The organism is Demequina lutea (assembly GCF_013409005.1).
GTDB classification, from domain to species: domain Bacteria; phylum Actinomycetota; class Actinomycetes; order Actinomycetales; family Demequinaceae; genus Demequina; species Demequina lutea.
Genome location: NZ_JACBZO010000001.1, coordinates 2,461,115 through 2,518,020, shown reverse-complemented (window position 1 = coordinate 2,518,020; position 56,906 = coordinate 2,461,115). Strand labels below are relative to the sequence as shown.

At 65.9% G+C, this 56,906-nt stretch carries 52 protein-coding genes and 1 tRNA gene (2 of these 53 running past the window's edge); 36 read left to right on the top strand and 17 right to left on the bottom strand.

Annotated features, from left to right (window positions below; genetic code table 11):
• The 7 genes from BKA03_RS12130 to araA all read left to right on the top strand — a co-directional run.
• Nucleotides 1-649, top strand: the 3' portion of a protein-coding gene (locus BKA03_RS12130) for an HAD family hydrolase (protein WP_257020135.1). It extends 104 nt beyond the left edge of the window; 649 of the gene's 753 nt are visible here — the last part of the coding sequence; the start codon falls outside the window, past its left edge; the stop codon is at nt 647-649.
• Nucleotides 646-3,195 carry a glycoside hydrolase family 65 protein gene (locus BKA03_RS12125; RefSeq protein ID WP_062074171.1) on the top strand — a complete coding sequence of 850 codons (2,550 nt, stop codon included), beginning with the start codon at nt 646-648 and terminating at the stop codon, nt 3,193-3,195. Before BKA03_RS12130 ends, BKA03_RS12125 begins: the two co-directional genes overlap by 4 nt.
• Before the next feature lie 214 nt (nt 3,196-3,409).
• Nucleotides 3,410-4,423 carry a substrate-binding domain-containing protein gene (locus BKA03_RS12120; protein WP_062074170.1) on the top strand — a complete coding sequence of 338 codons (1,014 nt, stop codon included), beginning with the start codon at nt 3,410-3,412 and terminating at the stop codon, nt 4,421-4,423.
• Between the two features lie 131 nt (nt 4,424-4,554).
• On the top strand, nt 4,555-5,568 hold the full coding sequence (locus BKA03_RS12115) for a LacI family DNA-binding transcriptional regulator (RefSeq protein WP_238579362.1): 1,014 nt from the start codon (nt 4,555-4,557) through the stop codon (nt 5,566-5,568).
• Nucleotides 5,569-5,884: 316 nt separating this feature from the next.
• Entirely contained in the window at nt 5,885-7,552 is a 1,668-nt protein-coding gene (gene araB, locus BKA03_RS12110; RefSeq protein ID WP_202965705.1) for a ribulokinase, read from the top strand.
• Nucleotides 7,549-8,256: an L-ribulose-5-phosphate 4-epimerase gene (locus tag BKA03_RS12105; protein ID WP_062074168.1), complete on the top strand. Its 708-nt coding sequence runs from the start codon at nt 7,549-7,551 to the stop codon at nt 8,254-8,256. Before araB ends, BKA03_RS12105 begins: the two co-directional genes overlap by 4 nt.
• 21 nt (nt 8,257-8,277) lie before the next feature.
• Nucleotides 8,278-9,801: an L-arabinose isomerase gene (gene araA, locus BKA03_RS12100; RefSeq protein WP_062074167.1), complete on the top strand. Its 1,524-nt coding sequence runs from the start codon at nt 8,278-8,280 to the stop codon at nt 9,799-9,801.
• Nucleotides 9,802-9,853: 52 nt separating this feature from the next.
• On the opposite strand, the gene BKA03_RS12095 is transcribed toward araA, so the two are convergent.
• Nucleotides 9,854-10,495 (bottom strand): hypothetical protein, encoded by a 642-nt coding sequence (locus tag BKA03_RS12095; RefSeq protein WP_062074166.1) that lies wholly within the window; start codon nt 10,493-10,495, stop codon nt 9,854-9,856.
• Nucleotides 10,496-10,592: 97 nt separating this feature from the next.
• Here BKA03_RS12095 and mfd point away from each other — a divergent pair, with 97 nt between their 5' ends.
• From mfd to BKA03_RS12060, 7 genes are all read left to right on the top strand, one after another.
• Complete coding sequence (mfd, locus tag BKA03_RS12090; protein ID WP_238579361.1) at nt 10,593-14,108, top strand: transcription-repair coupling factor; 3,516 nt, start codon at nt 10,593-10,595, stop codon at nt 14,106-14,108.
• 5 nt (nt 14,109-14,113) lie between these two features.
• Nucleotides 14,114-14,812 (top strand): hypothetical protein, encoded by a 699-nt coding sequence (locus BKA03_RS12085; RefSeq protein ID WP_062074164.1) that lies wholly within the window; start codon nt 14,114-14,116, stop codon nt 14,810-14,812.
• Between the two features lie 158 nt (nt 14,813-14,970).
• A complete protein-coding gene (eno, locus tag BKA03_RS12080) occupies nt 14,971-16,254 on the top strand; it encodes a phosphopyruvate hydratase (protein WP_062074163.1) in 1,284 nt (427 codons plus the stop codon).
• A gap of 154 nt (nt 16,255-16,408) precedes the next feature.
• On the top strand, nt 16,409-17,062 hold the full coding sequence (locus BKA03_RS15375) for an FtsB family cell division protein (RefSeq protein WP_083971124.1): 654 nt from the start codon (nt 16,409-16,411) through the stop codon (nt 17,060-17,062).
• A complete protein-coding gene (locus BKA03_RS12070; protein ID WP_238579360.1) occupies nt 17,059-17,589 on the top strand; it encodes a DUF501 domain-containing protein in 531 nt (176 codons plus the stop codon). The genes BKA03_RS15375 and BKA03_RS12070 overlap by 4 nt, the downstream gene beginning before the upstream one ends.
• Nucleotides 17,590-17,668: 79 nt before the next feature.
• A complete protein-coding gene (locus BKA03_RS12065) occupies nt 17,669-18,622 on the top strand; it encodes a Ppx/GppA phosphatase family protein (protein ID WP_062074162.1) in 954 nt (317 codons plus the stop codon).
• 20 nt (nt 18,623-18,642) lie between these two features.
• Nucleotides 18,643-18,716, top strand: a tRNA-Leu gene (locus BKA03_RS12060).
• Between the two features lie 47 nt (nt 18,717-18,763).
• Here the strand turns inward: BKA03_RS12060 and BKA03_RS12055 are convergent.
• Entirely contained in the window at nt 18,764-19,762 is a 999-nt protein-coding gene (locus BKA03_RS12055) for an MDR family oxidoreductase (protein WP_062074161.1), read from the bottom strand.
• A gap of 201 nt (nt 19,763-19,963) precedes the next feature.
• Here BKA03_RS12055 and BKA03_RS12050 point away from each other — a divergent pair, with 201 nt between their 5' ends.
• Both BKA03_RS12050 and BKA03_RS12045 read left to right on the top strand, forming a co-directional pair.
• Complete coding sequence (locus BKA03_RS12050; protein WP_062074160.1) at nt 19,964-20,722, top strand: Bax inhibitor-1/YccA family protein; 759 nt, start codon at nt 19,964-19,966, stop codon at nt 20,720-20,722.
• 18 nt (nt 20,723-20,740) lie between these two features.
• Entirely contained in the window at nt 20,741-21,730 is a 990-nt protein-coding gene (locus BKA03_RS12045) for an acetylxylan esterase (protein WP_062074159.1), read from the top strand.
• Here BKA03_RS12045 and msrA read toward each other — a convergent pair.
• Entirely contained in the window at nt 21,721-22,365 is a 645-nt protein-coding gene (msrA, locus tag BKA03_RS12040; RefSeq protein WP_062074158.1) for a peptide-methionine (S)-S-oxide reductase MsrA, read from the bottom strand. The genes BKA03_RS12045 and msrA overlap by 10 nt on opposite strands.
• A gap of 70 nt (nt 22,366-22,435) precedes the next feature.
• On the opposite strand from msrA, the gene BKA03_RS12035 reads away from it, so the two are divergent.
• Both BKA03_RS12035 and rlmC read left to right on the top strand, forming a co-directional pair.
• Nucleotides 22,436-23,695, top strand: a complete 1,260-nt coding sequence (locus tag BKA03_RS12035; protein WP_062074157.1) for an AI-2E family transporter — start codon at nt 22,436-22,438, stop codon at nt 23,693-23,695.
• Nucleotides 23,696-23,720: 25 nt separating this feature from the next.
• Entirely contained in the window at nt 23,721-24,875 is a 1,155-nt protein-coding gene (gene rlmC, locus BKA03_RS12030; RefSeq protein WP_062074156.1) for a 23S rRNA (uracil(747)-C(5))-methyltransferase RlmC, read from the top strand.
• Nucleotides 24,876-24,896: 21 nt separating this feature from the next.
• Here the strand turns inward: rlmC and greA are convergent, their stop codons facing one another.
• The 3 genes from greA to trhA all read right to left on the bottom strand — a co-directional run bounded on the left by greA (nt 24,897) and on the right by trhA (nt 26,735).
• Nucleotides 24,897-25,376 (bottom strand): transcription elongation factor GreA, encoded by a 480-nt coding sequence (gene greA, locus BKA03_RS12025; RefSeq protein WP_062074155.1) that lies wholly within the window; start codon nt 25,374-25,376, stop codon nt 24,897-24,899.
• 65 nt (nt 25,377-25,441) lie between these two features.
• Nucleotides 25,442-25,834, bottom strand: coding sequence for a DUF4307 domain-containing protein (locus tag BKA03_RS12020; protein WP_062074154.1), 393 nt, complete (start codon nt 25,832-25,834; stop codon nt 25,442-25,444).
• Between the two features lie 199 nt (nt 25,835-26,033).
• Nucleotides 26,034-26,735, bottom strand: coding sequence for a PAQR family membrane homeostasis protein TrhA (gene trhA, locus BKA03_RS12015; RefSeq protein WP_062074153.1), 702 nt, complete (start codon nt 26,733-26,735; stop codon nt 26,034-26,036).
• Nucleotides 26,736-26,800: 65 nt separating this feature from the next.
• On the opposite strand from trhA, the gene BKA03_RS12010 reads away from it, so the two are divergent.
• Both BKA03_RS12010 and phoH2 read left to right on the top strand, forming a co-directional pair.
• Nucleotides 26,801-27,565, top strand: coding sequence for an isoprenyl transferase (locus tag BKA03_RS12010; protein ID WP_062074152.1), 765 nt, complete (start codon nt 26,801-26,803; stop codon nt 27,563-27,565).
• Nucleotides 27,566-27,733: 168 nt separating this feature from the next.
• The gene (phoH2, locus tag BKA03_RS12005; RefSeq protein WP_083971122.1) at nt 27,734-29,125 is read left to right on the top strand and encodes an RNA 5'-3' helicase PhoH2; all 1,392 of its coding nucleotides are present in this window, start codon (nt 27,734-27,736) and stop codon (nt 29,123-29,125) included.
• Nucleotides 29,126-29,161: 36 nt separating this feature from the next.
• Here phoH2 and BKA03_RS12000 read toward each other — a convergent pair whose 3' ends face one another.
• Nucleotides 29,162-30,454: a glutamyl-tRNA reductase gene (locus tag BKA03_RS12000; RefSeq protein WP_062074150.1), complete on the bottom strand. Its 1,293-nt coding sequence runs from the start codon at nt 30,452-30,454 to the stop codon at nt 29,162-29,164.
• Between the two features lie 41 nt (nt 30,455-30,495).
• Here BKA03_RS12000 and hemE point away from each other — a divergent pair, with 41 nt between their 5' ends.
• From hemE to BKA03_RS11980, 4 genes are read left to right on the top strand one after another with little or no spacing between them, the layout of a single operon-like run.
• Nucleotides 30,496-31,575, top strand: a complete 1,080-nt coding sequence (gene hemE / locus BKA03_RS11995; RefSeq protein WP_062074149.1) for a uroporphyrinogen decarboxylase — start codon at nt 30,496-30,498, stop codon at nt 31,573-31,575.
• A complete protein-coding gene (locus tag BKA03_RS11990; RefSeq protein ID WP_062074148.1) occupies nt 31,565-32,863 on the top strand; it encodes a protoporphyrinogen/coproporphyrinogen oxidase in 1,299 nt (432 codons plus the stop codon). Before hemE ends, BKA03_RS11990 begins: the two co-directional genes overlap by 11 nt.
• A 50-nt stretch (nt 32,864-32,913) precedes the next feature.
• The gene (hemQ, locus tag BKA03_RS11985; protein ID WP_062074414.1) at nt 32,914-33,579 is read left to right on the top strand and encodes a hydrogen peroxide-dependent heme synthase; all 666 of its coding nucleotides are present in this window, start codon (nt 32,914-32,916) and stop codon (nt 33,577-33,579) included.
• Entirely contained in the window at nt 33,576-34,760 is a 1,185-nt protein-coding gene (locus BKA03_RS11980; protein WP_062074147.1) for a ferrochelatase, read from the top strand. Before hemQ ends, BKA03_RS11980 begins: the two co-directional genes overlap by 4 nt.
• A 12-nt stretch (nt 34,761-34,772) precedes the next feature.
• On the opposite strand, the gene BKA03_RS11975 is transcribed toward BKA03_RS11980, so the two are convergent.
• On the bottom strand, nt 34,773-36,167 hold the full coding sequence (locus tag BKA03_RS11975; RefSeq protein WP_062074146.1) for a class II fumarate hydratase: 1,395 nt from the start codon (nt 36,165-36,167) through the stop codon (nt 34,773-34,775).
• Between the two features lie 276 nt (nt 36,168-36,443).
• Between BKA03_RS11975 and BKA03_RS11970 the strand changes: the two genes are divergently transcribed.
• The gene (locus tag BKA03_RS11970; RefSeq protein ID WP_062074145.1) at nt 36,444-36,830 is read left to right on the top strand and encodes a hypothetical protein; all 387 of its coding nucleotides are present in this window, start codon (nt 36,444-36,446) and stop codon (nt 36,828-36,830) included.
• Between the two features lie 24 nt (nt 36,831-36,854).
• On the opposite strand, the gene BKA03_RS11965 is transcribed toward BKA03_RS11970, so the two are convergent.
• Both BKA03_RS11965 and BKA03_RS11960 read right to left on the bottom strand, forming a co-directional pair.
• On the bottom strand, nt 36,855-37,772 hold the full coding sequence (locus BKA03_RS11965; protein ID WP_062074144.1) for a carbohydrate kinase family protein: 918 nt from the start codon (nt 37,770-37,772) through the stop codon (nt 36,855-36,857).
• Nucleotides 37,765-37,980, bottom strand: coding sequence for an exodeoxyribonuclease VII small subunit (locus BKA03_RS11960; RefSeq protein WP_308477978.1), 216 nt, complete (start codon nt 37,978-37,980; stop codon nt 37,765-37,767). Before BKA03_RS11960 ends, BKA03_RS11965 begins: the two co-directional genes overlap by 8 nt.
• A gap of 109 nt (nt 37,981-38,089) precedes the next feature.
• Between BKA03_RS11960 and BKA03_RS11955 the strand changes: the two genes are divergently transcribed.
• Nucleotides 38,090-38,503, top strand: a complete 414-nt coding sequence (locus tag BKA03_RS11955) for a hypothetical protein (protein ID WP_062074142.1) — start codon at nt 38,090-38,092, stop codon at nt 38,501-38,503.
• Between the two features lie 20 nt (nt 38,504-38,523).
• Here the strand turns inward: BKA03_RS11955 and xseA are convergent, their stop codons facing one another.
• On the bottom strand, nt 38,524-39,837 hold the full coding sequence (gene xseA, locus BKA03_RS11950) for an exodeoxyribonuclease VII large subunit (RefSeq protein WP_238579358.1): 1,314 nt from the start codon (nt 39,835-39,837) through the stop codon (nt 38,524-38,526).
• Nucleotides 39,838-39,867: 30 nt separating this feature from the next.
• On the opposite strand from xseA, the gene BKA03_RS11945 reads away from it, so the two are divergent.
• The gene (locus tag BKA03_RS11945) at nt 39,868-40,845 is read left to right on the top strand and encodes a 4-hydroxy-3-methylbut-2-enyl diphosphate reductase (RefSeq protein ID WP_238579357.1); all 978 of its coding nucleotides are present in this window, start codon (nt 39,868-39,870) and stop codon (nt 40,843-40,845) included.
• Here BKA03_RS11945 and BKA03_RS11940 read toward each other — a convergent pair.
• Nucleotides 40,842-42,245, bottom strand: coding sequence for a DNA recombination protein RmuC (locus tag BKA03_RS11940; RefSeq protein ID WP_083971119.1), 1,404 nt, complete (start codon nt 42,243-42,245; stop codon nt 40,842-40,844). The genes BKA03_RS11945 and BKA03_RS11940 overlap by 4 nt on opposite strands.
• A gap of 252 nt (nt 42,246-42,497) precedes the next feature.
• On the opposite strand from BKA03_RS11940, the gene BKA03_RS11935 reads away from it, so the two are divergent.
• The 4 genes from BKA03_RS11935 to BKA03_RS11920 all read left to right on the top strand — a co-directional run bounded on the left by BKA03_RS11935 (nt 42,498) and on the right by BKA03_RS11920 (nt 47,943).
• Nucleotides 42,498-44,138, top strand: a complete 1,641-nt coding sequence (locus tag BKA03_RS11935) for a peptide ABC transporter substrate-binding protein (protein WP_062074140.1) — start codon at nt 42,498-42,500, stop codon at nt 44,136-44,138.
• A gap of 190 nt (nt 44,139-44,328) precedes the next feature.
• Nucleotides 44,329-45,255 carry an ABC transporter permease gene (locus BKA03_RS11930; RefSeq protein ID WP_062074139.1) on the top strand — a complete coding sequence of 309 codons (927 nt, stop codon included), beginning with the start codon at nt 44,329-44,331 and terminating at the stop codon, nt 45,253-45,255.
• Entirely contained in the window at nt 45,248-46,192 is a 945-nt protein-coding gene (locus BKA03_RS11925; protein WP_062074138.1) for an ABC transporter permease, read from the top strand. The genes BKA03_RS11930 and BKA03_RS11925 overlap by 8 nt, the downstream gene beginning before the upstream one ends.
• Before the next feature lie 11 nt (nt 46,193-46,203).
• On the top strand, nt 46,204-47,943 hold the full coding sequence (locus BKA03_RS11920) for a dipeptide ABC transporter ATP-binding protein (protein ID WP_062074412.1): 1,740 nt from the start codon (nt 46,204-46,206) through the stop codon (nt 47,941-47,943).
• Between the two features lie 48 nt (nt 47,944-47,991).
• Here BKA03_RS11920 and BKA03_RS11915 read toward each other — a convergent pair whose 3' ends face one another.
• Nucleotides 47,992-48,210: a hypothetical protein gene (locus BKA03_RS11915; protein ID WP_062074137.1), complete on the bottom strand. Its 219-nt coding sequence runs from the start codon at nt 48,208-48,210 to the stop codon at nt 47,992-47,994.
• A 71-nt stretch (nt 48,211-48,281) separates the two neighbouring features.
• On the opposite strand from BKA03_RS11915, the gene ychF reads away from it, so the two are divergent.
• From ychF to BKA03_RS11900, 3 genes are all read left to right on the top strand, one after another.
• Entirely contained in the window at nt 48,282-49,367 is a 1,086-nt protein-coding gene (ychF, locus tag BKA03_RS11910; protein WP_062074136.1) for a redox-regulated ATPase YchF, read from the top strand.
• A 100-nt stretch (nt 49,368-49,467) separates the two neighbouring features.
• Complete coding sequence (locus tag BKA03_RS11905) at nt 49,468-49,860, top strand: DUF2510 domain-containing protein (RefSeq protein WP_062074135.1); 393 nt, start codon at nt 49,468-49,470, stop codon at nt 49,858-49,860.
• Nucleotides 49,861-49,924: 64 nt separating this feature from the next.
• Nucleotides 49,925-50,284, top strand: a complete 360-nt coding sequence (locus tag BKA03_RS11900) for a zinc ribbon domain-containing protein YjdM (RefSeq protein ID WP_062074134.1) — start codon at nt 49,925-49,927, stop codon at nt 50,282-50,284.
• On the opposite strand, the gene BKA03_RS11895 is transcribed toward BKA03_RS11900, so the two are convergent.
• From BKA03_RS11895 to BKA03_RS11885, 3 genes are all read right to left on the bottom strand, one after another.
• Nucleotides 50,281-51,225, bottom strand: coding sequence for a pseudouridine synthase (locus BKA03_RS11895; RefSeq protein WP_062074133.1), 945 nt, complete (start codon nt 51,223-51,225; stop codon nt 50,281-50,283). The genes BKA03_RS11900 and BKA03_RS11895 overlap by 4 nt on opposite strands.
• 147 nt (nt 51,226-51,372) lie before the next feature.
• A complete protein-coding gene (locus BKA03_RS11890; protein WP_218856029.1) occupies nt 51,373-54,387 on the bottom strand; it encodes an EAL domain-containing protein in 3,015 nt (1,004 codons plus the stop codon).
• Nucleotides 54,388-54,639: 252 nt separating this feature from the next.
• Nucleotides 54,640-55,083: an iron chaperone gene (locus BKA03_RS11885; protein WP_062074131.1), complete on the bottom strand. Its 444-nt coding sequence runs from the start codon at nt 55,081-55,083 to the stop codon at nt 54,640-54,642.
• Between the two features lie 211 nt (nt 55,084-55,294).
• On the opposite strand from BKA03_RS11885, the gene BKA03_RS11880 reads away from it, so the two are divergent.
• Nucleotides 55,295-55,642: a hypothetical protein gene (locus tag BKA03_RS11880; RefSeq protein ID WP_062074130.1), complete on the top strand. Its 348-nt coding sequence runs from the start codon at nt 55,295-55,297 to the stop codon at nt 55,640-55,642.
• Between the two features lie 7 nt (nt 55,643-55,649).
• Here BKA03_RS11880 and BKA03_RS11875 read toward each other — a convergent pair whose 3' ends face one another.
• Nucleotides 55,650-56,180, bottom strand: coding sequence for a CGNR zinc finger domain-containing protein (locus BKA03_RS11875; RefSeq protein ID WP_062074129.1), 531 nt, complete (start codon nt 56,178-56,180; stop codon nt 55,650-55,652).
• Nucleotides 56,181-56,219: 39 nt separating this feature from the next.
• Here BKA03_RS11875 and BKA03_RS11870 point away from each other — a divergent pair, with 39 nt between their 5' ends.
• Nucleotides 56,220-56,906: the 5' portion of an EamA family transporter gene (locus BKA03_RS11870; RefSeq protein WP_083971114.1), read on the top strand. 411 nt of this gene lie beyond the right edge of the window; only the first 687 of its 1,098 coding nucleotides appear in the window; it begins with the start codon at nt 56,220-56,222; the stop codon falls past the right edge of the window.

Genomic DNA, 56,906 nt, shown 5'->3' with positions numbered 1-56,906 from the left:
GCACATGGCGGCGTGGAGGCGCATGTTCACCGGCTACTTTGAGGCCCGTCACGTGACGCCTGCCTATTCGGATGACGACTACTTCTCGTACATCGACGGCAAGCCGCGCTACGACGGCGTTCGCGCGTGCCTCGCGTCGCGCGGGATCTCGCTGCCGGAGGGCCAACCGGACGAGGCGGCGGGCGATCGCACCGTATCCGCGCTCGGCAACGCGAAGAATGACGCGTTCAACGAGGTGTTGAGGGACGAGGGCGTTGCGGCCTTCCCCGGGTCGCTCGCGCTGCTCGACCACCTGGAGGCGCTCGGGGTTCCCATGGCGGTGGTGTCGAGTTCTCGCAATGCGAACGATGTGCTGAAGGTCGCGGGGCTGGCCCATCGCTTCGAGGTCGTTGTTGACGGCACGCTGGCCGCCAAGAACGGGCTACCCGGCAAGCCGGCCCCGGACACGTACGAGTACGCCGCCTACCTTCTTGGCGTTGACGCGGCCGATGCGGTGGTGTTCGAGGATGCCCTCTCAGGGGTTGAGGCCGGAGCGGCTGGGGACTTCGGTCTCGTGATCGGGGTGGACAGGGGAGCGGGCGTCGAGGCATTGGTGCGGCATGGCGCGAACGTTGTGGTGTCGGATCTGAGCGAGCTGGTGGAGAAGTGACGGCAGCGTTTCGCGCCCAAGGTGATACGAGCGTCACCGAGTACATCGACCGGTTGCGCTTCCCTGCCGATGGGTGGCGCCTGACGGAGACCACGTTCGACGCGAGAGACCTCGGTACGACGGAGACGCTGTTCGCCGTAGGAAACGGCTATCTCGGGCTCAGGGGCAACGTCGAGGAGGGTCACGACGCGTACGCCCACGGCACCTTCGTCAACGGCTTCCACGAGACCTGGCCCATTCGCCACGCGGAGGAGGCCTATGGCTTCGCCCGCACTGGTCAAACCATCGTCAACGTTCCGGACCCGAAGGTGATTCGTCTCTACGTCGATGATGAGCCGCTGCTACTTTCGGTGGCGGACCTGGTCGAATACAACAGGACGCTCGACATGCGCGACGGCGTGCTGACGCGTGACCTGCTGTGGCGAACACCCGCCGGCAACAGGGTCAGGGTGCGCTCGCGCAGGATGGTGTCATTCACGCATCGGCATGTGGCGGTCATGACCTTCGAGGTGACCCTGCTCGACAAGGAAGCCCCCATCGCGATCTCTTCTCAGCTGCTCAACAGGCAAGCGGGGCTGGGCGAGTATCGCGCCAACGTCGATCCCTCCGAGCCCGTCGACCCGCGCAAGGCCGCGGCCCTCAGCGCCAGGGTGCTCGAGCCCCGCATGAGCCAGGAAGAGAATGGCCGCATCCTGCTGGGTTACCAGTGCGCCAACTCGAACATGACGATCGCCGTCGCGATGGACCAATGGGTTGACACGACCGCGGAGTTTGACTGCCAGACCCAGGTCGAGGAGGACTACGCCAAGCATGTCTATTCGGGGCGCCTCAAGCCGGGCGAGAAGCTGACGCTGACGAAGGTCGTGAGTTACCACACGTCGCGCTCCGTGCCGGCTCGAGAGCTTGCCGACAGGTGCAATCGGACTCTCGATCGCGTGACGGAGGAAGGAACAGACAGGCAGTTTGAGGAACAACGCGCTTGGCTTGACGGCTTCTGGGCAAGGTCGGACGTCGAGGTGGAGGGCGATCTGGGTCTCCAGCAGGCAATCAGGTGGAACCTGTTTCAACTCGCGCAGGCGTCGGCGCGCGGGGATGGCAGCGGGATCTCCGCGAAGGGGGTGTCCGCGGCGGGCTATGGCGGCCACTACTTCTGGGACACCGAGATATATGTTGTGCCCTTCTTCACCTACACGTCACCAGGGATTGCGCGCAACGCGCTCCGGTACAGGTACAGGATCCTCGACGCGGCCCGCCAGCGGGCGGCGGAACTCGCTCAACGCGGCGCTCTCTATCCATGGCGGACCATCAATGGCGAAGAGGCGTCGGCGTACTACGCCGCGGGCACAGCGCAGTACCACATCGATGCCGACATCTCGTATGCCATCAACAAATACGTGCGCGCAACCGGCGACGATGAGTTCCTCGCGAGAGAGGGCATCGACATCCTCGTCGAGACGGCGCGAATGTGGGCCGACCTTGGCTTCTGGCGCAAGACCAGGGGTCGCGAGCCTTCATTCCGCATTCACGGCGTCACCGGTCCGGATGAGTACACGACGGTGGTGAACGACAACCTGTACACCAACGTCATGGCGCGGTTCAATCTTCGTTGCGCAGCCGAGTCGGTACGCAAGCTTGCGGACACGTGGCCCGATCAGTATGCGCGAATGGTGTCTCGGCTCGACCTCAAGGAGGAAGAGATTGACGAGTGGGAGCGCGCCGCCGAGGCGATGGCAATCCTGTGGGATGACAATCTGGGGATTCATCCTCAAGACGCGCTGTTCAATGAGCGCGAGGTCTGGGACCTGCCGAACACCCCGCCGGAGAAGCGCCCGTTGCTCCTGCACTTCCATCCGCTCGTGATCTATCGCTTCCAGGTGCTCAAGCAAGCGGACGTGGTCCTCGCGCTCTTCCTCCAAAGCGAGCACTTCTCGCTCGAGGAAAAGCTGGCGGACTTTGAGTACTACGACCCGATCACCACGGGCGACTCGACCCTGTCGGGTGTGGTGCAGTCGATCATCGCGGCCGAGGTTGGGTACCACGAGCTCGCCCTTAGTTACTTCTGGGATTCGGTGTTTGTCGACCTCGCCGATTTGCACTCGAATACCGGCGATGGCGTGCACGTCGCATCGGCCGGTGGGGTGTGGTCCGCGCTCGTCTTCGGATTTGGGGGGATGCGCGATCACGATGCCATACTGCATTTCGACCCGCGGCTCCCAAGCGCTTGGCCATCGCTCACGTTCCGCATGACGCAGCGTGGCACCCGATTGCGCGTCACGGTACGCCGCGAGTCGATCACCTTCGCGATCGAGGAGGGTGGGGCTCTCACGGTCGAAGTCAGGGGCGAGTTGATTGCGGTCGCACGTGACGAGGAGACCGTGGTGCCGCTCAGTGACCAGGGCCCGCGTATCGCGGGAAGCCCCGACCCCGCGAAGTTCCACGGCACGCTCCGTGCCGACGGCACGGTGATTACGGCGTCGCTGCCCCCGAGCGCCACGGATGCAGACTTTACGGATATTGAGATGGAAACTCCGCCGGCGCTCGACTAGTCGCCTGCTGGGGGTGTCGTCCCGTGTGTGGAAGCCCGGGAACCGCGCCGCATTGAGCCCGAAATAGGCAAATTAGTCTCGAGGCATGAGGCAGAGTGGTACCTGTGTCACTTCAGCGACCGAACAAGTCGAGTTGAGGGGCGCGAGGTTTTTCGACGAGGCCCTGTCGGCCTGGTTTTATGAATGACGTACGAGATCGCACGAAGGGGTTTAAATGAGCGTCAAGAAGCACCTGGCTCGAGTCTTGACGGTTGCGGCCGTCGGGGCAATCATGCTTGGCCTTGCAGCCTGCTCCACCTCGATCAACGGGGTCATCATCAACACGGCCGCAACGAACGCGCCCACGGTCAAGCCGCTGGTCACGGTGGGTTTTGTGGCCGTCGGCGCCGCGGACGCCTGGCATGCGGCCGAAGAGGCCGACATCCAGAGTGCCTTCTCCACCAAGGCCGGCTTCGACCTGAAGTACGCCCCGGCGACCAAACTCGACCAGAAGTCTCAGATCGACGCCTTCAACGCGTTCGTTGATCAGGGCGTCAAGGCCATTCTGCTGTCGCCCGTACAGAGTTCGGGTTGGGACGACTCGCTGACGCGAGCGAAGAACGCGGGGATCCCGGTCTTCCTGATCGACGGCGGCATCTCGCCTGACAACACGAGCCTCTACGTCACGCGAATCACGCCAGGCGACGCCGCGGTCGCAACGAACGTTGCCAACTGGGCATTGGGGGCGTTCCCCGACGGCACCAAGTACTTCGTCCTCGAGGGCCCCGCGGGTGATGGCATGGTGAGCGAGCGCAACCAGGGCTGGAATTCCGTCCTGGCTAGCCACCCCGAGTTTTCGAAGATCGGCGCTCAGGCGGCCAACTGGACGACGGATGAGGCCAAATCCGTCACGGCGGCGGTGCTCAAGGCAAACAACAACGACGTCCCGCTCATCTTTGCGCAGAACGACGAGATGGGTCTCGGCGCGGTGCAAGCCGTCGAAGAGGCAGGCCTCAAGCCGGGCACGGACGTCAAGATCGTCACGATTGGCGGATCCAAGGCGGCCCTGCAGGCGCTGCTCGACGGCAAGCTGTCATTCGTCGCCGAGTACAACCCGCTGTTGGGCCAGACGGCAGCAGAGGTAGTCAACACGGTCCTGGGCGGCGACACGGTCGACACGATCGTCGTCGTCCCGTCGGCCACCTTCGCCACCGTCACGCAGGACCAGGTTGACGCACGCGTCTACTAGGCGGGCAAGGCGCGCACCCTCGCGGCTTTTGGGCGCGCATCGCCTGCTCGCCCTTCGCATGCGACCGTTAACATGTCAGGTGAGCGCCAACTCCTGGCGTTCGGTCAACGAGTTCTGACGGGGTTGTGGGCGTGAGCGAGGGACGAGGCACTCCGCCGAGCATGCGCGAGGTCGCGGCGCTTGCAGGCGTCTCACACCAGACTGTTTCGCGCGTCATCAACGGGCACCCAAGCATTAAGGCGACGACGCGCGACCGCGTGCTGAAGGTGATCGAAGAGGTTCAATATCGGCCAAACAGCGCCGCGCGAGCGCTCGTTACCCGCCGATCGAACCGCATCGGCGTGGTGGTCGACAGCGCCGTCAAGTTTGGACCAAACGCGACCCTGCGTGCCGTGGAGGACTCCGCGCGAGAGGCCGGCTACTCGGTGACTTCGGTCACGGTCGCCGAAGACAGGGCATTGAGTGCACGGTCGGCCGTGGATCACCTGTTATCTCAAGGAATCGACGCGTTGTGCATCATCGCACCGCGCTCTTCGTCGGTAGACCTGTTGCGCGCAAGTGCAGAGGGGCTGCCGACCCTCGCGGTGACGTCGGCCAGGGACCTGAGCATGCTCACGGCGTCTGTCGATCAGCGGCGCGGGGCGGAACTCGCCGTCGAGCATCTGCTGGGCCTTGGACATCGCGACATCCTTCACGTCGCGGGACCCATGGACTGGCTCGACGCGCGCGGTCGCGAGCGGGGATGGCGGGCGGCGCTTGAGGCGGCGGACATCGAGCCGCGGCCGCCCATCGTTGGCGATTGGACCGCCGACTCGGGCTTTTCCGTTGCCAGGGACCACCTCGATCCGGTTGACTTCACGGCGATCTTTTGCGCCAACGACCAGATGGCCTTGGGAGTGTTCCACGGGCTCAGCGTTCGAGGGGTCAGGGTGCCTGAAGATGTCAGCATCGTGGGCTTCGATGACCTCCCTGAGGCGCGGCACTTCCGGCCCGCGCTCACCACGGTCCGTCAGGACTTCGAGACCCTTGGGCAACGCACCGTCGAGGCGATCATTGCCGCGATCGAAGGCGGACATCCGCCGATGCGCACGGTGATCGAGCCCGAACTCATCGTTCGGGAGTCGACGACCCACGTTCGTCCGTGATGACGGCATCGAAGCACGTGGCACATTTCCAGTTGCAGAGCACGGTTGTTACCGGTAACATTTGGATCAGTGAGCGACGGGAGTTGTGCGCCACCGGCTGCACCGCCCGCGCTCCGTGGCTATGGCCTCTCGCGTCACGAGAGGGATCTCGAGGAGGAGATCGTATGAGCATCGAGAGCAGCGGCGCTTGCCGTAGATGGCGTTCGCCTCGATCACTCAAGGAGAACTCGACGCCAGCCAGTGCTAGCCAACACGTCGAACTGAAGCATCTCAAACAAAGAGATCCGCAAAACTGACAAGACAAGGAGGCCACCCGGTGGCTCTGGATACCTCTGGTGCGTACGTGATCGGCGTCGACTTCGGCACGCTTTCCGGTAGGGCCGTGGTCGTGCGGGTCTCCGATGGTGCCGAACTCGCGAGCGCTGTGCACGACTACGAGCACGCTGTGATGGACACGACGCTCGCGTCGAGCGGCGCGACGCTGCCCCCCGAGTGGGCGCTTCAAGACCCGAACGACTACCGCGAGGTGCTCCGGACCGCCGTTCCCGAGGCGGTGAAGGCGGCGGGAATCGACCCCGCGACCGTCATCGGCATCGCGACCGACTTCACCGCGTCGACGCCGCTCCCTGTGCTGGCGGATGGCACGCCAATGTGCGAGGTCGAGGGCCTCCGCGACAGGCCCCACGCGTACGTGAAGTTGTGGAAGCACCACGCCGGACAGGCCCAGGCGGACCGGATCAACGCTTTGGCTCGCGAGCGCAACGAGTCGTGGCTGCCGCGCTATGGCGGCTTCATCTCCTCCGAGTGGGAGTATGCGAAGGCGCTCCAACTCGTCGAGGAAGACCCCGAGATCTTCGAGCGCATGGACCACTGGGTCGAGGCAGCCGACTGGATCATCTGGCAACTGTGCGGGTCCTATGTGCGCAACGCCTGCACCGCCGGATACAAGGGAATCCTTCAAGACGGCGCCTACCCATCGGAGGACTTCGAGGCCGCGCTCAACCCTGCATTCAAGGGCTTCGCCGCGCGCAAACTGGTCCACCCGATCGGCCAGCTCGGCGACAAGGCGGGCGGGCTTACTGCCCAGGCCGCCGCGTGGACGGGCCTGCCGGAGGGAATCGCGGTGGCGGTGGGCAATGTCGATGCTCACGTCACCGCTCCAGCCGCGAAGGCCGTCGAGTCAGGACAAATGCTTGCAATTATGGGCACGTCAACGTGCCACGTGATGAACGGCGACACGCTTGCCGAGGTGCCGGGCATGTGTGGCGTCGTTGACGGCGGCATCATGTCGGGCCTGTACGGCTATGAGGCTGGCCAGTCAGGCGTTGGCGACATCTTTGCTTGGTACGTCAAGAACCAGGTCCCAGGGCGCTACTTCGACGATGCGGCCGCGGCCGGCAAGTCGATTCACCAGCACCTCACGGACCTGGCCTTCGCGGAGCCTGTGGGCGCCCACGGTCTTGTCGCCCTCGACTGGCACAACGGCAATAGGTCGGTGCTCGTCGACACCATGCTGTCCGGCGTCGTGATCGGCCAGACTCTTGCCACGCGCGCCGAGCAGGGCTACAGGGCGCTGCTCGAGGCGACCGCCTTCGGCACCCGGACGATCGTCGAGACCTTCAATGCCTCGGGAGTCCCCGTGACGGAGTTCGTGGTGGCGGGAGGCCTGCTCAAGAACCCGCAGCTCATGCAGATGTACTCGGATGTGTTGCGCCTGCCGCTGTCGACGATCGCCTCCGAACAAGGGCCGGCTCTGGGTAGCGCGATCCACGCGGCCACCGCGGCGGGCGCCTATGCCTCGGTTGCCGACGCAGGGGAGGCGATGGGTCGAGTTGAGCGCGGCAAGTACGAGCCCAACGCGCAGGCGGCCGACGCGTACGACAAACTGTTTGCCGAATACTCCCTGGTTCACGACTACTTTGGCCGCGGCGCCAACGACGTCATGAAGCGACTCAAGGCCATGCGCAAGGAGGCGCTTTCATGACGGACCACGACATCGCTGCCATCGAGGAGGCCGTCGCCGAACTGCGTCAGCAGGTCAGCGACCTTCACTCGGAGCTCACGCACTACAACCTGGTGGTGAGTACGGGCGGCAACGTCTCCGGCCGCGTGCCAGGTCGCGACCTGTTCGTGATCAAGCCGTCGGGTGTGAGCTACGACGACCTCGCCCCCGACAACATGGTGGTCTGCGACCTCGACGGCAACGTCATCCCAGGCACCAAGGGCTCTCAGCGTGCGCCAAGCTCCGATACCGCCGCCCACGCCTACGTGTACCGCCACATGCCCGAGGTGGGGGGAGTGGTCCACACCCACTCCGACTATGCGGCCGCCTGGGCCGCTCGCCGCGAACCCATCCCGTGCGTGATCACCGCGATGGCAGACGAGTTCGGCGGCCCGATCCCCGTGGGCCCGTTCGCGATCATCGGCGACGACTCGATCGGTCGCGGCATTGTCGAGACCCTGACCGGTCATCGTTCGCGGGCAGTGCTCATGGCCAACCACGGCCCATTCACGATCGGCAAGGACGCGAAGGACGCGGTCAAGGCCGCTGTGATGTGTGAGGACGTCGCCAGGACGGTGCACATCGCCCGTCAAGGCGGTGAACTCGTCCCGATCCCCCAAGAGGCGATCGATTCTCTGTTTGACCGCTACCAAAATGTCTACGGCCAGCCCAAGAAGGAGCAGTAACTATGTCGAGGAGCCTTACCAATGTCTAGGCGCAGTGTGTTGCCCGACCTGACCCAGCTTGAGGTGTGGTTCGCCACCGGCAGCCAGGAGCTCTACGGTCCCGAGACTCTCGCCCAGGTCGCGGAGCAATCGCAAGGGGTCGTCGCCGCCCTCAACGCCGCGAGCGACATCCCCGTCAAGATCGTGTGGAAGCCTGTTCTCACGGGCTCCGACGCGATCCGGCGCCTGTTCCTTGACGCCAACTCCGCGGACAACGTGCTTGGCGTCATCGCCTGGATGCACACGTTCAGCCCGTCCAAGATGTGGATCGCGGGCCTCGAGGCCAACGACAAGCCCATGCTTCACCTACACACGCAGGCGAACGTGGCGCTCCCGTGGGGTGAGATCGACTTCGACTTCATGAACCTCAACCAGGCCGCCCACGGCGACAGGGAGCACGGCTACATCGAGGCGCGCATGGGCCTGCCGCGCACCACGGTCGTGGGACACGCTTCCGACCCCGCCGTTACGGCGAGCATCGGCAACTGGCAGCGCGCCGCGCTTGGCCGCTGGGCGACCCGTTCGATGAAGGTCGCCCGCTTTGGCGACAACATGCGCTACGTCGCCGTCACAGAGGGCGACAAGACCGAGGCCGAGATCAAGCTCGGCGTTCAGGTCAACACCTGGCCCATCAACGAGCTGGCGGCCGCCGTAAACGCGGTTTCCGACTCCGACGCCGACGCCCTGGTCGCCGAGTATCTCGACCTGTACGACGTGGCCGACGAGCTCAAGCCGGGCGCGCCCCGCGCGGAGTCGCTGCACTACGGCGCCAAGGTCGAGATCGGCCTGCGCACCTTCCTCGAGGCGGGCGGCTTCACGGCCTTCACCGACTCGTTCGAGGACCTGGGCGATCTGCGTCAGCTCCCCGGCCTCGCGGTCCAGCGCCTCATGGCGGACGGTTATGGATTTGGCGCAGAGGGCGACTGGAAGACCGCCGTCATGGTGCGCGCGGCCGCGGTCATGGGCACGGGCCTTCCTGGTGGCGCGAGCCTCATGGAGGACTACACCTACAACTTGGAGCCTGGAAACGAGCTGATCCTCGGCGCTCACATGCTCGAGGTAAACCCGGCCCTGTCGTCGGCGAAGGCGAAGCTCGTGATCGCCCCCTTGGGCATCGGCGGCAAGGAGGACCCGGTTCGCTTGGTCTTCACGGCCGACGCCGGACCCGCGATCGTGGTGGCCATGAGCGACGTCCGCGAACGCTTCCGCCTGGTCGCGAACGTGGTCGACAACGTCGCGCTCCCCGAGCCGATGCCAAAGCTTCCCGTGGGCCATGCGGTGTGGAAGCCGCGCCCGGACTTCCGAACGTCGGCCACCGCGTGGCTGATGGCGGGCGCGGCTCACCACACCGTCATGTCCAATCAGGTCGGGCTCGAGGTCTTCCGCGAGTTCGCGCGCATGTCGCGCATCGAACTGCTTGCGATCGACGAGTCGACCTCCGTGGTCGGGTTCGAGAACGAGTTGCGCGCGAACGCCGCGTACTACCGTTTGAACCAGCCGCTCTAAGGGCCTCCGGCGGGGGCCACACAAGTTGCGCGGCGCACTCGCCCGGCGCCGGTCAGTCGTCGGCGGTGCGCACCACGATGCCAAGGTGAGTGGCGAGCGCCTCGGCCATGTCGATCATCTGGGCGGGCGACACCACGAGTCCGCGCAGCGAGCCAGGATGGCCCACTGCGTGCACCTCGGTTTCGGACACGTCGACTCGCTTCATGCGCGCGTCATCCGTGAGGAGCTCGCCGACGGTCCCTCCGCTCATCGTGAGTTCGTCGATCTTTGACATCGAGATGTCGAGAGTGCCGACGCGGCAGTCGGTAAGTGTCAGATGCTTGACCTTCGCGCCCCGGAGTGAAAAGAGGTCGATCTTGGAGCCGCGGATGGTGACGTCGACCATCGAGGAATTGTCGGCCATGAGGGCGCCGACGCGAATGTCGGCCCACGTGGCGTCGCGCCACTCGCTGTCCTTGAGGCGCCACGTCCCCGCGGAGAAAGCCCCCACGTAGACCTCGGCCGCGACGAGCCCAGGGAGCTCAAGCGTGTCCGCGTGACAGCGGGTCATCGCGCATTCGATGAGGTGCACTCGTGAGGCGTTCACGCCCGAAAGGTCGGCGCCGTCGATCGACATGCCATCCCACTCCGCCCTGCCGATCAGTTCGGCCGGCAGGGCGGGGGCAAGGCCCTGCAAATCTTCGCGCTCCGTCACCCCCCAAGCCTAGGGATGAGCACGCGGACCTGTCTCGGCGGCCGCTTAGGATGGACATGCCGGAAATCCGGTTCTTTGGCATGCCCTGGAGGCCCCCGTGTCCCGTCCCCTCGCGTCCCTGCTTGGGCACGTGCGCACCACCATCCCCGCCGATGCGGCGCACCTCATCGCCCCGTCGGCGGCTGCCGCTCCCGTGCTGGCCGCGCGGGCGGGAGACTCCCTGACTCTCGTCTTGACGGCGACGGGCAACGACGCAGAGGCGCTCGAGTCGGCATTGAATGCGTACCTCGATCCCGCCGAGATTGCGGTCTTCCCCAGTTGGGAGACGCTTCCCCACGAGCGATTGAGCCCGCGCTCCGACACCGTGGCCAGGCGCCTCGCGACCCTGCGCCGCGTGACGCACCCTGCCGAAGCAGCGCGCGAAACCGGGCTGGCCGCGCCGCGGATCGTCATCGCCCCGCTGCGCGCCGCGCTACAGCCGCTCGCACCAGGCCTGGCCGACCTCGAACCCGTGCGCGTCGAGCGCGGAGACCAGCGTGACCTCGAGGACCTCACGCGGTTGCTCGCCGCGGCCGCGTACACGCGCGTCGACATGGTGGAACGCCGCGGCGAGTTTGCCGTGCGCGGCGGGATCGTCGACGTCTTTGCTCCCACCGATGCACACCCCACCCGCATCGAGTTCTTTGGCGACGAGGTCGAGTCGCTGCGGTTGTTCTCGGTGGCCGACCAGCGCTCTCTTGCCGACGTCGACCGACTGTGGGCGCCACCGTGCAGGGAACTGCTGCTCACCGACGATGTGCGCAGCCGCGCATCGTCAATGATGGCCGTGTTCCCCGCAGCCGCCGACCTGCTGGCGCGCGTGGCCGCGGGAAACGCGGTTGAGGGAATGGAAAGCCTGCTTCCCGTCCTCGTTGACCGACTCGCGTCGCTCGTGGAACTCATGCCGCGAGGCACGACAGTGGTGGCGCTCGAGCCCCAGCGTCTCGAACGCAGGGCCGAGGACCTCCAGCACACGGCGCAGGAGTTTTTGGCGGCCGCTTGGGTGGGGGCGACTGCGGGCGCGGACGCTCCCGTCGACCTCGGCGCGGTAGCCGAGGCCGCGGCCGACAGCCCTCTCGCAAGAGGCGGTTTCCTCACCCTCCCTGAGCTCAAAGAAGCGATAGACGTCGCCGGCCTCAACTGGGAAACGATCGGCCCCTTTGGTGCGGAGGACGCTCAAGCGGCAGGCATCGGCGAAATTGAGTCCTTTAAGGGCCGGCCGGGAGCCGCTCTCGATCACGCGCGCGTCTCGACCTCGCTGGGTTGGCGCGTCATCATCGCCGCCGCAGGCGCCGGTTCCGCTCAGCGCATCGCGGAGCAGTGCCGGGACGCCGGCGTGCCGTGCAGGGTGGTCGACGCGTTAGACGCGGAAGGGGAGCGGGGCGTCGTCGACGTCGTGCCGGGCGTCACGGGAGTCGGCTTCTCGCTCGAGGAGGAGCGCATCCTCGTGCTCCACGAGACGGACCTCACGGGCCGCGCCGCATCGACGGCTGGGCCCAAGGTCAAGGTCCCGAGCCGCAGGCGCAACGTCGTCGACCCGCTCCAACTGAGCCCTGGTGACCACGTGGTCCACGAAAGTCACGGCGTCGGACGCTTCGTTGAGCTCATGAAGCGCACGGTGCGCGGCGTCGAGCGCGAATACCTGGTCATCGAATACGCGCCAAGCAAGCGTGGGGGCCCCGCGGACAAGCTGTCGGTTCCCACGGATCAGCTCGACCTTGTCACCAAGTACGTGGGCGGCGAGGCGCCCGCCGTCAACAAGATGGGCGGCGCCGACTGGACCAAGACCAAGGGCCGTGCGCGCAAGGCCGTCAAGGAGATCGCGGCGGAGCTCATTCGCCTGTACTCCGCGCGCATGGCGACCAAGGGACGCGAGTTCGGGCAGGACACTCCGTGGCAGCGCGAGCTCGAGGAGGCATTCGCCTACGTCGAGACTCCGGATCAACTCACCACGATCGACGAGGTCAAGGCCGACATGGAGAAGCCCGTCCCGATGGACAGGCTCGTGTGTGGCGACGTCGGCTTCGGAAAGACGGAGATTGCCGTGCGCGCCGCCTTTAAGGCCATTCAAGACGGCACTCAGGTCGCGATCCTGTGCCCCACCACCCTCCTGGTGAAGCAGCATGTCGACACCTTCACCGAGCGCTTCGCCCCCTTCCCAGTCAAGGTGGCGGCGCTGTCGCGCTTCCAGACGGACAAGGAGGCGAAGGAGGTCATCGAGGGGTTGTCGGAGGGAACGGTCGACCTGGTCATTGGCACCCATCGCCTCATCACGGGCTCCGTGCGCTTCAAGAAGCTCGGCCTGGTGATCATCGACGAGGAGCAGCGCTTCGGCGTCGAGCACAAGGAGACGCTCAAGGCGATGCGCACCGACGTGGATGTACTCGCGATGTCGGCGACGCCGATTCCCCGCACGCTAGAGCTCGCGGTGACCGGCATCAGGGAAATGTCGACGCTGGCCACGCCGCCCGAGGAGCGGCACCCGATCCTCACGTATGTGGGCCCGCACGAGGACGCCCAAGTGGCCGCGGCTGTGCGTCGCGAGCTCATGCGCGACGGCCAGGTGTTCTACATTCACAACTCGGTCAAGACGATCAATCGCGCGGCCATGAAGATCTCCGAACTTGTTCCGGAGGCCCGAGTTGCCGTCGCACACGGGCAAATGGGAGAGAAGGAACTCGAGCGCGTCATCGTCGACTACTACGACAAGCGCTACGACGTCTTGGTGTGCACCACGATCGTGGAGACGGGCCTCGACATCCCCAACGCCAACACCCTTGTCGTTGAGCGCGCGGACACCTTTGGCCTGTCCCAATTGCACCAGTTGCGCGGTCGCGTCGGGCGCGCGAGGGAGCGCGCCTATGCGTACTTCCTCTACCCGCCGGACAAGACGCTGACCGAGACCGCCCATGACCGCCTGCAAACCATCGCGGCCAACACCGACCTCGGTTCGGGTATGGCCGTCGCGCTCAAGGACCTCGAGATTCGTGGCGCGGGCAACTTGCTTGGCGGCGAGCAGTCTGGGCACATCGAAGGTGTCGGCTTCGACCTCTACATCCGGATGGTCGGCGAGGCCGTGGCGGGCTTCAGGGGAGAGCCCGAGGGGCATCCCCCGATCACGATCGACTTGCCGATCGACGCGCATATTCCCACCGATTACATCGAACACGAGCGCTTGCGCCTCGAGGCCTATCGGAAGATCGCCGATGCCGACACGGAGGAGGAGTTCGCGCGCATCGAGGACGAGTTGTCCGACCGGTACGGGCCATTCCCCGAGCAGGTCGGCAACCTCTTCTCCGTGGCGAGGCTCCGGCTCGACCTGCGTGCCGCGGGGGTCACCGAGGTGGTTTCCCAGGGCAAATACGTGAGGTTGGCGCCCGTCGCGCTCCCGGACTCCGCCGCGATGCGCGTTGCCAGGCTCTATCCGGGGACCCTCATCAAGCCCGCCGTGAGGCAAATCCTCGTCACCGCACCGACGACTGCGCGCATAGGCGGTCAACCGATCGAGGGCCTGGCGTTGCTCGATTGGGTGCGTGAGGTGCTGAAAGTGGCGTCTCTGGCGCCGGTAGTATGACCGTTATGAAGCGCTTTGCCACCGCACTCCTTGCCGTCTTGACCCTCAGTGCCTGTGCGGTGACTGGCCAGCCAGCTCACCCGGGTACCGCAGCCATCTACGACGGTGCCACCATCACGACCGCGCAGGTTGCGGCCTGGGGCACCGCGCAGGACGACATGGGATACCCCAATGACCCTGGCGCCGCGCTCACGCTGCTGCTGTTGCGGCCCGCGCTTGACAAGGAAGCCGCGACGCAGGGCATCGTCTTTGACGACAAGCAGATCTCGGCCGAGGCGCAAACGTGGATGTCCGCGAGCAAGGCGAAGGTGGTCTCCCCCACGCCGGACATGATGGAAGTCGTGCGAACGGTGCGGGTTCTCCATGCGCTCCTGCTCACCACAAGCGGAAAGGCGGCCATCAAGACGGCCGTCGAGTCGATTGAGGCCAACGCCGAGGCCAACCCTGTATACGGGCACTTCACTGTGGTTCAGTTCGCCAACAGCTTCGACATTGTGGCAAAGCGGTATCAGAATGACCAAGGTCAATACGGCGATATGGTCTACCTGGTCTTCAAGGATCTGTCCGGCTTCAACGGGAACGCCCAACGCGGGTGGATGGTCGGCGCGGGACTTCCCTCGCCCAGCCCCACCGCGAGCCCCACCGCGAGCCCCGCGCCCGTGAACGCCTCTCCGGCACCCGCATCCCCCTCTCCCACACCTTGAGCCCAGCGAGTCGAGTGTGAGTGCGCTGTGCGCGTTGGGAGCGTTGCGATGTGAGAAACGTGCCTAGGCCCTGTGGCCCGGCGCGACTTCGTGGGTCTCGATAGACTCACAGTGGAACCCATCCATGTCCGCTCAAGCGGCACAAAATAAGGAGCAACATGGCCAGCATTGAGGCCGTCGGCGCCCGCGAAATTCTTGACTCGCGCGGCAACCCCACAGTTGAGGTAGAGGTAGCGCTGGACGACGGTACGTTTGCTCGTGCCGCTGTTCCCTCCGGCGCATCCACCGGAGCATTCGAGGCAGTCGAGCGCCGTGATGGCGACAAGGGCCGCTACATGGGCAAGGGTGTCCAGCAGGCCGTTGACGCCGTCATCGACGAGATTGCCCCCGAGGTCGTCGGCCTCGAGGCCAGCGAGCAGCGCCTCATCGACCAGATCATGATCGACCTGGACGGCACCCACAACAAGGGCAAGCTGGGCGCGAACGCGATCCTCGGTGTGTCGATTGCCGTCGCGAAGGCCGCTGCGGACAGCGCCGACCTTGCGCTCTTCAAGTACGTTGGCGGCCCGAACGCCCACATCCTTCCCGTCCCGATGATGAACATCCTCAACGGTGGGTCGCACGCCGACTCGAACGTCGACATCCAGGAATTCATGATCGCCCCCGTTGGCGCCACGTCGTTCCGCGAGGCGCTCCGCATGGGTGCCGAGGTCTACCACACGCTCAAGTCCGTGCTCAAGGAGCGCGGCCTGGGCACCGGTCTTGGCGACGAGGGTGGCTTTGCTCCGAACCTCGGCTCCAACCGTGAGGCGCTCGACCTCATCCTTGTTGCCATCGAAAAGGCCGGCTTCACCCCCGGCGACGATGTCGCGCTCGCGCTCGACGTTGCCGCCACCGAGTTCTTCAAGGACGGCGCCTACCAGTGGGAGGGCGGTCAGAAGACGCCCGCCGAGATGATCGCCTTCTACGAGGGCCTCGTCAACGACTACCCGCTGGTCTCGATCGAGGACCCGCTGTCCGAGGACGAGTGGAGCTCGTGGTCGGAGCTCGTCACGCTCATCGGCGACAAGACGCAGATCGTCGGAGACGACCTGTTCGTCACCAACCCTGTCCGTCTCGCAAGGGGCATCCAGGAGGGCGCCGCCAACGCACTGCTCGTCAAGCTCAACCAGATCGGCACGCTGTCCGAAACTTCGGACGCCGTGCAGATGGCGCAGCGCGCGGGCTACACCGCGATGGTGTCGCACCGCTCGGGTGAGACCGAAGACGTCACGATCGCCGACCTCGCCGTCGCGTACAACTGCGGCCAGATCAAGACGGGCGCCCCCGCCCGTGGCGAGCGCATCAACAAGTACAACCAGCTCATGCGCATCGAGGAAGAACTGGACGACGCCGCGGTTTACGCGGGCAAGTCTGCGTTCCCCCGTCGCTACGGTAAGTAGGCAGAGTCAAGTAGTCACCACTCGCTTCATCGGATCCGCCGTACCCCCTGGGGTGCGGCGGATCCGTCGTTGTGGGGCACGACTCGTGCGGCAAGACGGGTCGCTCTGGGCGAGTCACCCGGCTGCGGGAGGGGAGCCACTAGACAATGGGCACATGTCTGCACCCACGCGCCCAGGAGCTCCCCGCGCGACCGCGCGCGGCTCCGCGCGTACCCCGCGCTCGGGCGTGACGCGCGTCGGCCCCCCTGCTCGACCGGGTGCGTCGGCGTCATCGAGCTCGACTGCTAAGCCGCGTCCAGCCGTCGCGCCAGCGCCGGTGAGAGGCTCGTGGGCTGCGGTTCTGTCGTGGCGCACGCTGGTGCTCGCGGGGGTGCTGGGGCTCGCTTTTGCCCTCGTCTGGCCGTCGGTCCGCGTGTACAACGAGCAGCAGGCCAGCAACTCCGCCCTGGTCGCAGAACGCGATGCCGCTAAGGCGCAGGTGGACGACCTAAACGCCCAGTTGGCTCGCTGGCAGGACCCGGCCTTTGTGGTGGCGCAGGCCCGCGAACGCCTCGCCTACGTGTATCCGGGCGAGACCCCTTATCGCGTGGTCGATCCGGAGGTTGCGCGCCCTGCCGCGGCAGGCTCGGTCGACGCGGCGGCGAACAGCGACGTGACGACCGGACAGCCCTGGTTCGATCGCATGTGGGCCTCCGTCGAGGCTGCTGGTGCCGAGCCCTCATCCCAGGCGCCCTCTCAAGGGCCCGCGGTGGCCGTGAGCCCACCCGCAGTGGTCGCACCGCTGCCGAACGTAGAATTGGGCGGGTGAGCGTCGCCCCCGAGGACATCGAGACCCTGCATGCCCAATTGGGGCGTGTGCCCAGGGGCGTGGTGGCCGTGGCGGCGCGATGCGTGTGCGGCAACCCGACCGTCGCGAAGACGGCCCCGCGGCTGCCCGACGGCACGCCCTTCCCGACCCTCTACTACCTCACGCATCCGGGCGCCGTTGCGGCCACTTCGACGCTTGAGGCGACGGGCACGATGCGCGAGTTCCAGTCGCGACTCGGTGACGACGAGGCACTTGCGGCGGCGTATCGCGCGGCGCACGAGCGCTACCTGGAGGAGCGATACGCGATCGAGGACGTGGAGGAAATCCACGGCATTTCGGCGGGCGGAATGCCTGACCGCGTCAAGTGCCTGCATGTGCTCGTGGGTTACGCCCTCGCGGCGGGCCCGGGAGTGAACCCGCTGGGTGACGAGGCACTGGCCCTGATCGCGACGACGTGGCGGCCCGACAGGTGCACGTGCGAGACGCCCTCTACGCGCGGCGCCGCTTCGGCGTCTGCAGACGAGTGAGCAGCCGAGTCCGCAGACTCGTGAGCGCCGCGCTTCGACGCCGCCAGGGGGCCGGGACCGGCGCTACTAGGGTGGTGTCATGACACGCGTAGCCGCCATCGACTGTGGCACCAACTCCATCCGTTTGCTCGTCGCCGATGTGACGGACGGGCGTCTTGCCGATTTGGTGCGCACCATGACGGTCGTGCGGCTTGGGCAGGGCGTCGACCAGACCGGCGAGTTCGCCGCCGATGCGCTGGAGCGGACGTTTGCGGCCGTGGACGCGTACGCGGCCCAGTGTCGCGAGCTCGGGGTCGAGGCGACGCGCTTCGTCGCCACGTCGGCCACTCGCGACGCGAGCAACAGGGACGTGTTCCTGGAGGGCGTGCGGGAACGGCTTGGGGTGACCCCAGAGGTCATCACGGGCGACGAGGAGGCCCGCCTGAGCTTCAGGGGAGCCACCTCGGTGCTCGATGCTAGCCACGACGCCCCCTACCTCGTGGTTGATCTTGGCGGCGGCTCGACGGAGGTCGTCCTTGGCACCGACGGCCCAGAGGCCTCCCACTCGATGAACGTGGGCTGCGTGCGGATGACCGAGCGCCACCTCGTCAGCGACCCGCCGGAAACGGACGAGATCGCGGCGGCGGTCAAGGACATCCACGCCGCAATCGATGCGGCATTCGAGGGAGTCCCTGTCGAGCGCACGCGGACCCTGGTGGGCCTCGCAGGCTCGATCACCACGGTCACCGCGCACGCCCTTGGCCTGCACTCCTATGACCGCGACAGGATCAACGGCTCCGTGCTTCCGATCGACGCGGCCATGCAGGCTTGCGACGAACTGCTTCACGCGACCCGGTCCTCGCGCGCGTCGCTCGGCTTCATGCATGCCGGACGCGTCGACGTCATCGGCGCGGGGGCGCTCGTGTGGCACACGCTCATGGGGCGCGTGCGCACGGCGGTCCACGACGCGGGCGGCGAGTTACCCAGCGTCGTGACGAGCGAGCACGACATCCTGGATGGGATCGCGTTCTCCGCGGCGGAGCGCCTCGGCTAGCGCCGGTCGCTCACGTCCCAGCCCCCGTAGCCCAACTGGCAGAGGCAGCCGACTTAAAATCGGCACAGTGCGGGTTCAAATCCCGCCGGGGGCACGTGAGGCGCCAGGTGTGCAGTTCGGGCTCTCTCGCGCCCGACGCTGCTAGTGCTCGGGGGCAATCGCGACGACGGTGCGCCCGGTACCGCGACCTTCGAGGAGCTCCGCAGCGGCGTCTTGAGCATCGGCGAGATCGACGATGCGGGTCACGGCGTCGACGAGTTGTGGGTCGAGGTCGTTCGCGAGGAGTTCCCATGCGTCGTGGCGAAGCGCGGGCGCCGTGTGGACCGAGTCGATTCCGGCCAGGGTGATGCCGCGAAGGATGAACGGCAACACGGTCGTGGGCAAGTCCGCTCCTGCCGCGAGCCCGCATGTGGCGGCCACGCCGCCCGCGTTGAGGCTCGCGAGCGCATTGGCGAGGATGGTGCCGCCGACGCTGTCGATCACTCCGGACCACCGTTGCGTGCCGAGCGGCCTGCCGGGGGACTCGAGGGAAGCCCTGTCGATGACCTCGGCCGCGCCGAGCGCGATGAGCCGGCCGCCCAAGGCATCGGCCCTTCCTGTGGCGGCGACCACCTCGTAGCCCGCCCTGCTCAGCAGCGCGATGGCGATGCTGCCGACCCCGCCGCCTGCGCCGGTGACGAGCACGGGGCCGCACTCGGGCTCGAGGCCATTGCGTTCGAGTGCAAGCAGGCTGAGCGCGGCGGTGAAGCCTGCGGTGCCGATCGCGGCGGCCTGGGTGGGGGTGAAGGTGTCGGGGACGGCGATGAGGTCGTCGCCCTTCACGTGCGCCAGTCCCGCAAGGCCGCCGTTGAGGTCCTCGCCGAGGCCCGCTCCGTTGAGGGTGACGATGTCGCCTGCTGCCCAGCGGCTGTGCGTCGACGCGACCACCTCACCCACAAGGTCGATGCCCGCGATGAGTGGGGTGCGACGTACCACGCCGGGGCGACCGTGGAGGGCGAGGGCGTCCTTGTAGTTGATCCCCGAGAACAAGACACGCACGGTCGTATCGAGATCGTCGAGCATGCTGTCGGCCACCTGCTCGAGAATGGCCGCGTTCTTGCCATCCTCTTTGCGGATGACCCAAGCGGGGAACGAAGTCATGCGGATGCCCTTTCCGTGAGGACCGAAGATGTCTTCAGGTCGCTGGCAGTGGCACGTGGTCCTCGGCCGCACCCAAACTCCGGTCTGCGACGGGGCGCCCCGCCACACCAATCTCGACGATAGGTCATGTGGATCACTCCGGGGGCACGGACGGCCGTCGGCGCTCGTTAGACTTCCTAGAGCGCTCCTGAGGAGGAAAACGTGGCCAATCCCGTCTTTCGCAATTCAAAGTCCTTCCAGCAGGGGTCCCCCGCTGGTTTCGAGACCCCGTCGGCTCCCGGATTCACTCCGATCGACGGCAGGATGACGTACGACGGCACGATCGCCAAGGCCGCCTCGCTCTTCCTGCTCGCGGTGGCATCGGCCGTGCTCGTTGGGCTACTCATGCCATCGCTCGCGATGCCGCTCATGATCGTCGGCTTTGTTCTCGCGCTTATCGTGATGTTCACCACGCGCAAAGGCCCCAAGCCCGCACTGATGGCGACCACGATTGCCGTCTACGGCGGAGCGGTCGGTGGCATCTCGGTCTACTACGAGGCGTCCTACGGCGGGATCATCCTGCAGTCGCTCATCGGCACCGCCGTCGTGTTCGCCGTGTCGCTGTTCGTCTACCGCTCCGGTCGCATCCGCAACATGGCCAAGGTCAACAGGTTCCTGATGATCGCGGCGCCCGCTTACGTCATCTTCTCGCTGATCAACGTGGCCATGGTCTCGTTCGGTGGCTTCAACATGCGTGATGTCCAGATCGGCGGGACGGGCGTGAACCTGGGCCTGATCCTCTCCCTTTTCGCGATCACGGTCGGCGCATTCATGCTGATCTCCGACTTCGACTTTGTGGCGAACGGCGTGCGCAACGGACTTCCCGCCCAGTGGGAATGGACGGCCGCCTATGGGCTGGTCTTTGCCATCATCTGGATCTACCTTGAGATGCTCCGCATGATGAGCTACCTGCGGCGCTAGCGGTGCCACAATGATCGGATGGCCCACGTAGATCTCCCGCTCGACCAGCTTCGTCGTTTCGCTCCCGATGTTGCGGAGCCCGCCGACTTTGACACGTTTTGGAAACGGACGCTTGCCGAGGCGCGCGCGGCCGCGGGGGACGTCGAGGTCGTTCCCGTCGAGACAGGGCTGAACCACGTCGACGTCTTCGACGTGACGTTCCCTGGCTTCGGCGGGCATCCGATTAAGGCGTGGTACGCCAGGCCTGCGGGCGCGACGGAGCAGTTGCCCTGCATCGTCGAGATCACGGGCTATGGCGGCGGGCGCGGCCTGCCGATAGAGCACACCCTGTGGCCCTCGGCGGGATACGCGTACATGATCCTCGATACGCGCGGACAGGGAAGCGCCTGGGGCTCTGGCGGCGATACCCCTGACCCCGTCGGGTCGACGGCGGCCCTGCCCGGCTACATGACCAGGGGAATTCTCGACCCCGAGGACTACTACTTCAGGCGCGTCATCACCGATGCCGTTCTCGCGGTCGACACGGCGCGCGCGCTCCCGGGCGTCGATGCGTCACGGGTCGCGTTCAAGGGCGGCTCTCAAGGGGGCGGCGTGACGCTCGGCGTCGCGGGTCTCGTGCCCGACCTTATTGCCGTGATGCCCGACGTTCCGTTCCTCTGCTACTTCGAGCGCGCGGTGTCCATGGCGGACACGATGCCGTACCCGGAGATTCGCCAGTACCTTTCGGTGCACAGGGACGTCACGGAGCAGGTGTTCCGCACGCTCAGCTACGTGGATGGCGTCAACTTTTCAAAGCGGGCCACCGCGCCCGCTCTGTGGTCGATCGCGCTCATGGATGACGTCTGCCCGCCGTCGACGTGCTTCGCCGCATACAACCGCTACGGCGAACGTGCCGGAGGGGTGCCAAAGGAGGTGACCGTGTACCCGTACAACGGACACGAAGGGGGCGGCGCGCACCAACTCGCGCTCCAACTCGCCTTCATGTCCGAGGTGCTTGGTTACGCGTAACTGACCTGGCAGAATCCGTGGTGGCAATACCCGCCCGGGTTCTTGAACAGGTACTGCTGGTGGTAGTCCTCCGCGTAGTAGAAGATCCCATCACCGGCGTCCGCCACTGAGGCGATCTGGGTGGAGATGGTGCCGAAGCCCTTCTCGGTGAGCTTGGCCTGATACACATCGCGTGAGGCGCCGGCGGCCACCAACTGCCCGTGCGTCGTCGCGAAGATCGCGCTGCGGTATTGGGTGCCGATGTCTCCGCCTTGGCGGTTGGGAGTCGTCGGGTCGTGGTTCTCCCAGAACGCGGCCAGCAGCGTCTCGAGCGACACCTTGGCAGGGTCGTAAACCACTTGCACGGTCTCGGTGTGACCCGTGCGGGAGGTGCATGTCTCTTCATACGTGGGGTTCTTGGTCCAACCTCCCATGTACCCCGCGGCGGTCGAGTACACGCCGTCGATCTGCCAGAAGATCCTCTCGGATCCCCAGAAGCAGCCCATGCCAACGTAGAGCACTTCCATCCCGGCCGGCCAAGGCCCCGCGAGCGGTCGGTCGAGCACCTGGTGCACGTCCGCGACCTCAAGCGCCGAGTCGCGTCCCTTCATCGCCGTCTCTTGCGAAACCATCTGGGTCTTGTCTACTCCGAGCATTCGTGACACCTCCGGTTGCTTAACGCTGGCCACACCCGTAAGTGTTCCGTGCCCGCGATACGCTCTGAGCATGGCAGGCAGCGAAGAGATCACCGGCGACCAAGCGGGCGTGTCCAACGGGGTCGAAGAGCCCCTAAAACCGGCGGCGCCCGCGGACGTCGCCTCCGAGGTCCCGGAGCCGCTGCGAGTTGCTGCGGCGTGGGCGTGGCGACTCATCGTCGTGGGGGTCGTGCTCATCGCGATCGGCAATGTGCTCGCGCTCCTGAGCCCCGTGGTCTTGCCCCTCGTCATCGCGCTTCTCATCGCGGCTCCTCTTGAACGATTCGTGAGTTTCCTGCACAGGCTCAAGGTTCCACGGACGCTTGGCGCCGCATTGACGGTGCTGCTGTTGTTCTTTGCGGTTGTCGGCTTGGCCACCGCGGTGGGCACCTCGGTCGTGAGCGGCTTCGACTCGCTGAAGACCTCCGCCTCGCGCGGCTTCGACACGTTAGTCAACTGGCTCGTCGCCGGGCCTCTGCACGTGTCGAGCGACCAGATCAACACCGGTGTGGCCCAGATCATGACGACGGTGCGCGACCACGCCTGGGGCCTTGCGTCGAGTGCGGTGAGCGTGACAAGCACGGTCGGTGCGCTCGTGGCGGGCGTGGTCCTCGCCCTCATTTCGCTGTTCTTCTTCTTGCGCGATGGCTCTCAAATGTGGGAGTTCTTTGTGCGCCTGGCCCCGCGCCGCATGCGCAAGAGCATGGACAGGGCCGGCCGGGCTGGGTGGACCACGTTGGGGCGCTATACCCAGACCTCCGCTTTCGTGGCACTGGTCGACGCCGTGGGCATCGGCCTAGGCGCACAATTGCTGGGGCTGCCGCTCGCGCTGCCCATTGGGATCATGGTGTTTCTCTTCAGCTTTATCCCGATGTTTGGTGCGAGCATCTCGGGTGCCGTCGCGGTGCTTGTAGGCCTTGTGGACGGAGGCTGGGTCACTGCGCTGCTGATGGTAGGCGTCGTGCTCTTCGTCCAGCAGACGGAGGGAAGCATCCTCTATCCGTGGCTCTTCGGCAAGGCGGCCTCGGTGCACCCCATGGCGATCCTCGTGGCGGTCTCGTCGGGGACTCTGCTTGCGGGTCTGGCGGGCGCGGTGATCGCCGTGCCGATTCTCGCGTTCTCGGTGGCATTCGGGCGCGGACTCCATGCGGAGTACATCCTCAACCGCGATGGCGAAAGGACGCTCACCGGCTCGATACCGCTCCTGGCCGAGAAATCCATGGATGCGATACGTAAGGCGACGGCGCGCGTCACCACCTCGCAAATCCGCGTCCGCAAGCGCCGGCGCTAGCGCGCCGCGCCGCCTGGTCACCGAAGTGGATTGTCGCTACTACGACGAAGGCCGTTGCCGCTCCTGCACCTTGATCAAGACGCCGCACCTCGCTCAGGTGGAAACCAAACAGCGTCGGCTCGAAGCTCTGGTCGCGGCGGCGAGGCCAGGAGACTCCTCACACACCGTGTGGCTCGAACCGATGGTGAGCGCGGAGTCGGGGTTTCGCTCTAAGGCCAAGATGGTGGTCGGCGGCACCGTTGACGACCCGACGGTGGGCATTCTCGATGCGGACGATCGTGGGGTCGACTTGCGCCTGTGCCCGCTCTACGGCACCGATCTCGCGCGGGCGTTCCCCATACTCGCGGAGTTCATCACGGTGGCGCGTCTCGAGCCTTATGACATTCCCGCCCGAAAGGGAGAACTCAAGCACATCATCGTCACGGTCTCGCCGGGCGGCGAACTCATGGCGCGATTCGTCACGCGGTCTACCGAGTCCCTGGCCCGGCTGCGCAAGCACTTGCCGTGGCTACTCGACAGGCTGCCTCGCCTCGTCGTCGTGACCCTCAACGTCCTTCCAGAACACAAGGCCGCTCTCGAGGGTCAGCAGGAGATCGTGCTGACCGAACTCGACACGCTGCGCATGGACATGGGTCGAGTCACGCTGCACGCTCGCCCACAGAGCTTTCTCCAGACCAATACCGACATCGCGCGCAGGCTGTATGCGCTTGTCGCCGGTTGGGTTGACGAGGGCGCAGCGACGACGGTGTGGGATCTGTATTGCGGGGTGGGAGGCTTCGCGCTCCATTGCGTGCGCGAAGGCAGGACGATCGTGGGGGTGGAGTCGGCGGAACAGGCCGTCATCGCGGCGCGGCGCAGCGCTCGGGAAATGGCCGATGCGGGTCAGCCGGGCGCGCTCGAGGCCGCCTTCGAGGCCGCCGACGCGACCGCTTGGGTGCGCGGCAGGCCCGCCCCCGACGTCGTGATCGTCAACCCGCCGCGCAGGGGAATTGGGCCCGAACTTGCCGAGTGGATCGAGTCGAGCGGCGTCCGGAGGGTCGTCTACTCGAGCTGCAACGCGGTGACGCTCGCCAAGGACTTGGGGGCGATGCCGTCTCTGGCTCCCGTGAGAGGGCGGCTCCTCGACATGTTCCCGCACACGGAACACTACGAGGCCGTGGTCCTACTCGAAAGGGTGTGAAGGCCTTAGCTTGATTGGGCGTTAGCCCGTGAAGGCCTCCACCGCGAGCACCTCGATGGCGACCGCGTTGCCGTTCGGCGCCGTGTAGGACGTCGAATCGCCCACCCTTTTGCCGAGCAACGCGTTGCCAAGAGGCGATTGGGCGCTAAACACGTCGATGTCGGTTCCGCCCGCAACCTCACGGGAACCGACGAGGAAGCGCATCTGCTTGCCCGCGACGGTTGCGGTGACCACGGAGCCGGACTGGACGGTGCCGTCGCTCGCGGAGGCCTCCCCCACGTGCGCGCTTTCGAGCAAGGCGCGCAACTGCTGGATGCGGGCCTCTTGCTTGCCCTGCTCCTCGCGTGCGGCGTGATAGCCGCCGTTTTCCTTGAGGTCACCCTCTTGGCGGCGCTCGTCGATCTCCTTGGCGATGGCCGTGCGGCCCTCTCCAGTGAGGTGTTCATATTCTTGCTGCAGGCGGTCGAAGGCCTCCTGAGTAAGCCAGGTCTGGTCCGTCATGCTTCACATCCTTTGCCGTGGAATATCCCAGGATAACGAATGCCCTGGCACTCGACCAAAACGTCCTACGAGCTCGCCTCGCAATAATGCACCACCGCGGTGGTCGCTTCTTCGGTCGTGGCAAGCGTTACCGTGAGGCGTTGAGCCTTCCCCGCGGCAGGATCGATGTGCTGCGTGGCGACTCCCACCTCGTCGTAGCGCGTGTTGAGTGCCCTCAGGTGGCACGTCACTGGCGACTCGGAGTAGAGGAAGACGTCATATGTGACGCGGGCCTGCGTGGGGGAGATGATCTTGAAGCCGACGTCCTGCCATCGCACTGGTTGATGAGCGACGGTCCAGCCCCACCACGACGATAAGGCGATCAAAACCGCCAATCCCGCGCTCACCGCCCACCATGCGCGCGCAGAAAGCCGAGGCCTGGAGTCGGCCTCGTCCTCAGCGGAAACGTCAATGGTCATCGTGAGGCAGGATAGTCCCGGAGGAGCTATGAGTCCGAACTATTACGATATTGGTCCCGGGTGGCCTGCGTTTGTCGCGACGTTTGCGTTGGCACTTGCGGTCATTCTGTTGTCCCGCTCGCTCAATAAGCACCTGCGAAAGGTGCGTTTCGAGGCCGCCAATCGCGCACAGGCGTCCGCCTCTGCGGCGCGCCCTGCGTCAGGGGTGAACGCTGAAGACCGCGATGGCGGTGGCGATGTAGTGGCACGCGAAACCGACGATGGTGAGTGAGTGGAAGATCTCGTGAAAGCCGAAATAGCGCGCTGAGGGGCCGGGCCACTTGAAGCCATAGATGATGGCGCCGACCGTGTAGCAGAGGCCCCCAGCGGCGATCAGCCACACGACGGCGGGCCCGCCCGCGTAATAGAACGGCTTGATGTAGCCGATGGCGACCCAGCCCATTGCGACGTAGAGCGGCACGTACATCCATCGCGGCGCGTTGAGCCACAGGATCCTGAAGAGCATCCCGAAGATGGCTCCGACCCACACGAGCACGAGCACGAAGACACGCATTTTCCCCTGGAGGAGGATCACTACGAGCGGCGTATACGTTCCCGCAATGATGAGGAAGATATTGGCGTGGTCCATTCGCCGCAGCACGGCCTGCGCTTTGGGCGACCATGTCCCTCGGTGATAGACGGCGGAGGTGCCAAAGAGCATGACGGACGTGAGGGCGAAGACGCCCGACGAGACCCTGCCCGCGAGCGTCGGGGCGAAAACCATGAGGACCATGCCGGCGATCAGCACAAGTGGCGCTGCACCGAGGTGGAGCCAGCCGCGCAACAACGGCTTGCCAATTGTTGGCCAGTTTTCCTCGTTGGAGGAGGCAGTTGAGGCCTCGGGAACCGCTGTGTCGTCCATGTACCTACGATACCGTAGGTTTGCGGCGGCGGCGGGAGCCGTAGCATCGTCCTCGGAGGTCGAACATGGGGATGCGTAGCGCGCTCTACCGCGCGTACGAGACGGTGCTTGCGCGCGATCTCAAGGTAAGGGGCCCCGCCCCATGTCACATCGGCGTGATTCTCGATGGGAATCGTCGCTGGGCGAAGCTGAGTGGGGCGACCACCGCCCACGGGCACCGCAGGGGAGCGGACAAGATCACCGAGGTTCTCGAGTGGTCTCAAGAGAGCGGCGTCCAGGTGGTCACCCTGTGGATGCTGTCGACGGACAATCTCGAAAGGGATCCGATCGAGCTTGGGGCGCTCCTCGAGATCATTTGCGACTCCATCGAGGAGCTCGCTCGTGACGGCCGATGGCGGCTCCAGCATGTCGGCGACGCATCGTTGCTTCCAGAATGGGTGGGGCTGCGCCTCAATGCCGCCGTGGAATCCACGTCGAAGGCGACCGCGCTGCACGTCAACGTGGCCGTGGGTTACGGCGGTAGGCACGAGATCGCCGCGGCCGTGCGCGCGTACCTGTTGGCAGGAATCGCCCAGGGCCAATCGCTTGAGCAAGTAACCGAGGGCTTCACCGTGGAGGACATCGCGGAGCACCTGTACACGAAGGGGCAGCCGGATCCCGACCTGGTCATCCGCACATCGGGCGAACAGCGACTCGGCGGCTTCCTGTTGTGGCAAAGCGCGCACACGGAGTTCTACTTTTGCGACGCCTATTGGCCCGACTTTCGCAGGGTCGACTTCTTGAGGGCGCTTCGCAGTTACGCGCAGCGCGAGCGTAGGCACGGACGCTAAGCGGCCCGTTCCAGGCGGCACGCCCGGGCGCGGGGGCGTGGATTTCGACATGGTGAATGGCGGCGTGTTGCGCCGAGCCGTGGTCGCCCTCGGCGTAGCGTCCGAAGGGTGGTAGACACCGTGGGGTCCCAAGAGGGGCCCACCTGACACATCGCCGTAGGGCGGTGAATGCCCTACGGCCCGACACCGCCTGGAGCATCCGTGACCGACACTCGTCCTCTCAGAGTCACCGATTCAGCGATCGACACCGCCGTACGCACCTTCGTGCTCGACACGTCCGTGCTCCTCTCGGATCCGCGGGCACTCAAACGCTTCGCCGAGCATGCAGTGGTGCTTCCCGTGGTGGTGGTCACCGAGCTTGAGGCCAAGCGTCACCATCCCGAGCTGGGCTATTTTGCCCGCTCCGCACTACGGGCGCTCGATGATTTGCGGGTTCAGCACGGCACACTTTCCCAGCCCATCCCTGCCAATGAGGCGGGTGGAACCCTTCGCGTCGAACTGAACCACACGGACCAGGACGTGCTCCCGAGCGGATTCCGGCTGGGGGACAACGACACGCGCATCCTTGCCGTTGCGGCGAACCTGCGCGCCGAGGGCCATGCGGTCACGGTGGTTTCCAAGGACCTGCCGATGCGCGTCAAGGCATCGGCCCTCGGCATCGACGCGGAAGAATACCGCGCGGAACTTGCCGTCGAGTCCGGATGGACGGGCATGCGCGAGATCCACTTGGGCGACGACCAGATGTCACAGTTGTGGGACAACGAGTTGATCGCCGCATCGGCAGCGGACGATTGCGGCGAGGACCTTGCGTCGCTGCCGATTCACACCGGGCTGGTCATCCACTCTCCGCGCGGCTCGGCACTCGGGCGAGTCTCGGACGCCGGTGCCGTTCGCTTGGTGCGCGGCGACCTCGAGGCGTTCGGCCTGCACGGGCGTTCCGCCGAGCAGCGCATCGCCCTCGACCTGCTCCTCGACGAATCGATCGGAATCGTGTCGATGGGGGGACGCGCAGGGACGGGCAAGTCGGCGCTCGCATTATGTGCGGGCCTGGAGGCCGTCTTGGAACGTCGCCAGCACAAGAAGATCATGGTCTTCCGCCCGCTCTACGCGGTGGGCGGTCAGGACCTCGGCTACCTGCCTGGTTCCGAGTCCGAGAAGATGAACCCGTGGGCCCAGGCGGTGTTTGACACCTTGGGTTCCGTGGTCTCGGCGACGGTGGTCGAGGAGGTCATGGCCAGGGGACTGCTCGAGGTTTTGCCGCTCACACACATTCGCGGGCGCTCGCTCCACGACGCGTTCGTGATCGTCGACGAGGCGCAGTCGCTCGAGCGAAACGTCTTGCTCACGATGCTCAGCCGCATCGGCCAGGGTTCGCGCGTCATCCTTACCCACGATGTGGCGCAGCGCGACAACCTAAGGGTGGGCCGCCACGACGGAGTCGCCGCGGTGATCGAGGCGCTCAAGGGCCACCCGCTTTTCGCGCACGTGACCCTGGAACGCTCCGAGCGTTCCGCGGTGGCCGCGCTCGTGACGGACATGCTCGAGCGTCTGGATCTGTAGAAGGCTCGGATCTCTAAGGCTCGGACCGCCGTGGCGTCACGCGCTGGGAGAGTCGATCTCCCCGGCGGGGCAGCAGTCGTCTGGCACGGCCACGTCGAGCCCGTAGAGGGTATTGATCGCGCTCAGGTATTCGTCGGTATGGCCCGACTCCGCCATCTCTTTCGCCCGCACCGTGGGAGTGTGGAGTAGCGCCTTGGCAAAGTGCCGCAGGGCGGCCTCGGTTGCGGTCGCCTGGGCGGAGATCGATGGATCGGCGCCCGGACCGGGCCTCACTCGCGCCACCTCCCGTTCAAGCAAGCCAAACACGTGCTCGCGCAAGGCGACGATGGCGGGGTCGACCGAGCGACCGGATTCGTCGGTCGCGAAACGGGCAACGGCGTGGGCGACGATGGCGCGGGCAGTCTCGAGCGCCGCCATCGATTCCCCGGGGGCGTGGAACTTCACGTCCTCAAGTCGCACCACATTGACGCCACGCAGCAGTTCCACGCCGGCCGCAACGTCGCGATGAAGCGCCAAGTCGATGAGCGTCAACGAGTGTCCGCGCGAACTCATCGCCTGAGCCACGAGCGAGGGCGTCAGCACGATCGACTCGCCGCCGGAGCAGGCGAGCACCACGTCGGCCTCTTCGAGCGCCTCCACGAGGTCCTCGGCCGTCACCACCTCAAGGTCGTGACGGGCCGCGATCTCGCCCCCGCGCCCGGAGGGCGAGTACACGCCGGTGACGCGCGCACCGCGACCGCGCAACACGCCGATCCCCGTGTCCGCGAGTGCGCCGGTGCCCACGACGAGTGCGTTCGCCCCGCGCCACGTGACGGTAGCGTCGGCGAGGTCGAAGGCGACGGACATGACCGACCGGCCGGAGGTTCCCAGGCCCGTGGACGAGGCGACAACGCGCGACGTGCGTAGCGCCGACTGGAAGAGGCGATCAAGCGCGGGCGACAGGTGGCCCGCCTCACGCGCGTCGATGTGGGCGCGGCGCACCTGGCCCGAGATTTCGCGTTCGCCCACCACCATCGACTCGAGTCCGGAGGACACCGACATGAGGTGTTCCACTGCGTCGTCGCCCTCGTAGGCCAAGAGAGCGGCGTCGATGGCGTCCGCCTCGAGAGATGTCATGGAAGACAGGGCGGAGACCACCTCCGCGCGAGCAGCGACGGGGTCGGTCACATCGAGGTACAACTCGAAGCGGTTACACGTGGGCAGGACCACGGCACCGGTCACAGTGGAGCCAATGACCGTGTTCCCCAGGCGATCAGAGCCGACGCTCAGTTGCTCCAGGGTATTCAAGTCTTTGTTGTGGTGGCTCGCCACGAGGGACAGTAGTGCCATTCGGCAATTCTTACACGCCGGGAGTGGGGGAGAATCAACGCATGGTTCTTCTTCCCAACGGTCATCCGCTCGTAGCGGGCAGTGCGTCGGCGTCACCCCTGGTTCGCGCCTTGCGGGGTGACCGCCCCGAGCGCACCCCCGTGTGGTTCATGCGCCAGGCGGGTCGTTCGCTTCCCGAGTATCGGGAGGCGCGCAAGGGCACCACAATGCTCGAGGCGTGCCTCGACCCCGCTCTTGTCGCCGAGATCACGGCGCAGCCCGTGCGTCGGCACGGAGTGGATGCGGGCATTCTCTTCAGCGACATCGTTGTTCCCCTGCTGCTCGCGGGGGTTGATGTGACGATCAAGCCGGGCGTCGGCCCGGTGTTTGCGTCGCCGGTGCGGACGGCCGCCGATGTCGCGGCGCTCCCTTCGCTCGGCTCCGCCGCGGACCGCGGAGGCTTTGACCGCTCGCTTGACGTCGTGAGACAAGCGGTCTCGGCATCGCTGGGGTTGCTCGGGGAGACGCCCCTCATCGGGTTCGCGGGTGCGCCGTTCACGTTGGCGGCATACATGGTTGACGGCGGCCCCTCGCGCGACCACCTGGAGGCGAGGCGCCTCATGATCGCGGACCCCGAGACGTGGGACGCGCTCATGAATTGGGCCGCGGACGCGGCGGGCCTGTTCCTCAGGGCGCAGGTTCTCGCTGGAGCGAGCGCGGTGCAACTCTTCGACTCCTGGGTGGGATCCGTCCCGCGTGATCGCTATGTTGCGCGCTGCGCACCCGCGACCGCGCGGGTGTTCTCGCATGTCGGCGACCTTGAGGTGCCCCGCATCCACTTCGGCACCCACACGGGTCACCTGCTTGAGGACATGAAGGAGGCGGGGGCAACGGCGATGGGCATCGACGTGACCGTGCCCTTGGACGAGGCGGCGAGGCGTCTTCCGGGCGTGCCCCTGCAAGGCAACATCGACCCCGCGGTCCTGGGTGCTCCGTGGGAGGCGATTGAGGCGCATGTGCGGGACGTGGTGCGTCGAGGCCTCGCCGCGCCCTCTCACGTTGTCAACCTGGGCCACGGGGTTCCACCGGACACCGATCCCGAGGTGTTGACCCGGATCGTAGACCTGGTTCATGGCCTCTAGGACGGGCCGCACGTGGGTCGTGATCGGCGGCGGCATCGCGGGCCTCTTGGCGGCTCGCAGGCTTGCGGGGGCCGGGCATGCGGTCACGCTGCTCGAGCGCGACGACGCGCTTGGAGGCCGGGTGAGCAGCGTCGACGTTGCCGGCCTCACGCTCGACGCGGGGGCCGAGTCCTTCGCTACTAGGGGTGATGTTGTTCAAAGGCTGTGCGAGGAGCTCGGGCTAGGGGATCTTGTCGCCGAGCCGACGACGTCCCCTGCGTGGGTGATCTCTCCCGGCCGCGCCTACCCGCTTCCTGCTACCGGTTGGCTCGGGATCCCCCTGCGACCCCTCGCGGCCGACGTGCGACGCGTGCTCGGGTGGTGGGGCGCCATGCGCGCGTGCGCGGACCTCGTGTTGCCCACGGGGAGCATTGGCGACGACGCCACCGTGGGCTCGCTCGCGGCGGCCCGCTTGGGCAGGCGAGCCGCCGATCGGCTTCTCGCGCCGGTGATGTCTGGCGTCTATTCGCGACCGCTCGACGACCTGCGGCTCGACGCGATCGCTCCCGGTCTGGCCGCGGACGTGCGCGAGCGGGGCGGGCTGATCCGTGCGGCGCGGAGCCGCCGCTCCCTGGGCGCCCCCGGCTCGGCCGTGAGGGGGATCGTTGGGGGAGTGTCCGTCTTGGCTCGAGCCGTGGCTGCCGACGCGGAGCGCAGGGGCGCGGTACTTCGCACCGGCGTGGAGGTCACGGGCGTGGAGCGTGCGGTCAGCGGCGCCGGGTGGCGACTCTCCACGAGCGAGGGGCCTCTCGATGCCGACGGCGTCGTGCTGGCAGTGCCCCGCCACGTCGCCGTGCGCCTCCTTAACGAGGAGCCAGAGGAGGCGCGCCACGTGGCCATCGTCATCATGGTGGTCGACGCCCCCGCGCTCGACGCGGCGCCCCGCGGCACCGGAGTGCTCGTGCGCCCAGGGGTGACCCGCGCCAAGGCCCTCACCCATGCGAGCGCCAAGTGGCCGTGGCTTGCGGCCATGCTGCCTCCCGGTCGTCACGTGGTCAGGCTGTCTTATGCGGTGACACCGGGAGAGGGCGTCACCGACCATGCGGTGGTGGACGCCGCGCTGTTGCTCGGCGTGAGACTCACGGACGAGGACGTCGTCGGCATTGCGTCGCGCGAGTGGCCGGACGCGAGCCCCGCATCGGTTGCCTCCCGTCAGCCGATGAAGGGGGTCCACCTCGTGGGATCCGCTGCGGGGTTGAGTGGATTGGCCGCAATTGTCGCGGCCGATGCGGCCTCCGATTTCTCCTGACGGCACTGCCCGATTTCTCCTGACGGCACCTGGGGGGAGAGACTGTGGTCATGACCGAAAGTCCCGAAGGTTTTACCCTGTTCAGTGTTCTCGATGGTGGCGGTTTTGAGGGCGACCCCGACGCGGCGGTGGCCGCGTTCGACGAGGTCGTCACCGCGGCGGAGCAGCGAGAGGTTGTGTTGCGCGGCCTTTACGACGTCTCCGGGTTGCGCGCCGATGGCACCGTCATGCTCTGGCTTCACGGCCCGAGACTTGAGGATCTCCAGTCGACGCTCAGAGCCCTACGCGCAACGGAGTTGCTCGAAGGCACGTATTTGACCTGGTCGGCCGCGGGAGTGCACAGGGCGGCGGAGTTCAACCGCGCCCATGTGCCAGGCTTTTTGCGTGGCGAGCGCGCGCGAAACTGGCTCACCGTGTACCCGTTCGTTCGGTCCTACGACTGGTACCTGTTGCCGGACGAGGACCGCTCTCGGATGCTGCGCGAGCACGGGATGAAGGGCGCGGCCTTCAAGTCAGTGGTGGCCAATACGGTCGCGGCTTTCGCGCTCGGCGACTATGAGTGGCTGCTTCCCATGGAAGCGGACGAGGTCACCGACCTGGTCGACATGATGAGAGACCTCAGGTACACGGAGGCCCGCCTTCACGTGCGCGAGGAGGTGCCGTTCTACACCGGACGGCGCATCACCAGCGCCGAGGCGGCGGAACTCCTCGCGTGACGACCGACGCGCTGCCGCCCCTGGCGGCGTCGTCCCGCGTCGTGCCTCCCGCGTCGTACGACTGCATCCTGTTGGCGGGCTTTGGTGGCCCCGAGGGTCAGGACGACGTAATCCCATACCTGCGCAATGTCACGCGCGGCAGGGGCGTGCCGGACGAGCGGCTCGAAGAGGTTGCGCTCCACTACCGCCACTTCGGCGGCATCAGCCCCATCAACGAACAAAACCGCGAGCTCAAGGTCGCGCTCGAGGCCGAGATCGCCGCGCGCGGGCTCGCCTTGCCGGTGTACTGGGGGAATCGTTTCTGGGCTCCGTACTTCGCCGATGTCCTGCGCGAGCTTCATGCCGATGGCCACTGTCGCGTGCTCGTGCTCGTGACCACCGCGTTTTCGAGCTACTCCGGATGCCGCGCCTATCGCGAGGACATCGCGGCGGCGCTCTCTGAGACGGGGCTCGAGGGCGAGCTCGCTCTCGACAAGGTGCGCCAGTACTTCGACCACCCCGGCTTCGTGGAGCCCAACATCGATGCGGTGCGCGGGGGACTGCGCGCGCTCGCGGCCGAGGGCAACGGAGCTAGGCCGCACGTGATCTTCTCGACGCACTCGATTCCGAGCACCGCAGCCGATGCGTCGGGCCCTCGCGAGTCGCGACCGGACGGCACCCCCGTTCCCGTGGGCGGCGGCGAGGAGTGGAACGCTGGTGGCGGCTGGTACGCCGCCCAACAGCGGGCGATCGCGACGCTCGTCATGGATGCCGTGAAGGACGAATTTCCGGATGTGCCGTGGTCGCTCGTCTACCAGTCGCGATCAGGAGACCCGAGCGTTCCGTGGCTCGAGCCCGATATCAACCTCGCAATCGAGGCGCTCGATGCGGACGTGAGCGGCCTGGTGATCTCGCCGCTCGGCTTCGTGAGCGACCACATGGAGGTCGCGTGGGACTTGGACAACGAGGCGCTTGAGACGTGCGGGAAGCGTGGCCTCGCGGCCGTGCGTGTTCCCACGGTGGGTGTTGAGCCGCGCTTCGTGTCCGGCCTGGTGGATCTGGTCCAGGAGCGTCACACTGCGGATGGCTCTGCCCCTATGGAGCGACGAGCGCTCACCGACCTGGGGCCGTGGCAGGACGTGTGCCCCGCGGACTGCTGCGTAGGTCGTGGATCCAAGCCCACGATCGCGTCGGCGGGCTAGCGGGGCCAGGCCCTAGCGGTCGCCCGTCATCGTCGTGACGTCGAGAAGCGCATCCAGCTGCTCCAACGTGACCTCGCCGCGCTCGACAAAACCGAGGTCAATCACGGCCTCGCGCACGGTGAGACCGGCCTTGACGGCGTGCTTGGCGATCTTGGCGGCGTTCTCGTACCCGATGACCCTGTTGAGCGGCGTGACGATGCTCGGCGAGGCCTCGGCGTAGCGGCGGGCGCGGTCGACGTTGGCGGTGATTCCCGCGACGGTGCGGTCCGCGAGGACCGTCGATGCGTTTGCCAGCAGGTTCATCGACTCGAGCAGGCTCAGCGCCATGACGGGTATCTGCACGTTGAGCTCGAAGGCCCCCGATGCGCCCGCCCACGCCACAGTGGCGTCATTACCGATTACGCGTGCACACACCATGAGCACCGCCTCGGGGATGACGGGGTTGACCTTGCCCGGCATGATGCTTGATCCGGGCTGTAGGTCGGGAAGTGAGATCTCGCCTAGGCCCGTGTTGGGGCCGGAGCCCATCCAGCGCAGGTCGTTGCAAATCTTGGTGAGGCTCACCGCGATCGTCCGCAGGGCCCCCGAAGCCTCGACGAGTCCGTCTCGCGCCGACTGCGCCTCGAAGTGGTCGCGGGCCTCCGTGATGGGCAGCCCCGTGTCTTCGGCCAGCAAGGCGATCACGCGCTGCGGAAAGCCTGTAGGCGTATTGATCCCCGTGCCCACCGCGGTTCCTCCGAGGGGAACCTCGGCGAGGTGGGGCAACGCGGAGTGCAATCGCTCGATTCCGTAGCGCACTGCAGCCGCATAACCGCCGAACTCCTGGCCCAAGGTGACGGGGGTGGCGTCCATGAGGTGCGTGCGTCCCGACTTCACGACGGAGGCAAATTCGGCGGCCTTCGCCTCGAGCGCGGTCGCCAAATGATCCAGCGCGGGGACCACGTCATTGACGAGCGCCGAGGTGGCGGCCACGTGCACCGATGTGGGGAAGACGTCGTTGCTCGATTGGGACGCGTTGACGTGGTCGTTCGGGTGCACGGGGGAGCCTAGTTCGCGTCCGGCGAGGGTCGCGATGACCTCGTTCGCATTCATGTTGGAGCTGGTTCCCGAGCCCGTCTGGAAGACGTCGACAGGGAACTCGCCGTCGTGACTGCCCGCAGCGACCGCGTCGGACGCGACGACGATCGCTTCTGCGATCGCCGCGTCGATGACTCCAAGTTCGGCGTTGGCGCGCGCCGCGGCCTTCTTGACGCGGGCGAGCGCTTCGATGTGTCTGCGCGTCAGGCTGAGCCCCGATATCGGGAAGTTCTCGACGGCCCGCTGAGTCTGTGCGCCGTAGAGGGCGCTGGCGGGTACGCGAACCTCGCCCATCGTGTCGTGTTCGATGCGATATTCCATGTCGACCATTGTGTCAGGAGGAACCTTCCGTGCCGTCTCTTGCGCCGTCGCGTTCCCTCAGAAGCCGGGCCCTAGGGTAGCGTGAAGAACGTTATCGAACTGCTCGCTCTGGGGTAGAGGTCGTGGTCGGTAACGGCTACACTGAAGGCGGCCCTCGGGCTACCACCGTCAACGGCGACCCCCATCCAAGCGGCATAGCCGCGTGCGAGGTCACTCCCGGACGCAGACACCACTCGAATGAGGGGCGCGTCCGCAAGAGCATCAAGCCGCGACCAGGGGGACACAATGGCACTCACCGCCATTCCAGCCGATCAACTAGCCGCCGCGCTTCGCGAGGGCGAAGAGGCATCCGGCAGCGAACTGTTTAACCTTGCTACCTCCAAGGACTCCAAGATCAGGGAGAGCCTTGCGGCCCGCCCTGACGCTCCTCTGAGTGTGCTGATTCTTCTCGCACAGGACTCGAAGTCGAACGTGCGCAAGGCGCTCGCGGCGAACCCCGCGGTCGGCATCGCGACGTCGGTGCTTTCGATCCTCGCGACGGACAAGGACACGGATGTCGTTCTTGCGCTCATCGAGAATGCCGCCACGCCGGCGGCTACCTTGCGAGTACTTCTCGACCACGGCAAGAAGAACGTGCGCAGGGCCGCGGAGTCGCGCCTCCTCGTCCTGTAGCGCTTCTTGGGCGAGAGGCGAGCGTCAGGACTCGCCGAGTTCGGTCCTGGTGGGAGGATTCGCTCCCGATCGAGACACGGTGATCCCCGCGATGCGGGCACAGCGCTGAAGAATCTGCGTGACCTGTGGCAGGTCGATGGCCCTCAGGGCGTCCCTGCGGTGGCCACCTAACAATTCGGCCGACCACAGGCCGTCGATCAGGCCCGACATGAAGGAGTCGCCCGCTCCGACCGTGTCCGCGACCTCCACGACGACGCGCGGTACCGACACCATGCCCCCCGCACACACGGCGAGCGCGCCGTCGGATCCCAAGGTGACCACCACGAGCGCGGGGCCGAGCGCGAGCCACCGCTGTGCCGCGTCGGTCGGGTCCTCGGTTGGGAAGAGCCACTCCAGGTCCTCGTCGGACACCTTGACCACATCCGCAAGCGCGACCAAACGCTCGATGGTCGTCTCCGCTTTCCCGCGGTCGCCCATGAGTGTTGGCCGAACGTTGGGGTCGTACGTGATGGTCGCTCGCTCTTTTGCGGCCTCAACGAGGCGTTCGACGGCGCTCGCTCCCGGCTCAAGCACCGCGGCGATCGAGCCGGTGTGGACGACGACCGGGTCCGGAATGGTGGTCGAATCATCCGGGAGCGCCCACTCCAGGTCGAAGTCGTAGGTGGCAACGCCGTGCCCATCGAGAGTCGCGGTTGCAACGGACGTGCGCGGCGCGGCAATCGTGGCGGCGACGATCGCGCCCGACGACTCGACATGGGCGCGCACCAACGTGCCGTACGCGTCGTCCCCGAGCGTCGTGAGCAGTTCTACGCTTCTGCCCAGTCGCGCGAGGCCAAACGCGACGTTGGCGGGCGAGCCTCCTGCATGAGCGGTGTGGGTTCCATCGGGCCTGCGCACCACATCGACAAGCGCCTCGCCGATGACGAGGGCGTGCTCAGGCATCGCTACCGCTTGTGGCGGCCTCGATCGTTCGCTGTGCGCCGTCGAGCAACTCCTCGCAACGCTTCGCGAGGGACTCGCCGCGCTCCCAGAGGGCCATCGATTCGTCGAGAGTCGCGGCCCCCGCCTCGAGTTTGCTGACGATGGATACCAGTTCATCGCGGCACTTCTCGTAGGACAGGCCGTCGACCGGCGGAGGCTTCGTTGTCACTTTCCCACGGTATCGCGTCATAGAACCGGCCGCGACTCCTCTCATAATGTGCCAAGCGGCCGATAAGTCCCATGACCGCTGGCGCCGATATTCACAATGAGGTGAAATCATGTTGAACGAATCCCGACCCGGAGCGCCCGGGCCGCTCGACCCAAGCCTGTCCGACAACGATCTGGCTCAGTTGGCAAGATCCGACGAAGCCAAGGTGCGAGCGGGCGCCGCCGCGCACCCAAATACGCCCCTGACCCTGATACTGAAGTTGGCGCGGGACGAGGCCAACTCGGTTCGCGCGGGCGTTGCCCGCAATCCCAGGAGGGACATCCCTGAGGAGGTCTTCCGGGAGCTTGCGAGTGACAAGGCGCCCGATGTGGTCTTTGCCCTCATTGCCAACGACGCGGTGCCCGACTCGGTGATTGCGCGCGTGATGCGCGGCAAGCACAAGGACGCCATCGGACCCGCGAAGGCACGCCTTGCCAAGAAGGGTGGCGGGATGACGGGGCTGCTAGGAGCTCTGCGTTCTTAGCAGACGGGTTCGCGCGCGCCCTATGAGGGCGCGGAGACGGCCGTGACGTCCGCGTCGAGGTTGCCGCGTGCCAACCGGATCGAGAGGTGCCCGCCCACGGCGACGTCGTTGTGGGCGCGGACGATGTCACCCTTTTCGGTGCGCACGACGGCGTAACCGCGTTCGAGCGTCGATTGAGGGCTCAAGGCATTGAGCGCAGCGACCGATGTTGAAGTGTCGGAGCGTGCTCGCGCGATGGCGCCCGAGACTGCGGCTCTCAGCCCTGAACGGGCGAGCGAGACCACGTCCCTATGCGGGGCGAGCATCCGGACGGGTTGAGCGAGAACGGGCCTCGAGCGCAGGTCGGTGATGCGCTCCCGCTCGCGGCCCAATCGTGAGCTGAGCGCACCGAGCATCAAGGCGCGCGCGCCGGCGAGCCTGTCCCGCTCGAGCGCCGCGTCGGGGACCACGTGTTTTCCGGCATCGGTCGGGGTCGACGCGCGATAGTCCGCGACCAGGTCGAGCAGGGGAGAGTCCAATTCATGCCCAATCGCGCTGACGAGGGGCGTGACAATCGCCGCTGCGGCGCGCACGAGCGACTCGTCACTGAAGGCGAGCAAATCCTCGAGGGAGCCGCCTCCTCTCGCGACGACGATCACGTCGACGTCCTCGATCGCGTCGAGCTCGCGCATCGCCTTCACGACCTCGGGAACCGCACGCGGGCCCTGGACAGTGACCCTGCGAATCTCGAAGCGCGCCGCGGGCCACCTCAAGAGCGCGTTGGTCACCACGTCGTGCTCGGCGTCGCCCTGGGTCGCGACGACAAGGCCGATGCGGCGCGGGATGACGGGGAGCGGAACCTTGCGGTCGGGGGCGAAGAGTCCCTCCGCTCCGAGGGCGTTCTTGAGGGCCTCGATGCGGGCCAACAGGTCGCCGAGGCCCACGGCACGCGCCTCGTCGGCGACCATCTGCAGGTCGCCGCTCCTGGTCCACCACTGGGGCTGAGCGTGGAGCACGACTCGCGCACCGTCGTCGAGCGGTATCCCCATCGCCTCGGCCTGTGCCCAAGGAATCGTCGCCTTGAGCGACATGTTCTCGTCGGTGTCGCGCAAGGTCAGGAACACCAAGTGCTTCCATCTCTTGACGTTGAGTACCTGACCCTCGACCCATACGGGGCTTATGCGCGCGACGTACTCACCGATCTTGGGGCTCAGGTGGCGCACTGGCCACGGTCGCTCGGCCGATGTCTCGGCGGCGGTCGCGGGGAGGGACGCTCTCGCTGCAGGCAGCGCCGGGTTGGGAAGCGCGCTGTTGGGAAGCACAGCGCCGTCGCGCTCGTTGAGAGAGTGGGTCACCCTCTCAGCCTGCCACGTAGGATGGATTTCATGCCCTCGTCTCACTCAAAGCGTGTTCTCCTCGCCGCGCCCCGCGGCTATTGCGCGGGAGTTGATCGAGCCGTGATCGCCGTCGAGAAGGCCCTCGAGCTCCATGGCGCCCCGATCTACGTGCGCAAGGAGATCGTCCACAACAAGTACGTCGTGGAGACGCTGACCGAGCGGGGCGCGATCTTCGTGTCGGAGACGGAGGAGGTCCCCGAGGGTGCTCGCGTGGTGTTCTCCGCGCACGGGGTGTCTCCCGCGGTCCGCGAGGCCGCCAACGCTCGCTCGCTCATCAGCATCGACGCCACGTGCCCCTTGGTCACCAAGGTGCACAAGGAGGCGGTGCGCTTCGCCCGCGAGGACCAGACGATCCTGCTGATCGGCCATGCGGGTCACGAGGAGGTCGAGGGCACGGCAGGCGAGGCCCCCAAGAACACGATCATCGTGAATTCGCCGGAAGACGTGGCTGGGCTCGAGGTAGCCGACCCCGACAACGTCGTGTGGCTCTCGCAGACCACGCTGTCCGTTGACGAGACGATGGAGACAGTCGGCAGGCTGCGCGAGCGCTTTCCAAATCTGCAGGACCCGCCGAGCGATGACATTTGCTATGCGACCCAGAATCGCCAGGTCGCGGTCAAGAAGATTGCCCCTGACGTGGAATTGATGATTGTGGTCGGGTCGGCAAATTCCTCAAACTCGGTGCGTTTGGTCGAGGTGGCCCTCCAGTCGGGCGCCGATGCGTCCTATCGGATCGACCGCGCTCGCGAGATTGACGACAAGTGGTTCGACGGGGTCACATCCGTGGGCGTCACATCGGGCGCATCGGTCCCCGAGATCCTGGTGCGCGACGTGCTCGACTACTTGGCCGCCCGCGGGTATGACACGGTGGAAGAGGTGCGCACCGCCACCGAGGACCTGATGTTTTCGCTGCCGCACGAGATCAGGGCGGATCTCAAGGCGCGCGAGGCGGCGGCTTCCGCCTAGGCGTCGGAGTCAGGCTCGGCGGCTCGGTGAGATTCGGCATCTGCCCCGATCTCAAGCTCGGGGGCTGTCTCAAATTCAGGCGCTGCGATCTGGCGAATGTCAAGGTGCACGGGCACCGACTCCTCGATTGTCGCGGTGATTTCCTGCATCTCGCCGAACTTCCTGGCGCTGACCAGCACTCTGGACTCCATCGATGCGACCGTGGCGTTGTAGGCCTTGCCCGCATTGTCGAGCGCCTTGCCCACGCGCGCGAGGTGCCCGCCCATCGTGATGAGGCGGTCGTAGAGTTCCTTGCCCGTGGCAAGCACCTGTTGCGCGTTCTTGGCGAGGGTGTCCTCCTTCCAGGCGTGGGCGACCGTGCGGAGCATGGCCACGAGCGTGGTCGGCGTGGCGATCACGACGCGCTTCTCGAACGCGTATTCCTGAAGCGCGGGGTCCTGCTCGAGAGCCGACTGGTAGAAGGCCTCGGAGGGAACGAACATCACGACGAATTCGGGTGCAGAGGCGAACTGTTCCCAATACTTCTTCCCGGCGAGATCGTCGACGTGCTTCTTGACATGGCGCGCGTGGGCGAGCAGTCGCTCCGCGCGCACGGCCTCATCGTCGGTCTCGAAGGCCTCGAGCAGGGCCGATAGCGCGACCTTCGAGTCGACCACGATCGTGCGCCCACCGGCGAGCTTGACCGTCATGTCGGGGCGCAGGTTCTTGCCCTCGGCGTCCTTGACGTTCTCTTGCTCCTCAAAGTCGACGTACCTCACCATGCCTGCGAGTTCGACCACGCGACGCAACTGCACCTCGCCCCAGTTGCCGCGCACATCGGACCTACGCAAGGTATTGATGAAGTCGGATGTCTTTTTGTCGAGCTTGGCGGACGCCTCAAGCATTTGGCGCACCTGCTGCCCGAGCGTTGCCTGTCCCTCGGCGCGGTTCTTGTCCGCCTCGGTGGTCTGGCGTCGCACGTCATCGAGTGCCTTCGCCATGGGCTCGACGAGCTTCTTGACCGACTCCTCGCGCTTGGCGAGTTCGGCATCGGCCGCCTGGCGCTCGCGCGTGAGTCGCTCCTGCGCGATTTGGAAGAACGACTCCTGGCTTTGCTTGAGGTTTTCCGCGCTGAGGGCCTGGAACTGTTGCTTGAGCAGTTCCTGGTCGCCGCGCACCTGGGCCACGTAGCGCTCGTGGGCGGCGGTCAGCTCAACCTCGCGGTGGGCCGCAGTTTCGTGGGCCTCCACCACGCGTCGCTCGAGCTCCACCGCGCGGGAGCGTTCGACCTCGACCGCTCCCCGCGCCTCGGCGACCCGGGCGTCGGCGCCTCGCGCGGCCGCCGATGCGCGCAGTGCGCCAACGAGAAATCCAATGACAATCCCCACGGCGATGCCCGCGACGGCAATGGCTACGTTCATGATCACCACTGTGTCACGGCCCGGTGACAGGGGTAGCAGGCACGCTGTTGATCCAGGGCCATGCTCACAGTGTGATGCGCGCCACATTTTTGCCCGCTGACACGAATCGATGCCAAGGCGTAACGTGTTCGTTACTTCATGTTTTCTAATATGGACACATCACGTGGAAAATCCCCGTGACCCTTCGTGGCTGCCATTTTTTGCCGTATCCGGCGGGAGAGTGGCGTCACGAGTGCAGAAAGGAGCCCGAGTATGAAGCTCGGCACATTTGGCAAGGGACTGGCTCTCGTTGCGACAGCGTCGCTGGTTTTGGCCGCCTGCTCGTCAAAGAGCGGCACGACGAATCCGACTACTGCGGCGACTTCAAGCGCCTCGACCAGCACCGCGATCATCAGCACCAACGGCTCCGAGCCTGCGAACCCGCTGATCCCATCGGCCACCAACGAGACTGGCGGCGGCAAGATCGTCGACTCGATTTTCTCGGGCCTCGTCTACTACGACGCAAAGGGCGCGCCTCAGAACGAGGTCGCGGACTCGATCACGACCACCGACTCGCAAACCTTTACCGTCAAGTTGAAGTCCGGTTGGACGTTCACTGACGGCACCCCCGTGCAGGCCCACAACTTTGTGGACGCATGGAACTGGGCTGCCGACCTCGCCAACGCGAAGATCTCGCTTAACAGCTACTTCTTCGAGCCCATCGAGGGCTTCAGCTGGGACAACTCGGTGCCTAAGATGTCGGGCCTCACGGTTGTTGACGACCTGACCTTTACGATCAAGTTGGTTCAGCCGCAGGCAGACTTCCCGCTCTCGCTGGGATACACGGCCTTCTACCCGTTGCCCGACTCGTTCTTCACCGACCCGGCTGCCTTCGGTAAGGCTCCGGTAGGCGACGGCCCGTACATGCTCAAGAGCGCCGCGGACTGGCAGCACGACGTTCAGATCGATCTCGCCGTCAACCCCAGCTACAAGGGTGGCCGAGTTCCTCAGAACGGCGGACTGAAGATCGTGTTCTACGCGACGCAGGATGCGGCTTACGCCGACCTCCGCCAGGGCAACGTGGATGTCATTGACGGCATTCCGAGCTCCGCGATCGCGACGTTCAAGACGGACCTCGGTGACCGCGCGGTGAACCAGCCTGCGGCCATCTTCCAGTCCTTCACGATCCCCGAGCGTCTTGCGCACTTCTCTGGCGCAGAGGGCAACCTCCGTCGTCAGGCGCTGTCGATGGCGATCGACCGCAAGCAGATCACGGATGTCGTGTTCCAGGGCACCCGCACGCCGGCCAGCGACTTCACGTCGCCTGTCATCAGCGGTTGGTCTGACAAGATCCCAGGCTCTGAGGTCCTGAAGTACGACCCGACGAAGGCCAAGGCCCTGTGGGCTCAGGCCGACGCCATCTCGCCGTGGACCGGCACGTTCAAGATCGGTTACAACGCCGACGGTGGCCACCAGGCCTGGGTCGACGCTGTGATCAACTCGATCAAGAACGCGCTCGGTATTGACGCCGAGGGAAGCCCGTACCCGACGTTTGGGGAGTTCCGCACGGACATCACGAGTGGGACGATCCAGACCGCGTTCCGTACCGGTTGGCAGGCGGACTACCCGTCGCTGTTCAACTTCCTCGGCCCGCTGTATGGCACTGGTGCAGGTTCCAACGACGGCAAGTACTCGTCGGCGGAATTCGACGCTCTCCTCAAGCAGGGCTCGGCCGAGTCCGATCCTGTCAAGGCGAACGTCATCTTCCAGAAGGCTCAGGAGGTCCTCTTCAAGGACCTTCCCGCCATCCCGCTGTGGTACTCCAACGTGACCGGCGGTTACGCCGACACCGTGAGCAACGTGGTGTTTGGCTGGAACTCGGTGCCGCTGTACTACCAGATCACCAAGAAGTAGTTACCGAGAAGTATCCAAGTCGATGGCCCGTCCCGCTTAGGCGGGGCGGGCCGTCGCGCTTCCGCCGCCTCGTGTCCTTAGCGCTCCTTTGCCGATTGGGGCGTGGCCTTGGTCGGACAGTGCCCGCCTCTTGGCACAGTAGAATCGGCTTTCAAATGCTCACGCCAACCGACATGTACGGGGTCTACCCATGCTGATGTATGTGGGGCGCCGCCTGCTTCAGGCCATCCCTGTGTTCTTCGGAACGACGTTCCTGATCTACTTCATGGTCTTCTCGATGCCGGGAAACCCCGTGCTCGCGCTGTTTGGCGACAAGACGCCGAACCCGGCGGTGCTCCAGAGGGTGATGGAGCAGTACAACCTGGATAAGCCGTTCATCGTTCAGTACTTCCTGTACCTGAAGAACCTGGTGACGGGGAACCTTGGGGTGACCTTCTCTGGCAGGAACGTGAGCGACATTTTCGCGCGCGCATTCCCCGTGACCCTCAAGCTGGTCATCATGGCCGTGGTCATCGAGCTGCTCCTGTCGGTCGTGATCGGCCTGATCTCGGGCCTCCGCAAGGGGCGCGTTCTCGACCACTCGAACCTCATCGTCGCGCTCGTGCTGAGCTCGGTCCCGCCGTTCGTGGCGCTGTTCGTGGCCCAGTATTTCATCGGCATCAAGCTCAACTGGGCGCCCGTGACGGTCGGGGCGAATGCCACGTATCCCGCGATGCTGTTGCCCGCCATCGTCATCGCCCTCACGATCTACGTCACGGGGATGCGGCTCATGCGCGGCTCCGTCATTGAGGCCCAGTCCGCCGAGTACGTCCGCACCGCCGCGGCCAAGGGACTCACGCGTCGCCGCATCATCCCCGTGCACATCGCGCGAAACTCGCTCATCCCCGTCATGACCAACACGGCGGCGAGTTTTGGCGGGCTGATCGCTGGCACCACGGTGACCGAGGGCATCTTCAACATCCCCGGCATCGGCAATGTGCTATTCAAGGCGATCATACTCGGCGAGAATGCGACGATCGTGTCCTTCGTGACCATCCTCACGGTTCTCTACGTCCTCGTGAACATTCTGGTGGACCTGCTCTACGCGGTCCTTGACCCAAGGATCCGGTATGTCTGACCGCAAGATCGAACATTACGTCGCTCCAGTCGACCCGGCAGACGACATCGAGGTCGACAGGGTCAAGCTCGGCGACCGCCGGTCCAATCTGTGGATTGACGCGTGGCGCGACCTGCGACGCAGGCCGCTGTTCTATATTTCCGTCGCTATCGTCCTCATCGTCAGCGCCGCCGCGCTGTTCCCTTCTCTCTTTACCAACGTCCCGCCAAATCTTCATTGCACGCTGGACCACTCGAACGGAGCGCCCGCAGCGGGGCATCCACTCGGCTTCACCTTCCAGGGCTGCGACGTCTACTCGCGCGTCGTGTTCGGTGCGAGCACCTCGCTGTCGGTAGGCATCTTGGTGGTGCTCATCACGGCCGTGGTCGGCATCCCGATGGGGGCCCTCGCGGCGTACTACGGAGGCTGGATTGACTCGGTCCTGTCCCGCGTCGGCGACATCTTCTTTGCTATCCCCTACTTTCTCGCGGCCGTCGTGGTGATGTCGGTGCTCTCCGCGCACCGCAACGTGTTGGTGATCGCCTTCGCGATCGGAGGATTCGCGTGGGCGTCGCTCGCGCGCATCTTGAGGGCCGAGGTGCTGCAGGTGAAGAATCTCGAATACGTGATGGCCTCCGAGGCCGTCGGCCGGTCGAAGTTCTCGACCCTGATGCGGCACGTGCTCCCCAACTCGCTTACGCCAGTGATCGTCTACCTCACGATCGCCCTCGGTGCGGCGATCACGGCGGAGGCGACGCTGTCGTTCCTGGGAATCGGGCTCCCGCCCTCGACGATGTCGTGGGGCAATGACATCTCCCAGGCCCAAACCTCAATCAGGGTCGCACCCATGGCGCTGTTCTGGCCGTCCCTCGCGCTGACCATTACCGTGCTCGCGTTCATCATGCTCGGCGAACTCATCCGCGACGCGCTCGACCCGAAGGCGAGGGCTCACCGATGAGCAAGGACGACATGGTAGAGATCCTTCCGATCGCGGCGACCCCCAGGGTTGACCCGAACGCGCCCCTCGTGCAGGTCCAGGACCTCGAGGTCACGTTTGTGACGGGCATGGGCGACGTCCAGGCGGTGCGCGGCATCTCGTTCGACATTTTCCCTGGAGAGACGGTCGCGATCGTCGGCGAGTCGGGGTCGGGCAAGTCGACGACGGCGACCGCGCTGATCAACCTACTCGCGGGCAACGGGCACATCTCGGCGGGCAAGATATTGGTCGACGGCACCGATATCACGCACTTCAACGAGAACCAGATGGCCGCCATCCGCGGCAAGGTGATCGGCTACGTTCCTCAGGACCCGATGTCGAACCTGAACCCCGTGTGGTCGATCGGCTTCCAGGTCCGCGAGGCGATCCGCGCCAACGGCGTGGCCTCGGGCCGCAAGGACGTCCAGGCGAAGGCGATCGAGGTGCTCCAGCAGGCGGGCCTGTCGGATGCCGAACGACGCATGAAGCAGTTCCCTCACCAGTTCTCCGGGGGCATGCGCCAGCGCGTGCTCATCGGCATTGGACTCGGAGCGGAGCCGCGCCTGCTCATCGCGGACGAGCCGACATCCGCCCTCGACGTGACGATTCAGAAGGTCATCCTCGACCACCTGGAGTCGCTCACGCGCGACCGCAACACGGCGCTGCTGCTCATCACGCACGACCTTGGCCTCGCGGCGGAACGCGCGACGAAGCTCATCGTCATGCACAGGGGCAAGATCGTCGAGGCGGGTGCGAGCCTGGATATCCTGCAGCACCCGCAGCACCCCTACACGAAGCGACTCATCGCGGCGGCGCCGTCGCTTGCGTCGCGCCGCATCCAGTCGTCGACTGCTGCGGTGCTGGCCGATGACAATGTGCCTGACATGCTCAGGCTCGCGGCGCGTCACGAGGCGATCGAGGCAAAGCTCGACAAGGCCCCCATCGCGGTCTCGGTGAAGGGCCTGCGCAAGACGTACTCGATCCGCCGCGGGGGCTTCAGGTCCGAGCCGCTGCACGCGGTTGACGGGATCTCCTTCGATATTCACAAGGGCACGACGCTTGCGCTCGTGGGCGAGTCGGGCTCGGGAAAGTCAACGGCCGCGCGACTGATTCTCGGCCTTGAGAAGCCTACGGCTGGCGCGGTCACCATTAACGGCACGGCGATGACGGGGGTGTCGCGTAGCGACCTGTTCAAGCTCCGTCGTCAAATGCAGGTGGTGTTCCAGGACCCCTACGCATCGCTCGATCCGCAACGCTCGATCGGCGCGATCATTGCCGAGCCCCTCAAGGTTCACGGGGTGGGCGACCGCGAGGCGCGTGAGGCGCGCGTCGAAGAGGTTCTTGACCAGGTGGCTCTTCCCACCGCCCTCGCACACCGTTACCCCAACGAGCTTTCGGGCGGTCAGCGGCAGCGCGTTGCCATCGGTCGTGCGCTCGCACTCAAGCCCGACGTCCTCGTTCTCGATGAAGCGGTCTCCGCTCTTGACGTGCTCGTCCAGGCGCAGATCCTCCAGCTCCTCGCCGACCTCCAGGAGGAGTTGGGTCTCACGTACCTCTTCATCACGCACGACCTCGCGGTCGTGCGTGTGGTTGCCGACTTCGTGGCGGTGATGGATCAGGGCAAGATCGTCGAGACCGGCCTCACGGACGACATCTTTGACCACGCACAGGAGCCCTACACTCAGCGCCTGCTTGAGGCGATTCCAGGCGCGGGCATCGAGTTCGCTTCGTAGCGACCTCGAGGAACGCGTCTTCGCCTCAGCACGAGGCGCGGCGAGCGGCTAGGTATCGGATGATGGGGAGGCCCCGGCCGCCCCATCATCGTTCCCCGGCTCCTCATGGGGGTCGAGAGACCACGTGACGTCGAAGTCGACGCCCAGGTCGGGAAACTCGAATGGCGGCGGCCCAGCGACGGGAGGGGGAGCGGGCAGGATGCGCTCGGCCTCGAGCTGCTTGCGCGCGTTGGCCATGCCCGGGTTGAAGAGTTCTCCGAATGCCATTCCGCCACGGTACGTCACGTCGGGCGCCGAGGCGAGGGCGCGCCGTCGACCCCCGGCTAGACTTGCTCCCCGTGGCTCTTACTATCGGCATCGTCGGACTGCCAAACGTCGGCAAATCAACCCTGTTCAATGCGCTCACCCGCGCGAGTGTTCTCGCGGCGAACTATCCGTTCGCCACGATCGAGCCCAACGTGGGGGTCGTCCCTCTGCCTGACCCGCGGCTCAATGTGTTGTCGGGGATCTTCGGTTCGGAGCGCATCCTTCCTGCCACCGTGTCTTTCGTGGACATCGCCGGCATCGTCAAGGGTGCGTCGGTGGGTGAGGGGCTAGGTAATGCGTTCCTGGCGACCATCCGCGAGGCCGATGCGATTTGTCAGGTGACGCGCGTGTTCGCTGATCCAGACGTGATCCACGTCGACGGCAAGGTGGACGCCGCGAGCGACATCGAGATCATCACCACCGAGCTGATTCTTGCGGACCTGCAGACCATCGAGAAGGTCATTCCTCGTCTCGAAAAGGAGGTCAGGGTCAAGAAGGGCGACCCCACCTTGCTTGCCGCGGCGGAGACGGTGAAGGGGATCCTCCAGAGGGGCGAGACGGTGTCCGCGGGAGCGAAGGCCGCCAAGCTCGACCTCGCTGAGGTGCGCGAGTTCAATCTCCTCACGGCCAAGCCGTTCATCTACGTCTTCAATACGGACGATGCCGGTCTCGCCGACGAGGCCGCCAAGGCCGCGCTTACCGCTAAGGTCGCGCCGGCGGACTGCATCTTCCTCGACGCCAAGTTTGAGGCCGAGCTCGTCGACCTCACGGAGGAGGAGGCCCACGAGATGCTCGAGGCCAACGGCCAAGAGGAGTCGGGCCTGGATCAGTTGGCCCACGTCGGCTTCCACACGCTCGGCCTGCAGACCTACCTCACGGCCGGCCCCAAGGAGTCGCGTGCGTGGACCATTCGCCAGGGCGCGACGGCCCCCGAGGCCGCGGGCGTGATCCACACCGACTTCCAGAAGGGCTTCATCAAGGCCGAGGTGGTGCACTTCGCCGACCTGGTCGAGGCCGGTTCGATGGCCGCGGCGAAGGCGGCGGGCAAGGTGCGCATCGAGGGCAAGGAATACGTGATGCACGACGGCGACGTGGTGGAGTTCCGCTTTAACGTCTAGCCGCTGGTCGCCCGGTGCCCGTCTGGAACGTCGTGCCTCGTATTAGGCGCGAGTGCGGCCTAGGATGGAAACGTGGCAGCGTCGCGACAGAGATGAGGGCATGGTGGCTAACATCCAAGCAGGTTGGTATGACGACGGGTCCGGCAAGCAGCGTTGGTGGGATGGCCAGAAGTGGACCGACCAATTTCAGTCGCCGCAGCCTAGTGAGGGCGGGATTGGCGGCATCGTCAGCAGAATTGAAGCGGACGCTGTTTCCGGGGCACAGGCTCGACCCGCTCCGAACGGCGCGAGTTATGTGGTGCTCCAGGTCATTCTCAAAGAAAAAATGTGGGGTACCGGATCTGGGAACCTCACTGAACTGGAGGCGGCAGTCAATGCTCAGGCCGCCATGGGGTATCGACTGCACACCATCACCACTGCGGCGTCTGGGAGTAAGGGCCTCGGTGGTGGCGACCGCATTCAGGCCACGATGGTCTTCGAAAGACTCACGTAGTCGGGAAGTTCGGTTCACTCGAGTTTCACGTCAACATCTAGTCAGCACTCACCGAAAGTGAATTATGCCCGACGCAATGCCGCTCTGCCCCAACTGCTCTAGCGATCTCGCCTACGAGATGGGCGCGCTCTTGGCGTGCCCGATGTGCGCGCACGAGTGGTCCCCGAGCGAGGCGGAGGCCGAGGCCGACGCAGAGGCCGACGCCGGCGTCGTGAAGGACGCCTTCGGCACGCCGCTCGCCGACGGCGATACCGTCAGCATCGTCAAGGACCTCAAGGTCAAGGGCTTCCCCCAGTCGATCAAGGTGGGGATGAAGGTGCGTGGCATCCGCCTTGTCGACGGTTTCGACGGTCACAACATCGACTGCAAGGTCGATGGCTTTGGCCAGATGCAGCTGAAGTCGAGCGTCGTCAAGAAGGTCTAGCCGGCGTCGGCCGATTGCTCATGGGGTGTGTCGGGCCACTCAAGCTCGAACGTGCTCGCGTAGTCGCGCGGCGTCTGGTCAATCGGGTCGGTGAACCACAAGCGGCGCGCGATCAGTTGCAAGGGCGAACTGAAGTCGTCGGGCGCGACGTCCATGACGGTCGGATAGAGCGAGTCGCCCAGGATCGGTAGTCCCAGCGAGGCCATGTGCACCCTCAGTTGGTGCGTCTTGCCCGTGGCGGGCGTCAGTCGGTACCGCGCGTAGGCGCCCCGGACCTCGACGAGTTCCACGAGCGTCTCCGTATTGGGTTCCCCCTCCACGAGCTCGGCCTGCAGGCTGTCGCGGCGCTTCTCGATGCGGCCGATGATGGTGCGCGGGAACTCAAGCGCCGGGTCGAAGGGCGCCAACGCCTCGTAGGTCTTGTGCGCGTCGCCCGACTGGAAAACGCCTGCGTAGGCACCGCGGTACTCGCGGCGAGTGGTGAATACCAGGACCCCTGCGGTGAGGCGGTCAAGGCGGTGCGCGGGCGCAAGTTCGGGCAGGTCCAGCGCGATGCGCACCTTGACGAGCGCCGTCTCGGTCACGTGTGCTCCGCGTGGGGTCGTGGCCAAGAAGTGCGGCTTGTCGACCACCACGAAGCGCTCCGTGACCTCCAGCAGGTCAATGGGGAAGGGCGCCGGAGCCTCGGGCGCGAGCGCGCGATGGAACCACACGAAGGCATGCGGCCGGTAGGGCTCGTTCCCCGTCAGGGACAGCCCGCGCTGGTCGACGAAGTCGCCCGCCTCGAGCCTGTCCGCCACCGTCGCGCGCGCCGGGAGGCGGTCCATCAGGAACTCGCGCATGGTCGCCCAGGGGGGCTCGCCGCCCTCGTGGGTGTCGGGGGTGCGCACCCAAGCGGCGTCGAGCCCGTGTCGCTGGGGGAGCGGGGAACGCGGAGGCATCACGCCACCTGTTCGCGCTGGGATGAGGTCACGATGAGCATCGTACGGATGGGACGAGGCCAGCCGTTGCGTCGTGGGGCGGAAGTGCTTGGAAGCGCAGGCGCTACGCACTCGGCGGGAGGGGTTTCCCGCGGCACGGGACGACAATCATCCGCCCCTAGAAGGAGAGGGGGCTTCACGAGGTCTTGACGAGGGACCCGGTTGCCGAAGTTGGTCCGAAAGGTCCAGGTCGAGCAGGTCGGCGGCGTCGTCGCTGTTGACTGCTGGCATGAACAGGTAGCCCTGGCCGGTGGCGCAGCCGATGCTTTGCAGGAAGGTGAGCTGTTCGCCGGTCTCGACGCCTTCGGCGACCACGGCTAGGCCCAAGGACTTGCCCAGGCCGACGAGGGCGATCATGAGTCGGGAGGTGTGGTCCCCGCTGGCGAGGCTCTGCAAGAAGGAGCGGTCGATCTTGAAGGCGTCGACCGGGAACCGGTGCAGGGTCTCCAGTGAGGAGTATCCGGTCCCGAAGTCGTCGATGTGGAGGCGCAGCCCGGCGTCGTGCAGTTCTTGCATCGTGTGCAGGGCGGCCTCGGGGCGACGCATCAACACGCCTTCGGTGATCTCCAGTGCCAGCCGGTCGGGGGAGAGGTGGTGGCGCTTCACGATGTCGAGGACGTGGGGTAGCAGGTCCTTGTGCCAGAACTCGCGGTCGGAGAGGTTAACGGCGACGTTGACGACTCGTGGACCCCATTGAGCGAGCTGTTGGCACACCTGGTCCAGGATCCAGTAGCCCAGTTCGATGATGAGTCCGTTCGTTTCCATGACCGGCAGGAACTCCTCTGGCAACAACAGGCCGCGATCGGGGTGGCGCCAGCGGACGAGGGCCTCGAACCTGTCAGTGCGTCCCGAACTCAGGTTCACGATCGGCTGGTAAAAGACCTCGAACTGGTGTTCGTCGAGTGCGCGATCGATCTCGGCATGAAGGACCTGTTGCTGGACAGCATGCGCCCGCGTCTCCTCGTCGAAGAACGCGATCGCACCTGGGTCTTCGGCCTTGGCGCGGTACATCGCGGTGTCGGCGTCTCGCAAGGTGTCCTCACCGGTCGTGTACCCCAAGGAACTGGTCGTGATGCCCATGCTCGCTTTGACGGAAACGTCGATCCCATCAAACTCCAGGGGCTGGGTGAGGGCCGCCTGAACTCTGCGGGCGGCCGAGAGCGCACCCGCAGGGTCGGTGTCCTCAAGGAGGATCGCGAACTCGTCGCCGCCGAATCGGGCACCGGTGTCCACCGTGCGCAGCTCACGGCCGATGCGGTCGCCGACAGCAGCCAGCACGCGGTCGCCCATCGGGTGCCCAAGGGAGTCGTTGATCAACTTGAAGCCGTCCAGATCGAGGAATAGCACCGCGAAGGGTGTCTGCGACCGTTGCCAGCGTGCGATCGCGGCCGTAAGCCGCTCGAGGAATAGCCTGCGGTTCGGAAGACCGGTGAGGGCGTCGTGCAGGGCGCTCTTGCGGACCTCGGCTTGAAGCCGCTGAGACTCCAGTGCCACGCCGAGCATCCCCGCCCAGTGCCGGTAGGTCTCACGCATGGCCGCAGAATCCACGGCTCCGACGATGGCGAGCAGTCCCCAGTCACGCGTCGCGGTGCGAACAGGGACAACTACGCAGATATCCCCGTCTGCCGCGACGAGCAGATCGAGTAGAGGTGCGGGAGGAAAGTTCTCGGCAGGTGTTTGGGCTCCGACGAGGTTCGGCAGTTCGCGTCCGGGGGCGTAGGTGCCGACGATGTCCAGCAGGCCGTTCGATGGTGGGTCCGCCCACAGTGCTAGCGCTCCGGCCTTGATGTGGGTACCCGCGAGCCAGTCGAGGCTGGTGGGCTGGGTTCTTGCCGAGTCGAGCATCCCTGCATCGACGACGTACTGCTCGGCGAATGCAGACTCGGTCGCTTCGAGTTGCCGCAGGAACTCACCGGACTTGACCTTCGACAATGCCACCTTGATGCGGGCAAATGCGGTGGTGTGGACGCCGGGCACCGCAATCCGCTCGGTGTAGTCCAGCACGGCATCGATGATCCTGTGAAGCGCATCCGGGCGCGAGGTCAGGCGGCGTATGGAGAGTGTCAGGCTTCGGATATCGGCGTCGGTCACCGATTCGCTTGACGTCAACAGGCGCTCCACGGTGCCGATGGCCGCCAGCAGGGCATCATGGGTTGGTCCGTCGACGATGTTGTCGCCGCTGACCAGCGCTGCGAAGAGCTCGTCGAGGAGCTCATCATGCACAAGATCGGGTGAGGTGGCGGGCGGTCGGTCGCCCGTGAACTGCTGGCTGAAAGGCTTACCGTCGGGGCACCCGCACGAGGTGCGCACCTTCAGGACTACCGATTTCAGCGTATACACGGAGTTTGGCACCACATCGCCCCGGATCGCGGCCATGATCAGTCGACCGGCGAGGGCCCCGAGCTCGGCGAAGCGCTCGCTGGTGCTTGAGAGGGAGGGGATGGTAAAAGCCGCGGCCTCGATGTTGTCGAATGCCACGATCGCTAGGTCGGCTGGAAGCGTCATTTCGGCATCCGTGAGTGTGCTGATCAGGCCGAGCGCGTTGCGATCGGTGGCGACCATCACCGCGGTCGGGCGGACAGCGCACGCGAGCAGGTCACGGGCGGCCTGCTGCCCACCGGCCTCCATGTTGTCGAGCGCGTTGAAGACGACCCTCGGATCACAATCCAGGTTGTGAGCCTCCAAAGCCAGCTGGTAGGCGTCGAACCGGTCGCGAATGTCACTATGGGAGAGATTGCCCACGAACCCGATGCGGGTGTGGCCGTGTCCGATGAGGTGTTCAACCGCAGTGATTGTTCCGGCGTGATTGTCAGGCATCACAGTTGGCGCGTCGATGTTGGCCGTGATGCCGCCCAGGAGAACGACCGGTCGCCCGGCGTCGCGAAGTTTGAGGAGGTAGGGCGCCTGGACGGCCGAGTGAATCGAAACGACACCATCGACCTCTGACCATGCGACTGGTACGGCGAAATCGCCAGGCGCTTGGGAGTCGTCGCTCGGCGCCTTGTAAAGCGTCTCGACGATGACCAGGCGCCCACCGGCGCCGGAGATTTCGCGAGTCAGGCTGGCGAGCAACTCCCCGAAGTAGAAGCCACCCAGGGTTGGAGTCAGAACCAGGACCGTCATCGGGTCGTCCACAGCCAACTCCTCCCGTCCACGAAGTCCGCCCCCAAATTTGCGTGGAACTTGTCTTCCGTATCGGCGAGTTTCGCGGCAGGTTCAGAGAAATCCCGGTTCAGGGTTCAATCGCGCGGGGCCCGATCGATGTCCGTCGGAGGGGCTCACGCCTTGAGCGCGCGGTGCGCATGTTTGCGGTGCGCACGTTTGCGGAGCTGTTCGGACTGCGCACTCCGCGAGGCACGCATCACGTGAGCATCGTCAGCTCGCCGCCTCGCCGACCGCGCGCTTGACCAGCTCCGCGATCCGCGCGGCAACCGCATCGTCGATCGACACCAGCGCGAAGGACGTCGGCCAGAACGTGCCGTCGTCGAGCGCCGCGTTGTCCTGGAACCCGAGCGTCGCGTAGCGCGCCTTGAATTTGCCTGCATCCTGGAAGAACACGACCGCCTTGCCGTCCTTGGCGTACGCGGGCATGCCGTACCAGGTCTTGACGTCGAGCTCGGGTGCCGCTGTGGTGACGATCTGATGCACCTTCTCGGCAAGCGCGCGGTCGGCAGGCGCCATGGCCGCGATCTTGTCGAGGCATACCTGCGCCTCCGCCTCCTTGCCCTTGGCCGACTTCGCGCGCTTGGCCTCGGCCGCGGCCTCCTTCATCGCAGCCTTCTCCTCCGCGGAGAACGTTCCGTTGCTCGATCCGCCCATGGGGGGACGCCTTTCCTAGGGTTGCTACACCCAGGGTAGCGAGTGGACGATCCGCGCCGCCTATTCGTTTCTGCCGACCGTGAGGTCATGTCCCTTGGACGCCCGCGAGGCACTATGGAGGACTGGCACATCGACATGGCGACGTGCGACCATGTCATGTGGCTCGCGAGGCGCCTATGGAGCGCTCTGGTGCCACGTCTAGGGAGGCCTCGTGACCAGTCAGCCGACGTTGTGGCTCGTCGCGGTCGTCGGCGGCCTGGTCTCAGGATTCCTGGGAATCCACGGTCTTGGCTTTCTCGGCTGGGCGATCATGCTCGTGTGGCTGGTCGTGACCATCGCGCTTGGCCTTGCGGTCGGCACCAAGAATTCGAAGGCTCTCAGGCTCGGCACCTACGGCTTCGTGACGGGCTTCTCGTTCATGTGCTTCGGCTACGAGGGAGCCGCGTCCCTGCCAAGCAGATTCGCGCCGTTCGGGATCATCGGACTGTTTTGCGCCGTGTGCGCGATCGCGGTGGGCGCGTTCGTGCACCTCGTGACACATCGCCGCGCGCGTCTTTAGCGGGCGTTCATTCGGCCTGACGCGCGCGGTACGCCGCGGCCGCCGCACGGTTGGTGCAGGCCGTCGAGCAGTACAGGCGTGAACGGTTTCGCGATAGGTCGAGCACGATGCCGTCGCAGTCATCGTTGGCGCAGCGATCGAAGCGGATCATCTCGTCTGCGCGAATCATGTCGATCATGGCCATGGCCGTCTCGACCAGGATGCGTTCGGCGAGTGGGCGGTCGTCGGTGGTGGCGTGGATGTGCCAGTCCACGTCGCCGTGGCGCACCAACTGGGGGACGGCGCGAGCGCTGGCCAGGATCTCGTTCACCTGGGGAACGGCGCCATCGCGGGTGGCAACGAACAGGTCGTGAAGAGTGCGGCGGATGGCGCGCGTGGGTTCGAGGTCGCCCTCGACGGGGCGCTCGCCGGTGTATTCGAACGTGTCGAAGAACTCGCCGAGGTCGCCAAGCGACGTGAGAGTGTCCGGCTCGAGTGCCGAATTTGCCAGGTAAACGGCGGACTCCAGCGCGGCCTGGGTGTCATGAGCAAAAGCCATGTTGACACATTAGCAAACCGAGCCTTAGAGTCATGAGTCATGACCATGTTGACGCATGACGTGCGGGGTAGTGACGTGCGGAGTACCGCAACGGCGAGGGGTATCCCCCTGGCCGTGATCTCCGCCACCTCCTTCGGGCTTTCCGGTAGCCTCGCCAGGGGACTCATGGACATCGGCTGGACCGCGGGGGCGGCTACGCTCATGCGCGTCGCGATCGCCGCCCTGATCCTCGTGGTTCCTGGCGTCATGGCGCTCGACGGCCGCTGGCACCTCTTGCGGCGCGCACTGCCAACGGTGCTCGCGTATGGAGTGTTCGCCGTCGCGGGCGCACAGTTGTGCTACTTCCTCGCGGTCGGATACCTCGACGTCGGCGTCGCGCTCCTCATCGAGTACACCGCGCCCGTCGCCGTGGTGATGTGGGTGTGGTTCCGGCAGGGAAGCAAGCCGAGTCGCCTCACCATTTCGGGTGCCGCCCTCGGCCTCGCGGGACTCGTGTTGCTGCTCGACGTCCTCGGCGGCGGATCCGTCAGCATGGTGGGCGTCGGCTGGGCGCTCGGAGCCATGGTGGGGGCCGCCGTGTACTTCGTCGTGTCGGCCGACAACTCGAACGGACTGCCAGGCATTACCCTCGCGGCGAGCGGACTCGTCGTGGCGCTCATCGTGTTGGGCGGCGCCGCGCTCGCAGGGCTGCTACCCATTGCCTTCAGCACGGGACAGGTCAGATTC

Bases quoted from the DNA above. Each gene is read 5' to 3' on its own strand.
- BKA03_RS12120 (WP_062074170.1), top strand. From the start codon at position 3,410: ATGAGCGTCAAGAAGCACCTGGCTCGAGTCTTGACGGTTGCGGCCGTC.
- BKA03_RS12105 (WP_062074168.1), top strand. From the start codon at position 7,549: ATGACGGACCACGACATCGCTGCCATCGAGGAGGCCGTCGCCGAACTG.
- araA (WP_062074167.1), top strand. From the start codon at position 8,278: ATGTCTAGGCGCAGTGTGTTGCCCGACCTGACCCAGCTTGAGGTGTGG.
- BKA03_RS12085 (WP_062074164.1), top strand. From the start codon at position 14,114: ATGAAGCGCTTTGCCACCGCACTCCTTGCCGTCTTGACCCTCAGTGCC.
- eno (WP_062074163.1), top strand. From the start codon at position 14,971: ATGGCCAGCATTGAGGCCGTCGGCGCCCGCGAAATTCTTGACTCGCGC.
- BKA03_RS15375 (WP_083971124.1), top strand. From the start codon at position 16,409: ATGTCTGCACCCACGCGCCCAGGAGCTCCCCGCGCGACCGCGCGCGGC.
- BKA03_RS12065 (WP_062074162.1), top strand. From the start codon at position 17,669: ATGACACGCGTAGCCGCCATCGACTGTGGCACCAACTCCATCCGTTTG.
- BKA03_RS12055 (WP_062074161.1), bottom strand. From the start codon at position 19,762: ATGACTTCGTTCCCCGCTTGGGTCATCCGCAAAGAGGATGGCAAGAAC.
- BKA03_RS12045 (WP_062074159.1), top strand. From the start codon at position 20,741: ATGGCCCACGTAGATCTCCCGCTCGACCAGCTTCGTCGTTTCGCTCCC.
- msrA (WP_062074158.1), bottom strand. From the start codon at position 22,365: ATGCTCGGAGTAGACAAGACCCAGATGGTTTCGCAAGAGACGGCGATG.
- BKA03_RS12035 (WP_062074157.1), top strand. From the start codon at position 22,436: ATGGCAGGCAGCGAAGAGATCACCGGCGACCAAGCGGGCGTGTCCAAC.
- greA (WP_062074155.1), bottom strand. From the start codon at position 25,376: ATGACGGACCAGACCTGGCTTACTCAGGAGGCCTTCGACCGCCTGCAG.
- BKA03_RS12020 (WP_062074154.1), bottom strand. From the start codon at position 25,834: ATGACCATTGACGTTTCCGCTGAGGACGAGGCCGACTCCAGGCCTCGG.
- trhA (WP_062074153.1), bottom strand. From the start codon at position 26,735: ATGGACGACACAGCGGTTCCCGAGGCCTCAACTGCCTCCTCCAACGAG.
- BKA03_RS12010 (WP_062074152.1), top strand. From the start codon at position 26,801: ATGGGGATGCGTAGCGCGCTCTACCGCGCGTACGAGACGGTGCTTGCG.
- phoH2 (WP_083971122.1), top strand. From the start codon at position 27,734: ATGCCCTACGGCCCGACACCGCCTGGAGCATCCGTGACCGACACTCGT.
- BKA03_RS12000 (WP_062074150.1), bottom strand. From the start codon at position 30,454: ATGGCACTACTGTCCCTCGTGGCGAGCCACCACAACAAAGACTTGAAT.
- hemE (WP_062074149.1), top strand. From the start codon at position 30,496: ATGGTTCTTCTTCCCAACGGTCATCCGCTCGTAGCGGGCAGTGCGTCG.
- BKA03_RS11990 (WP_062074148.1), top strand. From the start codon at position 31,565: ATGGCCTCTAGGACGGGCCGCACGTGGGTCGTGATCGGCGGCGGCATC.
- hemQ (WP_062074414.1), top strand. From the start codon at position 32,914: ATGACCGAAAGTCCCGAAGGTTTTACCCTGTTCAGTGTTCTCGATGGT.
- BKA03_RS11975 (WP_062074146.1), bottom strand. From the start codon at position 36,167: ATGGTCGACATGGAATATCGCATCGAACACGACACGATGGGCGAGGTT.
- BKA03_RS11970 (WP_062074145.1), top strand. From the start codon at position 36,444: ATGGCACTCACCGCCATTCCAGCCGATCAACTAGCCGCCGCGCTTCGC.
- BKA03_RS11965 (WP_062074144.1), bottom strand. From the start codon at position 37,772: ATGCCTGAGCACGCCCTCGTCATCGGCGAGGCGCTTGTCGATGTGGTG.
- BKA03_RS11955 (WP_062074142.1), top strand. From the start codon at position 38,090: ATGTTGAACGAATCCCGACCCGGAGCGCCCGGGCCGCTCGACCCAAGC.
- BKA03_RS11945 (WP_238579357.1), top strand. From the start codon at position 39,868: ATGCCCTCGTCTCACTCAAAGCGTGTTCTCCTCGCCGCGCCCCGCGGC.
- BKA03_RS11940 (WP_083971119.1), bottom strand. From the start codon at position 42,245: ATGAACGTAGCCATTGCCGTCGCGGGCATCGCCGTGGGGATTGTCATT.
- BKA03_RS11935 (WP_062074140.1), top strand. From the start codon at position 42,498: ATGAAGCTCGGCACATTTGGCAAGGGACTGGCTCTCGTTGCGACAGCG.
- BKA03_RS11930 (WP_062074139.1), top strand. From the start codon at position 44,329: ATGCTGATGTATGTGGGGCGCCGCCTGCTTCAGGCCATCCCTGTGTTC.
- BKA03_RS11925 (WP_062074138.1), top strand. From the start codon at position 45,248: ATGTCTGACCGCAAGATCGAACATTACGTCGCTCCAGTCGACCCGGCA.
- BKA03_RS11920 (WP_062074412.1), top strand. From the start codon at position 46,204: ATGGTAGAGATCCTTCCGATCGCGGCGACCCCCAGGGTTGACCCGAAC.
- BKA03_RS11915 (WP_062074137.1), bottom strand. From the start codon at position 48,210: ATGGCATTCGGAGAACTCTTCAACCCGGGCATGGCCAACGCGCGCAAG.
- BKA03_RS11905 (WP_062074135.1), top strand. From the start codon at position 49,468: ATGGTGGCTAACATCCAAGCAGGTTGGTATGACGACGGGTCCGGCAAG.
- BKA03_RS11900 (WP_062074134.1), top strand. From the start codon at position 49,925: ATGCCCGACGCAATGCCGCTCTGCCCCAACTGCTCTAGCGATCTCGCC.
- BKA03_RS11895 (WP_062074133.1), bottom strand. From the start codon at position 51,225: ATGCCTCCGCGTTCCCCGCTCCCCCAGCGACACGGGCTCGACGCCGCT.
- BKA03_RS11890 (WP_218856029.1), bottom strand. From the start codon at position 54,387: ATGACGGTCCTGGTTCTGACTCCAACCCTGGGTGGCTTCTACTTCGGG.
- BKA03_RS11885 (WP_062074131.1), bottom strand. From the start codon at position 55,083: ATGGGCGGATCGAGCAACGGAACGTTCTCCGCGGAGGAGAAGGCTGCG.
- BKA03_RS11875 (WP_062074129.1), bottom strand. From the start codon at position 56,180: ATGGCTTTTGCTCATGACACCCAGGCCGCGCTGGAGTCCGCCGTTTAC.